Origin of the sequence: Microbacterium sp. LMI12-1-1.1 (assembly GCF_040676455.1) — a bacterium.
Taxonomy (GTDB): domain Bacteria; phylum Actinomycetota; class Actinomycetes; order Actinomycetales; family Microbacteriaceae; genus Microbacterium.
This window is the reverse complement of sequence record NZ_JBEGIA010000012.1, coordinates 225383-283053: the sequence shown is the minus strand read 5'-3', so window position 1 is coordinate 283053 and position 57671 is coordinate 225383. Positions and strand designations below refer to the sequence as shown.

Genomic DNA, 57671 nt, shown 5'->3' with positions numbered 1-57671 from the left:
GATCCCGGTGACGGCGTCGATCCTGCTGATCATCAAACAGGTCTTCTTCAAGAAGCAGGACGCGAAGGTCTGACGCGTCAGTAGTCGACGCGCCGGCCGAAGCGGCGTTCGCCGCGCGGGCGAGGAGAGCACGTGGCGGCGCGGCGCAGCCGCACGATCTCGTGCGGCTGGAGGCCGACGGTCTCGCCGAAGTCCTCGACGGAGGTGAAGCCGCCCTGCGCCTCGCGCTCCTTCACCGCGCGCCGGGCCCGTGATCGCGTCATGCCCGGCAGGTCTTCCAGCTCGGCGGCGGTCGCCGTGTTGACGTCGACCGGCTCGGCCGGCGGGGCGGCCTCCTCACGCGCGGCGATCATGTCGTCGCTCGAGGCGCCCACCGCCGACGCGAGTTCGACCGTGTCGTCGGATGCCGCCTGCGACGCGGCGTCGGCCTCGGCGGCGGCCTCCGCCTCCGCGGCCTTCGCCGCGGCAGCCTTCGCCGCGGCAGCCTTCGCCGCGGCAGCACGTGCGGCAGCCGCCCGGGAGCGCCGTGACGACCGCGCCGAGGGCCTTTTCGCGGTGCTCGCGCTTCGGCTCGTGCGCGATGCCGTCCCCGACGAGCGGCTCGCCGCCCCGCCGAACGACGCGGCGCCCGCCTGCTCCGCGCGGTCGAGACGCCGCTGCCACATGGTGCGCAGCCATCCCGGGTTCACCATGAGCGCGACGAGCATGCCCGAGAGGTACACGATCGCGCGGACGAGCGGCTGCCACTGACCCCAGATCTCGAGGCTGACGAGGATCGCTGCGGCGCCCCACACCACCCCGAGGATGATGAGGCGCCGGCTGCGCGAGGCCACCCCGATGATCGAGAATCCGAGCCACGTCACGATCGGCCCGGGGACGACCGTCAGCAGCATCCACGAGCTCATGCCGAGCATCCAGCCGATGCTGGGCGCATCGTCGGCGGCCTTCGCGCGGGTGGTGCTGCTCATGCGTAGTCCTTCACATCGAGCACCATCGTGACGGTGTCTTCGTCGTCGCGCGTCTCGGAGACGAGCTCGAAGCCGGCGGATGCCGCGCGCTCGCGGATGCGCGCCGCGACCGTCTGCTGCACGCGCAGCGCGTAGGCGGCGTCCAGCTTCTCGACGAGCAGCGCGGCATCCGTCTCGGCGAGCTCCAGACCATCGGCGCGGTGGAAGTGCGCCGCCCACACCCCCTCGGCCGACCGCGTCATCGCGAGTTCGACGCCGTCGATCATGGCGGTGAGGCCGTCGCCGTCCTGCACGACGTCGGTCGCGCCGATGTCGCGGAGTGCATCTGCGAGCAGGTCGGGATCCTTCATGCGCGTGCGCACCGACACCGGCCGCGGGCCGTCCTCGCCGGCGGCATCCGTCTCGGCGCGGTCGCCGCCGCGGACTCCGCCAGTCTGGGCGAGCGCGCCGATGCCTCCCGCGGCAGTGATCGCTGTGACGGCGGCGAGCGCCGCGGGGATCAGGATCAGCGACACGCTCATCGCGCGGCCTCCGCTCTCGTTCGTTCGTGTGCGCCCGCCGCGATCTGAGCGGGACTGTCGGCCCGCGGACCCAGGTCGTCCAGCAGGGCGGCGAGCGCGGCATCCGTCGCCCATCCGTTCACCGCGACCGTGCCGTCACGGGAGATCCGCACCTCGAGCCGGTCCGCGCCGCCCTCGGCGGCGATGCGGTGAACCTCGTCGGCGTACCGGTCGGTGAGCGCGCGGATGCCCTGGTTGCGCGAGCCCACCCACGGGCGTTCGCGGTCGGGCAGATCGCGCAGGTACGGTCCGTCGCAGAGCAGGTCGGTCGCCTCCAGCAGGGCCGCGACGTCGTCGCGGCCCGCCCCCGCCCATGCGGTGAGGCGGTCGAGCGGGTACCCGGTGAACGTCATGACGCCCAGGCCCCCTTCACGGAAGACCCGGGCGACGGATGCCGCGGCCCCGGCCTGGTCGAACGGCTCGCCGCCGAGCAGGGTCACGCCCTCCGCACCAGCGGCCGCCGCGCCCACGACCCAGTCCTCGGCGATCGCGCGCGCATCGGTGACCACACCGCCGCGGTCGGCCCACAGCTGCGGGTTGAAGCACGCGGGGCAGTGCACGGCGCATCCCTGCAGCCACACGGCCGCGCGCACTCCCGGGCCCTCGGCCGCGGTGGCGGGCAGGAACCGTGACCACCGCAACGTCTCGGCTGCCCGCCGGACAGGCGCGACGGCGCCGAGGAGCGAGGCCTCGCCCCCTCGACCCGGTGATTCCGCGCGGACCTGGATCATGGGGCGCCGTCCGTCTGCTCGGCTTCGAGCCGGGTGACGCCGTGCACCGCCGCGCTCGTGTAGTCCTCGGTGAAGCGCGACGAGACGGTCTCGGCATCCAGCAGCGCCTCGAGCGCCTCGATGTGGTCGAGGCACTCCGGTCCGTGCATGCCGATGGTCTCCGCATCGACGGTGCCATCGGCGCGGAGCCTCACCACGAGCTGCTTCGCCATGCTCTCGTCATCCTTCCGTCGTCGTCGATCAGTAATCGACCGTGCGGCCGCCGCGGCGCGACGACAGCGCACCCTCGGTGACGGCGCCGGTCAGCTCGGCGGAGTCCAGGTCCTCGGTGCCGGTGGCGCGCACCGCGCGCTCGGTCGCCCATGTGCGGATGCGCTGCACCTCCTCGGCCTGCGTCACGGCGAGAGGGATCATCGTATCGACCACCTGCCGCACCCCCGCGGCGGTCACCTCTCCGCGCGCGCTGAACCCTTCGTACAGCGCCGAGACCACCGACTGCTCGATCTCGGCGCCGGAGTGGTTCTCACTCGCGGCGACGAGCGCGGCGACGGCGTCGGCGTCCGCTGCCACGGCTTCCAGACCGTTGGCGTCGGTCGCGCGGGCACGCAGCTGCAGGCGCCAGATGACCTCGCGCTCGTGGGAGGTGGGCAGGTCCACGAAGAAGATCTCGTCGAAGCGGCCCTTGCGCAGGAACTCCGGCGGGAGGGCGTCGATGTTGTTGGCCGTCGCGACGACGAAGACCGGATGCCGCTTCTCCTGCATCCACGTGAGGAAGGTGCCGAACACGCGCGCCGTCGTACCCGAGTCGCCCTGGCCGGTCGTGTTCGAGAAGCCCTTCTCGATCTCGTCGACCCACAGCACGCACGGGGCGACGGCTTCGGCGGTCGCGATCGCGGTGCGCAGGTTCTGCTCGCTCGACCCGACGAGCCCCGAGAAGATGCGACCGATGTCGAGCCGCAGCAGGGGGAGCCCCCATGAGGCCGCCGTCGCCTTGGCGGTGAGCGACTTGCCGCAGCCGGGCACGCCGGTGATGAGCACGCCCTTCGGGGCCGGAAGGCCGTACGCGCGGGCGTCGCCGAGCCACGAGCCGTCGCGTCGCGACAGCCAGCGCTTGAGGTTGTTGAGCCCGCCGACGTCGTCCAGGTCGATGTCGGCCTGCACGAACTCCAGCACCCCGGACTTGCGCACGACCTGGCGCTTCTCGTCGAGCACGATCGGCACGTCGAGCGCCGACAGGCTCCCGTCGTTCACCATCGCGCGGGCGAAGGCGTTCTCGGCCTCGGCCATCGACAGGCCGAGCGCCGCGTGCACGAGCTGCTCGCGCGCGGCGTCATCGGCATCCACCCGGATCCGGCCCTCGCCCGACGCGTTGTTGTCGATCATCGTCTCGAGGAGCTCCCGGATCTCGGCCGCGGTCGGCAGCGGGAAGTCGAGGAGGTGCGTGACCTCGTCGAGCTCGGGCGGGATGACGCGGACAGGGGCCGTGATCACGAGCGTCCGTGACACGTCGCCGTGACGGAACTCGAGCGCCGTCTCGCGCACCGTGCGCACGAGCGCGGGGTCGCCCGCCCGGTGCTCGCCGCCGAAGTAGGCGTGCAGGTCGCAGAAGACGAACACGCTGGGCGCATCGACCCCCGCGATGTGCTGCAGCGCACGCGCCGGATTCACGGTGTTCGCGACCGACGAGCCGTCGGGGCCGACGAGCCCGAGCGCCGCCGTCCAGGTCCACAGGGCGCGCGGGTGACGCTGCGTCTCGGCGGCATCCGAGATCGCGCCGATCGCCCGCACCTCCTCGCCGGTCTCGATGTACAGCAGCGGAAGGCGCGCCTTGAACGCCTCGGTGAGAGTGTCGGCGAACGTCACGTCTGCTCCTTGTCGGTGGGATGCCGCGTCATGGCGTCGGCGTGGATGTCGGGGTGGTCGAGGGCGCGGGGTCGCCCGCCGGCGTGTCGAGCGTGATCGTCCAGGACCCGTCGCCGGTGTCGGCGTCGACCTGGAACACGACGCGATCCGTGGGCTCCCAGGACGCGCGGACGTCGACCTCGTCGAACTCGTTCACGAGCAGGTCCCATCCGCCGACGGTGACGACGGCGACCATGAACAGGCCGCTCCCGGTGTGCTGGAAGCGCCCGCTCAAGGCGGCTCCCTCGTACATCAGCACCGCGTTGCCCTGACCGGAGGCGGACTCGCCCATCGGCAGCATCTCCGGCGTCGTCACCTCGGCGGTCCAGTCCGTGAGCGACGGTGCGAACCAGAGGAGTCCGTCCTCGTCACCCGGCAGCACCAGGATGTCGGAGTCGGGGTAGAGCGAGCCGAGGTAGCCCGGGTACTGCCACTCCTCGGAGTCGGGATCGAACTCGACGCCCTGCTGCTGGTAGACCCGGACCCAGTCGGCTTCGCCCTCGCCTTCGGGGTTGTCGACCATGAAGAGGGCGGAGTCCGCGTCGATCCGCAGAAAGCCGCCCGCCGCCGTGCCGTGGAGCACGCCGTCGACGATCTCGTACTCCTCAGGCTCGTCGGCGAGCCACGGCGCGTACGCCTCCTCACCGGGGGTGCCGACGTACACCTCGCCCGTCTGCTCGTCGACGGCGACCTGCGGCAGCACGAGGAAGGCGATCACCGCGACGGCGACGGTGCCGACGATCCAGGTCACGAGCGAGAACCGCCGGATGCGCTCCACGCCCGCCATCAGGGGCTCACCGCCGTCGCACTCGGGGCCGGTGCCGGTGTGGGCGTGCCGGTGGCGGCGGGCGCCGGATCGTCGGGGAAGGCGATGGTCCACCCGGCGTCGTCCCACGCGTCGATCACGAACAGCACCGGGTCGCCGTCGGCCCAGGCGATGGAGCGGTCGGTGGGCTCGTTCGCGCTGAAGGCCTCGGTCACGCCCGCCGATGTGACGGTCTCGATGCTCACGCGACCCTCGCCACGCGTGCTGATGCGCGCCGTGGTGGCGGTCGAGCCGAGGACGAACACGGCCGAGCCGATTCCGCTCACCGTGCCCGAGCGCTCCTGGACCGGGGGTGTGGTGATCCTCATGCGCCAGCGCTCGTCGCGGAACCCGTCGATCCAGAGTTCGACGTCGGCCTGCGGCACGATGACCCACTTGCCCTCGGTGGCGATGTACGACTCGAACTCGGCGGGGCCGCCGTACTCACTCTCGGCGAGGATCTCGCCGGCGGGGCCGGTGACCGAGATTCTGCCGACGTACGTGTCGTCGAGCTCGGTGATCAGCAGCGGCTGTGCCGGGTCGAGCCCGTCGAGCGCCACCATCGCGCCGTCGACGCCGCTGTACACCCCGTCGCCCTCGTCGTCGGCGAGCACGGGGTCGGGGTTCAGCCACGGCTCGTACCCGTAGTCGTCGGGCACCGAGACCTCGTCTCCGGCTCCGGGGAGCAGCGCGACGCCGATGAGGAGGATCGCCACGACCCCGAAGATCCACACGAATCCGTTGAACCCGAGCAGACGGCTGCGAGCCGCACTGCTCAGCGTCGTGTTCGAACTCATTCCCGCCTTCCGACCCCGACCAGGCTATACAAACCGCAGGGGGTCGACCGACCGTCAGCGCATCGGCAGGAGGCAGGTCGGCGAGGGCGCGTCGGCGCGGTGCCGCACGCGCCCCGGCACACCGGTGCGCAGGTCGAGCGTGAGCGAGGCGACCTCGTCCGACAGCTGACCGGCGACGAGCAGGATGTCGCGCACCACGACGTGGTGCCGCGGCCAGTCGACGCCGGCGTCGACGAGGGCGACCGGAGCCACCTCGTCGCCGGCGCCGCGAACGCGGAGCGTCGCGAGGGTGTTGCTGCCGCGCACACCGGCGTACACGAACTCGCCGTCGCGCGAGAGAGCCACCTCGGCGGCGCTGTCGCCGGGAAGCGTGCCCGCCCCGAGCGGCGTGCCGCCGACGAGCCGCCAGGTGCCGTCCACCGAGGGTGCGAGCACGAACAGCTCGCACGAGAGCTCGGTCACGACGTAGAGGTGGCCGCTCGGATGCCAGACCATGTGCCGCGGGCCGCTGCCCTTCGGCAGCGTCACCTGCTCCACCGGCCGCAGGCCGCTGCCGCCGTCGCGCCAGAACCGGACGACGTCGTAGCCGAGGTCGGTGGTCGCGATGAGCCCACCGGGGAGGAAGACGGCCTGGTGCGCGCGCGAGGGACGCGCTGCGTCCCCCTCCGCGCCGGTCTCGGCCTGCTCCGCGACGTCGTGATCGGGCACGAGGTGCGCGTACTCGTCGCCGGCGGCTTCCCGCAGGGCGCGGGCGGCGGCGACGAGGTCGATGTCGCCGGCCGAGGCCGGGGCGGAGGCGGCGTCTGGGCCGTACGGGTCGACGGCCGCGGGAGCCGTGACCGGCGAGGAGGGCCGGCCGGCGGCGTCCAGGTCCATCCGGATCACCCGGCCATCGCCCCAGCAGCTCGCGATCAGGAGGCGGCCGTCGGGGGACACTGCGACGTGGCAGACCGCCTCGCCGGCGGGGACGGCGCCGCCGAGCGGGACGAACGTCGCCTCACCCGTGCGGCGGAACGCCTGTACCTGCCGGCGGTTCTCGAGCGCCGCGTAGACGACATCGCCCGGCGTCATCGTCAGCGAGCCGGGGTGCGGTGCTACCCACGACGGCGAGTCGGCGGCGGCGACATCGCCGGCGAACGCGAGCGCGCCACCCGCGGAGTTCTCGTCGGGGGCGCCGGCGAGCAGCATCCCGAGCCCGCTCGCACGGCCGTCCATGTCGGCGGTGTACCCGCCCAGGAGGAATCTCATGTCGGACGGCGGCCGCTCAGTCGACGAGGTCGTGGCGCACGATCACGGCTTCGCGGGACGCGCCGACGCCGATCACCGAGATGCGCGTGCCGCTCATCGCCTCGAGGGCGAGGACGTACTCCTGCGCCTCGAGGGGGAGGTCCTCGAAGGTGCGCGCGCCCGAGATGTCCTGCTTCCAGCCGGGGAAGTACTCGAGGATCGGCACGGCGTGGTGGAAGTCGGACTGGTTCACCGGCACCTCGTCGAAGCGTTGCCCGTCGACGTCGTACGCGACGCACACCGGGATCTGGTCGAGTCCGGTGAGGATGTCGAGCTTCGTCAGCACGAGGTCGGTGATGCCGTTGATGCGAGTCGCGTAGCGCGTGATGGGCGCGTCGTACCAGCCGACGCGGCGCGGGCGGCCGGTCGTGGTGCCGAACTCGAAGCCGCGCGAGCGGAGGAAGTCGCCGTTCTCGTCGAACAGCTCGGTCGGGAACGGGCCCGAGCCGACGCGGGTGGTGTAGGCCTTCACGATGCCGACGATGCGGTCGAGGCGATTCGGGCCGACGCCCGAGCCGGTCGCCGCGCCGCCCGCCGTCGCCGACGACGAGGTCACGAACGGGTAGGTGCCGTGGTCGACGTCGAGCATCGTGGCCTGGCCGCCCTCGAACACCACGACGTCGCCTGCGTCGAGGGCTTCGTTGAGCAGCAGCCCGGTGTCGGCGACCATCGGGCGCAGGCGCTCGGTGTACGACAGCAGGTCGTCGACGATCTCGTCGGCCGTGATCGCGCGGCGGTTGAAGATCTTCACCAGCAGGTGGTTCTTCTGGTCGAGAGCGCCCTCGACCTTCTGGCGCAGGATGTTCTCGTCGAAGAGGTCCTGCACGCGGATGCCGACGCGGTTGATCTTGTCGGCGTAGGCGGGGCCGATGCCGCGCCCGGTCGTGCCGATCTGCCGCTTGCCGAGGAAGCGCTCGGTGACCTTGTCGAGGGTGCGGTGGTACTGCGTGATGATGTGCGCGTTGGCGCTGATCCGCAGGCGCGACGTGTCGAGTCCTCGCGCGTGCAGCGCCTCGAGCTCGGCGAACAGCACCTCGAGGTCGACCACGACGCCGTTGCCGATCACGGCGTTCACGCCGGGAGAGAGGATGCCGGACGGCAGGAGGTGCAGCGCATACTTCTCGTCGCCGATCACGACCGTGTGTCCGGCGTTGTTGCCGCCGTTGAACTTGACCACCCAGTCGGTGCGCTCACCCAGGAGATCGGTGGCCTTGCCCTTGCCCTCGTCTCCCCACTGGACTCCGACGATCACGATGCCTGGCATGGGCTACTCCCCCGTTATCGGACGGTTACACCCCATCCTATCGGGGTGTCCCCGACATGCCTTTCGAGGCGGTCCCCGATGCTCCCGGTCGCGGACGTCCTCGGACGACGCCCGGCGCGGGCGGGCGGTATGGTTCCTGCACCGGCTCCGACGACGGCGCGGGGAGGAGTATGGGGTGGACGAAGGCAGCGCGGAGGCCCTCGCCGTAGGCGTCGTGCGAGTGGATCGGTCGGGCACGATCGCCGCGGCCAACCGGTGGTTCGCGGAGTGGGCCGGGGCTGCAGCGGATGACATGGTCGGCAGGTCGATCGGCGAGTTCCTCATCCACTCCCACGAGGATCTGCTCCCTGCCGATGCCGCACAGGGACCGTGGATGATGCTGCACGCCCGAGAGCGCGACCGGGCGGTCCTGATGACCCGTCAGCGTCGCGGCACCGGTGACGTGCTCATGCTGGCCGAGGCGACCGAGCGGTTCCGCGCGATGATCGATCTGCGCCGGCGGTATGCGCTGGCCGATCGCACCAGGACGCGACTGGAGATCGTGATGGACTCGTCCGTCGCCTTCTCCACCGCCTCGACGGAGCGCTCGCTCGCCGAGATCCTCGCCGACACGACGGCCCGCGCCTATCGCGCCGAGGAGTCGACCGTGCTCCTGCGCAGCCCTGACCGGGCGAGCCGGATCGTCGCCGGACCCGACGTGCTGGGCGGCCGCATCGACGTCGATGCGCTCATCGGGATGGTGGCCGCACCACGGCGGGTCGTGAAGGTGGTCGGCGACGCGGAAGGCGAGCGCCTCGTCCCCGGGCTCGGTGCGGCGATGCGGGACGCTGACGTCCGCGCGTTCATCGCCGCGCCGCTGCACCACGAGGAGGCAGACTTCGGCGCATTCATCAGCTGGTTCCACCACGAGCGCACGTTCGACGACGAAGCCGCTCCGCTGGCCGAGGCCCTCGCCGGTCAGGCCGGCCAAGCGCTCGCCACCCTTCGCCTCCAGGCGCGGCTGGCGCACGCCGCCACGCACGACGAGGTGACGGGGCTGCCGAACCGGCGAGTGCTGGAGAGCCAGATGGACGAGGTCCTGGGCGGCCGCGGCTGCGCGGTGCTGTTCATCGACCTGGACGGCTTCAAGCGTGTGAACGACCTGTTCGGCCATCAGGCCGGAGACAGGATGCTGCGCGACGTGGGCCGGCGACTGCTCACGGCGGTGCGCGCCTCCGATCTCGTCGCCCGGTACGGCGGCGACGAGTTCGTGGTGGTGTGCGAGGTCGGCGAGCCTTCCGACGCGGTCGAGATCGCGGAGCGGATCCTCGACCTCTTCCGCGCCGAGCCGACGGGATCCGCCGCGCCCTTGAGCGCGAGCATCGGGATCGCGGTCGCCTCCTCCGGCAGCGGACTCATGGCCGACCAGCTGCTCCGCCACGCCGACCTCGCGATGTACCGCGCGAAGAGCGCCGGCGGCAACCGGATCGAGCTCGAGCAGGCCTGAGTCCGCGGGGGCGGAGCCGATTCGTTACGCCGTCTGGCGCCGTGAGTCCTCCCGTGTCATCGGGCGCTGGACCGCTGCGCGCACCGAGGGGATCGTGAACCACGGATCGCTTCGGCGACGGTGCGGCCGTTCCAGACCGCCCGGTCAGGTGGTCCGCACGCCGCGACGCGCGGAGAAAGGACGAACACGTGACCGACCAGGTGCACCTCGCCATCGCCCTCGAGAGAGCGGGCTGGCACCCCGCCGCGTGGCGTGAGGCCTCCGCTCGCCCCCGCGACCTGACCTCGCCCGCCTACTGGCGCGACCTGCTGCGCACGGCGGACGACGCCGGGATCGCGCTCGCCACGATCGAGGACGCCCTCTCGCTCACCGACCGCTTCGAGTCGGTCGACGACCTGCGGCGCGATCGGGTCCGCGGCCGGCTCGACGCGGTGCTCATCGCCTCGTACGCCGCACCGCTGACGCGGCGCATCGGCCTCGTCCCCACCGTGACGACCGCCCACCCCGAGCCGTTCCACGTGGCGACGGGCATCCAGACCCTCGACTTCGCCAGCCGCGGGCGCGCCGGCGTTCGCCTGGTCGCGGGAGCGTCCGCCGCGGAGCGCGCCAACTTCGGCCGGCGCGCCTCAGGCGTCGATGCGATCCCGGTGTCGGGCCGGGTCGAGGACTCCCCCGAGATCGTCGCGGCGTTCCGCGAGGCCGGCGAGTTCGCCGATGTCCTGTCGCGCCTGTGGGACTCGTGGCAGGACGACGCCATCATCCGGGATGCCGCGACCGGCCGGTTCGTCGACGCCGACCGCGTGCACGACATCGAGTTCGAGGGCGAGTTCTTCTCGGTCACCGGGGCTTCCATCGTGCCGCGCTCGCCCCAGGGCCGGCCGCTGCTCACGGTGCTCGCGCACCAGACGGTGCCCTACCGCCTGGCCGCCGAGCACGCCGATCTCGTCTACGTCACGCCCCACGACGACGCCGGGCTGGCCGGCATCCGCTCGGAGCTCGACGCGGCAGCCGACGAGCTGCGCACCGGCGGCGAGCCGCTGCGCGTCTACGCCGACCTGCTCGTGCTGGTCGAAGACACCGGGGCCGCCGCGCGCAGTGCCGCCGCGCGCCTCGACGAGTGGGACGGGTCGCCGCTCGTGTCCGACGCCCGCATCGTCGTCGGCACCCCCGGCGACGTGGCCGACGCGGTGCGGGAGCTCGCCGGCGCCGGCGTCGACGGCGTCCGCCTGCGCCCGGCCCGCCAGCCCGCCGACGTCGCCGCGATCGCCGAGAGGGTCGTCCCGCTGCTGCGCGCGACGCGCACCCTCCGCGAGGACGACGGCGGGGGCACGCTGCGTGCCCGACTCGACCTCGCGCGACCCGAGAGCCGCTACGTCCGAGACCCTGAGCCACGCCATGCCCGAGAAGTGGAGTTCGCGCTGTGAGCCGCCCCGTACGCCAGGTCCACCTCGCCGCGCACTTCCCCGGCGTCAACAGCACCACCGTCTGGACCGACCCGACGGCGGGCAGCCAGATCGACTTCGCCTCGTTCGAGCACTTCGCCCGCACCGCCGAGCGTGGTCTCTTCGACTACGTCTTCCTCGCCGAGGGGCTCCGGCTGCGCGAGCACAAGGGACGCATCCACGAGCTCGACGTGCTCGGCCGCCCGAACACGCTCTCGATCCTCGCCGCCGTCGCCGCGATCACCGAGCACGTGGGGCTGGTCGGCACGCTGAACACGACGTTCAACGAGCCCTACGAGCTGGCCCGTCAGCTCGCGACCCTCGACCACCTGTCGGGCGGCCGCGCCGGCTGGAACGCCGTGACGAGCTCCGACGCCTTCCACGGCGCGAACTTCCGTCGCGGCGGCTACCTCGACCATGCCGACCGCTACGAGCGGGCCCGCGAGTTCGCGGCGCTCGCGAAGGAGCTGTGGGACTCGTGGCCGCAGGACGGCGTACGAGCGGATGCCGCGACCGGCGTCTTCCTCGATGACGGCGTGCCCGCCCGCCTCCGTCACAGCGGCCCGCAGTTCGACGTCGACGCGCTGTTCGACGTGCCCCGTTCGCCGCAGGGACGCCCGGTCATCGTGCAGGCCGGAGACTCGGCGGACGGCCGTACCTTCGCCGCCGAGCATGCCGAGGTGATCTTCTCGCTGCACACCGGGTTCGACGACGCCCGCGCGTTCTACGACGACGTCAAGGGACGCCTCGGCCGGCACGGCCGCGAGGAGGACTCGCTCAAGATCTTGCCCGCCGCCACCTTCGCCATCGGCGACACCGACGACGACGCCCGCGACCGGGCGCGGCAGGTCGCCCTGCAGCAGGTGCGCCCCGAGGTCGCCCTCACGTACGTCGAACAGGTCTGGGGGCGCGACCTGTCGGGGTACGACCCGGAGGGACCGCTCCCCGACGTCGAGCCCGACACGGGATCTGAGACGGCGCGCGGCTGGGCGAACCGGCATGCCGCGGTGCGGGCGCGCATCGCGAAGCTCCGCGAGCTGTCGGAGACCGAGGGGCTCAGCATCCGCGAGACGGTCATCCGCCTCACTGCCACCCCCACGTTCGTCGGCACGCCCGCGCGGATCGCAGCCGAGATCGACCGGTACGTGCAGGAGCGGGCGACGGACGGGTTCACGGTCGTCGGGCATCTGACGCCGCACGGCCTGGACGAGTTCGCCGAGCGCGTCGTGCCGCTGCTGCAGGAGCGCGGCTCGTACCGCAGGTCGTACGAAGAGGGGGCGACGCTCCGTGATCTCCTCGGGCTGCCCGCCCCCCGGGCGACGCCGGCGCTCGCGACGCGATGACCGACCGCGCGCGCCTGCTGCTCGTCGGTGCCGGCCCGCGGGCGATCATGCTCCTCGAGCGCCTGCTGGCGCGCACCGACGAGCACACGCTGCTCGACATCGACCTCGTCGATCCCCACCCGCCCGGCGCGGGCCGCATCTGGCGGCGCGCGCAGTCGCCGCTGCTCAAGCTCAACTCGATGACGCGCGACGTCACGGTGTTCACCGACGACAGCTGCACCATCGACGGCCCCGTGCGTCCCGGCCCGTCGCTGAGCGAGTGGATAGAGCAGTGGCGTGCCGGCGGGCTGCCAGACGTCGACCTGGACGAGCTGTCGGCGGCCGAGGCGCGGGCGCTGGGTCCGGACGGGTTTCCGACCCGGCGCCTGCACAGCCACTACCTCGATTGGTTCTTCCGCACCACGGCGGCGAGCGCGCCGGCCGGCGTGACCATCCGGCAGCACGCCGACACCGTGGCGACGGTCCGCCCGTCCTCCGGCGGACGCCATCTCGTCGTGCTGGCGAGCGGCACCGAGATCGTGTCGGATGCCGTCGCCTACTGCCTCGGCCACACCGAGCGTGACCTCGACCCGGCGTCGGCGGCGCTGGCGACGGCATCCGCCCGCTATGGGCTCGTGTACGTGCCGCCGGCGTTCACCGCCGACGCCGACCTCTCTGTCATTCCGGAGGGCGCCGACGTCATCGTGCGCGGCATGGGCCTGGCCGCCGTCGACCTCGTGGTCCTCCTGACCCAGGGGCGCGGCGGGCGGTTCGACCGGGCGGGCGACGGCAGCCTGCGCTACCTGGCATCGGGGCGTGAGCCGCGGCTGCACCTCGGCTCGCGCCGGGGCGTTCCCTACCGGTCCAAGGTGACCTCGGCACTGCAGGGCGACCCGCCGCAGCGCGAGGTGCTGACGCCCGAAGCCGTCGCGGCGCTCGTCGCGTCGGGCCACCCGATCGACTTCGACGAGGACGTCTGGCCGCTCGTCGCCGCGGAGCTGCTCCACGGGCACTATCGCGAGCTGTTCACGGGACACCCCGATCGCGTCGCGAGCACCTGGGCGGCGTTCCGCCCCGCACTGCGCCGCCACGCGTGGGACTCGCCCGCACTCCGCGACGCGATCGCCGCGGTCGTCCCCGACCCGCTGGACCGGTTCGACGTCGCGGCGTTCGACCGGCCGCTCGCCGACGCGCGGTTCCGCGACGCGGAGGACGTGCAGCGGCGGGTCAGAACGCACATCGCCGACGACCTGCAGCTGCGGACCACCCAGGAGCGCAGTCCGGCGCAGGGCGTCTTCATCGCCGCGCTGCTGTCGTTCATGGCACTGTCGGAGATCCCGAAGGAGCGCTGGAACGCCCGGTCGCGGGCGCACAGCCTTCCCGTGCGGTGGCACACGTTCTTCAGCTACCTGGCGAGCGGGCCACCGCCGCACCGGCTCGAGGAGCTGCTCGCACTCTCGGACGCCGGAGTGGTGCGCTTCCTGGGACCCGGCATCGTCGTGGCTGCCGGGCCGGGCGGGTTCACGGCATCCAGCACTCGCATGGCCGGTGAGACTGTCACCGGGGCGCTCGTCGACGCGTGGCTGCCCGCGGCCGACGCCGCACTGAGCACGAACGACGCGCTGCGCGAGCTGGCGACGGTGCACGGCAGCGAGCTGCGGGTGACGGATGCCGAGTACGACGGGTCGCTCGGCCGCGTGCGCGTCAGCGACGACGGGCGCGTGCTGCGCCGCGACGACTCGGCGCACGACACGCTGTTCGCCATCGGGCCCTTCACGTCCCAGACCGAAACCGGAGCGTTCACCCGCCCGGCCGCCGACTCCCTGTCGCTGCGGCAGACCGACCAGGTCGCGGGGGCGATCGCCGCGCGCCTCGGGGTGTCGGTGCCCGTCGCCCCCTGACCCGCCCGGGGGCGCGGCGTATGACGCCGCGTGACGGCGTGTGAACACCCGCGACCCCGATTTCCGCCGTGTGACGGAGCCGATCGCGGTGCGCCGGGCTGCTCGGAGACGCTGAAGCCACGAGCCCGGCAGCCTGCCGCGACCCGCCCGCCACAGCTTTCTGGAGACCCCATGTCGCTCAACCGACCCCGTACCGCCGCCCTCGCGGCGATCGGCGTCGTCGCGCTCGCGCTCACCGCGTGCGCGACCGGCGCCGGCGACGCCGCCCCGACCGCATCCGCCGAAGCGGAGCCCGTCACCGGCGGCGACCTGACCTTCGCGATCTCCGTCGACAGCCAGTGCATCGACCCCCAGCAGGTCGGCAACAACGACGCGATCGCGATCGCGCGGCAGACCGTCGCCTCGCTCACGATCCAGGACCCCGAGACCGGCGACGTCCTGCCGTGGCTCGCCGAGGACTACGAGGTGAACGACGACGCCACGAGCTTCACGTTCACGCTGCAGGAGGGGCCCACGTACGCCGACGGCGAGCCGATCGACGCGGCATCCGTCAAGACCAATTTCGAGGCGATCGTCGCCCTCGGTGCGAAGGCGACGCTCGGCTCGTCGTATCTCGCCGACCTCGAGAGCATCGACGTCGTCGACGAGCACACCGTGACGGTCAACTTCTCGGAGCCCAGCGCGCAGTTCCTGCAGGCGACCTCCACGTTCTCGCTCGGTCTGCTGTCGCCCGCGACGGCCGCCGTCAGCCAGGCGGATCGCTGCCTCGGCGACTTCGTCGGCTCGGGTCCGTTCTCGGTCGAGAGCTACACGCCCAACGAGGGCGCCGTGCTCGAGCGCCGCGAGGGATACGAGTGGGGTCCGTCGACCGCCGGCCACACCGGTGAGGCGTACCTCGACACCATCACGTACAAGGTGATCCCCGAGTCGGGCAACCGCACCGGCAGCCTGCAGTCGGGTCAGATCGACGCCACCACCGGCATCGCGACCGCCGACGCCGTGCTCTTCGAATCCGGCGACTTCTGGTCGCTCAACCGCGCGAACCCCGGGTCGGTGTACAACCTCTACGCCAACCAGTCGACAGAGAAGCTCGCCGACGAGAGCGTGCGCCTCGCGATCCAGAAGGGCATCGACCGCGCGCAGATCACGTCGACGCTGCTCGGCCCGGACGATCTACCCGCCGTGTCGCCGCTCGCGTCGTCGACGCCGTACTTCACCGACCTCAGCGACGTGCTCGAGTACGACCCCGAGGGCGCCGCCGACCTGCTCGACGAGGCGGGCTGGACCGAGGCGGAAGACGGCATCCGCGAGAAGGACGGCGAGAAGCTCAGCTTCCACGTGACCTACTGGCAGTCGCCGAAGGAGGTGCTCGAGCTCGTACAGCAGCAGCTGCGCCAGATCGGCGTCGACCTGCAGCTCACCTTCGCGAGCATCGCCGACGTGACGGCCGCGAACGCCGACGGCACGTACGACTTCTCGTACGGCAACCTGACCCGGGCCGACCCTGACGTGCTGCGCACGGTGTTCTCGGTCAGCGGCACCAACAACGCCACCAAGCGCACCGAGCCCGCCGAGGTCGACGAGCTGCTCGACGAGCAGGCCGCGATCATCGACCCGGCCGAGCGCCAGAAGGTCGTCGACGAGGCCGCGGGCCTGCTCGTCACGGGCGGCTACTCGATCCCGATCTACCAGCTTTCCACGACCATCACCGCCGCGTCGAAGGTGCAGGGGCTGACGTTCGAGGCGTCCAGCCGCCTGGACTTCTACGACGCCTGGATCGCCGAGTAGAGCCTGCGAAGAGCATCGAGAGGATGAGGAGCGAGACCATGTGGGGGAGCTACATCGCCCGGAGGATCGGGCAGGGCCTGGTGGTCCTGTGGGCCGCCTACACGATCTCGTTCCTCATCCTCTATCTCCTTCCGGGTGACGCCGCGACGCTGTTCGCGGGCGGCGGCGACCAGGAGGCGATCGACCCCGCGCTCGTGGCGCAGCTGCGCAGCGAGCTCGGGCTCGACCGCCCGTTGTGGGAGCAGTACCTCGCCGCGCTCGGCAAGGCGCTGACCGGCGACTTCGGAACGTCGACGCAGACCGGGCGCCCGGCATCCGATCTGCTCCTCGAGTCCCTGCCGCCGACGCTCGCGCTCACCGCGTTCGCGTTCGCGCTGTCGGTCGTCTTCGGCATCACTCTGGCGCTGGCGGCCTCGCTCGCCCGGGCCCAGTGGGTGCGCAACATCCTCTCGTCCCTGCCGCCCCTCGGCGTCTCGGTCCCCGTGTTCTGGATCGGGCTCCTGCTGCTGCAGGCGTTCTCGTTCCGGCTGCGGCTGTTCCCCTCGATGGGCGACGAGGGGTTCGAGAGCCTCGTACTGCCGGCCGTCACGATCGCGATCCCCTCCGGGGCGTTCATCGCGCAGCTGCTGTCCAGGAGCCTGCGGTCCACACTCGCGCAGCCGTACGTCGAGATCGTGCGCGCCAAGGGTGCGAGCGAGCGTCGCGTGCAGCTGGGCCACGCCTTCCGCAACGCGGCCATCCCCGCGCTCACGATGGTCGGCGTGCTCATCGGCGGACTGCTCTCGGGGGCCGTCGTCACCGAGACCGTGTTCTCCCGCCTGGGCATCGGCCGCCTCGTCGTGACCGCCGTCAACAACCGCGACGTGCCGGTCGTGCAGGCGGTCGTCGTCTTCGCCGCCCTCGTCTTCGTCGTCGCGAACCTCGTCGTCGACCTCGTCTACCCCCTCATCGACCGTCGCATCACGCTCGCCCGCACGGCGTTCGTCGCGGCCTGACAGGAGCAGCCATGACCGTTGAGAACGTGCTCTCCGCCCCCGCGCGCACCATCGAGCCGCGCGACCCGTTCATCGAGGGGTTCGTCGATCCCGACGCCGATCCCGCGGGAGGCAGCGCGGCCGCTTCGCTGGAGCACGAGCGAAGGGATGCCGCGACCCGGCGCTCCGCGCTGAAGCCCATCGTCGCCGTGCTCACGCAGCCGACGCTCGTGGCGTCGATCCTCGTGCTGGCGCTCGTGACGCTGTGGGCGCTGGTGCCCTCGTGGTTCACCGCGTGGGATCCGATCGTCGGAGTGCCGCAGGACCGCCTGCTCCCGCCGAGCGCGGAGCACATCTTCGGCACCGACAACCTCGGCCGCGACCTCTACGCCCGCGTCGTGTACGGCGCGGCGACCTCGCTCGCCGCGACGACGGTCGCCGTCGTGGTGGGACTCGCGGTGGGGTCGCTGTTCGGCCTGCTGGCCGGGTTCCTCCGCGGTGTCGTCGATGACGCGATCATGCGGTTCATGGACGTGCTGCTGGCGATCCCCAGCCTGCTGCTCTCACTCGCCCTGATCACGGCGCTCGGCTTCGGCACGCTCAACGTCGCCGTCGCCGTCGGCCTCGCCAGCGTGGCATCCTTCTCCCGCGTCATGCGTGCCGAGGTGCTGCAGATCGCCACCGCCGTCTACGTCGAGGCCGCTCGCGTCTCGGGCGTGCGCTGGTACACCGTGCTGCGCCGGCACGTGCTGCCGAACGCGTCGGGACCGGTCATCGCCCTCGCGGCGCTCGAGTTCGGAGTCATGGTGCTCGCGATCTCGTCGCTGTCGTTCCTCGGCTTCGGAGCCCCGCCGCCCACGCCGGAATGGGGTTCGCTGGTCGCCGGAGGGCGGGATTACCTCGCGGTCGCGTGGTGGCTGACCACGCTTCCGGGGCTCGTGATCGTCGCGGTCGTGCTGTCGGCCAACCGCATCTCGCGCGCCCTCGAGCGCAACGGAGGCCTCCGATGACCGCGCTGCTGGAGGTGTCCGGCCTGTCGGTGTCGTACGCGATCGGCGGCGTGCCGCGCCCCGCCGTCCGCGGGGTGAGCTTCACCGTCGACCGCGGCGAGGTCGTCGCCATCGTCGGGGAGTCCGGGTCGGGCAAGAGCACGACCGCCCACGCGGTGATCCACCTGCTCGCCGGGAACGCCTCGGTGGATGCCGGCACCATCCGCTTCGGCGGCGCCGACCTCACCGCGCTGTCGCCGCGGGCGTGGCGCGAGGTGCGCGGCCGCCGTATCGGCCTCATCCCGCAGGATCCGACGACGAGCCTCAACCCCGTCAAGCGCGTGGGTCGCCAGGTCGGCGAGCCGCTCGTGGTCCACGGCCTCGCCACCCGGCGCGCCGCCGACGCGCAGGCGATCGAGCTGCTGCGCCTCGCCGGCATCGGCGAGCCGGAGGCCCGCGCACGTCAGTTCCCGCACCAGTTCTCGGGCGGCATGAAGCAGCGCGCGCTCATCGCGACGGCGCTGGCGGCCGAGCCGCAGCTCGTGATCGCCGACGAGCCGACGAGCGCCCTCGACGTGACGGTGCAGAAGCAGATCCTCGACCACATCGACACGCTCGCATCGACGCTCGGCACCGCGGTGCTGCTCATCACGCACGACCTCGGCGTCGCGGCCGACCGCGCCGATCGCATCATCGTGATGCAGCACGGCGAGATCGTGGAGACAGGCCCCGCGCGCGGGGTGCTGGAGGATCCGCGGCATCCGTACACGCGCGCGCTCATCGCGGCGGCGCCGGGACTGCGCACGACCGCGGGTTCGCGAGGCACCGAGTCGGGCGCCGCGCGCACCGCCGAGCGTGCGCCGCGGCCCGCGACGGATGCCGGGGCACCCGCGCTCCTCGAGGTGACCGGCCTCCGCAAGGAGTTCCCGCTCCCCGGACGCGAGAAGCTGATCGCCGTCGACGACGTGTCGTTCCGCATCGACCGCGGCGAGACGCTGGCGATCGTCGGCGAGTCGGGGTCGGGCAAGAGCACGACGGCGCGACTCGCGCTGCGGCTCGAGAAGCCGACGGCAGGCGGCATCCGATTCGACGGCAACGACATCGTCGCCGCGACCCGGGAGGAGCTGCGCACGCTGAGGCGCCGGTTCCAGCTCGTCTACCAGAGCCCCTTCGCATCGCTCGATCCGCGGTTCACCATCGCCGAGGTGATCGACGAGCCGCTGCACGCGTACGGCGTCGGCAAGGCCGAGCGTGCGCGCCGCGTGCGCGAGCTCATCGACCAGGTCGCGCTGCCGGCGGGAACTGCCTCGCGGCGCCCCGCCGAGCTCTCGGGCGGCCAGCGCCAGCGCGTCGCGATCGCACGCGCCCTCGCGCTGCACCCCGACCTGGTGGTGCTCGACGAGGCCGTGTCGGCTCTCGACGTGTCGGTGCAGGCGCAGATCCTCGATCTGCTCGCGGCCGTGCAGCGCGACGTCGGGGTGTCGTACCTGTTCATCAGCCACGACCTCGCCGTCGTGCGCGAGATCTCCGACCGTGTGGCCGTGATGCAGCACGGGCGCATCGTCGAACAGGGTGCGACCTCGCGCGTGCTCGGCGCTCCGAGCGAGGAGTACACGCGACGCCTCATCGACGCGATCCCGGGATCGGCGCTGTCCGCGCCGGTGCCGGTCTCCTGACCACCACGAGAACCGAGGACGACATGACCACCACCCTCAATACCGACATCGACCGCGCCCAGTTCGGGCGCGACTGGGAGGCCTGGCACCGCGGCCACGAGACTCACCGGGCGGACGCGCTCGGGTTCTTCGCCATCACCGGCCTGCACTGGCTGGGCTCCGAGCCGACCACACTGCCGGGAGCACCGGGAACATGGAGCCTCGAAGCCGACGGCGTCGTCGTCGAGCTCGCCGAGGGTGAGAGCCTCACGCTCGACGGCGTGACGATCACCGGGCGCCACACCTTCGGTGAGCTCCCGGAGCGCAGCAGCATCACACCCGGCTTCACCGACGGCGCCATCGCCGGTGCGGTAGAGATCGCGCAGCGCGGTGGGCACACGATCCTGCGGCCGCGTCGCGCCGACCACCCGTTCCTCGCGGAGTACCCCGGCACCCCGACGTATCTGCCCAATCCACGCTGGCGCGTGGCCGCGCGCTTCCGCCCGTTCGACGCACCCCTCCCCACAGAGGTGGGCGCCGCCGTCGACGGCCTCACCCACGTCTACGACGCCCCCGGCGTGCTCGAGTTCTCGTGGCGCGGCGAGGACTTCACGCTCACCGCGTTCGACGGCAAGGCGCCCGGCGCCCTCCTCGTGCTGTTCACCGACGCGACGAGCGGGCTCACCACGTACGCCGCGAACCGCTCGGTGGGTGTCGACACCCCGGACGCCGACGGCTGGACCGCGATCGACTTCAACCGCGCCGTCAACCTCCCGTGCGCGTACACCGACTTCGCGACGTGCCCGCTGCCGCCGGAGGGCAACCGCCTGCCGATCGGCATCGAGGCCGGCGAGAAGACGCCGCTCACGCGCGTGCGCTCCACCGATGCGCTCGTCGCGCCGGGGGTGGCCGCATGAGGTTCCAGCTCCTGGACATCGTCCCGTATCGCGCCGACCCGATCACCGGTCGCCAGGTCTCGCCGTCCGAGCGGTTCGCCGAGACGCTGCAGCAGGCGATCCGTGCCGAAGAACTCGGAATGGATGCCGTGGCCATCGGCGAGCGCCACGCGGGGCACTTCCTCTCATCGTCGCCGACGGTGCTGCTGGGTGCGATCGCGGCCCGGACCTCCCGCATCCGTCTCAATTCGGGCGTCACGGTGCTCTCGGTGCTGGACCCCGTCCGCGTCGCGGAGGACTACGCCACGATCGATCAGCTGTCGGCCGGCCGGCTCGAGATCACGATCGGCAAAGGCAACGAGGTCCCCCAGTTCCCGCTCTTCGGGCTCGACATCGATGATCAGTGGGAGCTGCTCGCCGAGAAGTACGAGCTGCTGCGGACCCTCTGGCGCGAGGAGGACGTCACCTGGCCGGGTAGCGAGTTCACCCGTGCGCTGACCGGCGTGACGACCCTGCCCCGACCCTTCGCCGGGGCGCCGCGGGTCTGGCACGGGTCTGCCACGACGCTCTTCTCGGCCGGACTCGCCGCCCGCTTCGGCGACCCGCTGTTCAGTGCGAACGCCATCCAGCCTCTCGAGAACTACGGCGTGCTCGTCGACCACTACCGCTCCGAGTTCGCGCGGCACGGCCACGACCCGGCGAGCGCGTTCGTCGCCGCCGGCTCCGGGGCTCTCTTCATCGCGGACACCACCCAGGAGGCGATCCGCCAGTACGGTCCCGTGTATAACGCGATCGTGGCCGCCACCAACGTGCCCGGGAACAACACCCCGTTCCGCGACATCGAGCACGCCGTCGCCGAGGGTCCGGCCCTCGTCGGCACGCCGCAGCAGGTGATCGACAAGATCGCCCGGTTCCACGGGCGGCTCGGGCACGACCTGCAGTCCATCAGCCTGCCGACGACCGTGCCGTTCGGTCGGCAGCTCGAGATCCTCGAGCGCTTCGCCGACGAGGTCGCCCCTGTGCTGCGACGGGAGTTCCCGACGGCGCTGTGGACGGATGCCGACCCCCACGGGCTGCGCACCCACGAGCTCGCCGTCGCCTGACGCCCGCGAGGCGTGGGCGATGTCGGCTACCGCTCGGACCTGCCGAGCTGCGTGCGCATTTCGAGATCGTTCTCGGAACCGGTGAACTCGGCGATGCGCCCGTTGGTCACACGGTACATCGCGAACTCGGCGACATTGACGTGCCGCCGCGTCGGCGCGATACCGCGGAACATGCCCAGATGAGTCCCGCTGCCCCGCAGATGGGCGGCGACGCGGTCGTCCTCCACGACGAGCTGGATGCGGCGCCACCGCCAGTCGGGGAAGCCCTGGAACAGGTCGGCCATATCGGTGACCCACGCCTCGGCCCCACCGGGCAGATGGGCGCGCCGGACCGACGGATCGACGAACGAGCGGATGGCGTCGATGTCGTGCCTGTTGCAGGCGTCGAGGTACTCGGCGTACCACTCCCGCATCTCCCACGGCTCCACTCCCTCATTATCCGGGGAGCGGGACGTCACCGTATCGAGTCGCGCCCCGACGGCAGCGCCTGGTGCCACGCCCTGCGGACCCAGTCGAAGATCGGCGCGATCGCTCGCCAGCGTCGTCCGAACAGCGCCTTGCCGAACGAGTAGTCCTGCTCCGTCATGTCCGATCCCTGCCGATGGCCGCGTGCGGCAGCACAGGGTCGGAACGTCGACGAGCCGAGGGAGCGGGCTCGCGCGGAGGCCTGTGTGCCGAGGTGAACGCCGGGGGTCTGGGGCGCCAGGCCAAGGGTAGGCGCAAAACGGCCGGTTGTCGCCTGTTTCTACAAAATTGGCGAGGCGCGATCCGGGGCGGGGCGGTCGGCGTCGGGCCATGGACCCGACGCCGACGGCCGTCGCGTCATCTCAGCGTCGCAGGACCTCGAGCGTGGTCTCGAGGACGTCGTCGCCGGTGATGGCTCCGACGGGGCCTGGCCCGTACCGGTCGTACTTCGCATGGAGGGCGCTGTCGAGGCTCGGACGCACCTCGGGGTCGGCAAGGCGGAAGGTGACGTCGACCTCGACGCCGCCGGAGCTGATCCGACCCTGGCCGGAGCGCAGCGCCCGGCGGAACCATCCGTTCTCCGGCCCACGGGCGGAGCGGATGTAGAGCGTGTCGCCGACGGTGGCGTGCCAGATCGTGGTGAAGGGCCGCAGTGTCCCGTCCGGCCGCTGCGACGTCACGCGCAGCTCGGTGGCGCCGCCGATCCGGCGGAGCTCGTCCGCGGTCCAGGCGGTCACGACGCGCTCTCGCGGCTGCTGCGCGGGTACTCGCCGGGCGCGAGCTTGTCGCCCCAGACGGTCTCCGGCTCCCCTGTGGCCGGCGCCTCCCACATCGCCAGGTGGCACATGAAGTCGTCCCCGGTCGCGCCGTGCCAGTGCCACTCCCCCGCCGGGGTGTACACGGTGTCGCCGGGATGCAGTTCGATGACGTCCTCACCGCGACTCTGCACGTATCCACGGCCCTCGGTGACGTGGAGGGTCTGCCCCACGGCGTGCGTGTGCCACGCCGTGTGCGCACCGGGGGTGAACCTGACGAGATTCAGCCGCGCACGGGAGGGCTCCTCACCGGCGTAGTACGCGTTGAAGTACACGTCGCCGGTGAACCATTCGTCGGGCCCCTTCACGGTGGGCGTCTTCGGCTGCTTCCGCGTGCTCATCAGTCCTGCCTTCCTGCGGTCTGCGCTGCCTCCGCGGCCGCCACACCATTCCACCCCCACCGTCCCGCCTGGGGAAGGTCCTGGTGTGACGTGTACTGCCGGTGCCCCCCACGGGATGCCGGGCGTTCACGGGCCCCGCGAGATGTCAGCGGAGCACGGGAGCCAGGTCGTAGCCGAACGCGTACAGCTCGATCCACCGGCCGGGCTGCACCTCCCACAGCCCCTCGCGCTCCGACATCCGCTGGAAGCCGAGCTTCGCGTAGAGCGCGTGGGCGCCGGTCATCTCGGGCCCGCTGTTCATGACGACGCGGTGCGAGCCCCGCTCGCGCGCGAGCTCGATGACGTGCCGGGTGAGACCCTCGCCGATGCCTCGTCCCCGTGCGACCGGTGCGACGGCCAGCTGGCGGAAGTCCGTCTCGCCGGGCTGAGCCATGTCCGCGAGCGGCTTGCCCTCTCGCGCGACCCACACGGTGCCGAGGATGTCGCCGTTGGCGTCGACCGCGACCCAGACGTCACCGTCCTGAACTCGGCCGGCGACGTCGCGCAGCGACGCCACGTACTCGTCCGACAGCTCGCCGTAGCTCGACAGGTAGGCCTCCGCGGTGACATCGCCGGCGCGCTCGTACTCCTCGGGGCGGACGAGCCGGATGGTCCAGTCGGCGGAGTGGGATGCCGCCTCGGCGGTCTGGTCAGGCGAGGGGACGGTGCCCTGGTCGGGGGAAGAGCTGTGCACCCATCGACCGTAACCCGGTGCGAGACGGCGGGCTCCGGCATCCGTCTCCGCAGCGGAAGAAGACGGCGGATCGGTGAGCGGGACGCGGGACATCGGTGCTCCCTCAGACGGACACGAGCGGATGGCAACGGAGACGCGTGGCGCCGGCCGGACCCGCGGAGGACCCGGCCGGCGCAGATGCGTCAGGACTTGGGGAGTCCAGGCGGGTTGATCAGGCTCTCGTCGACACGCTCCGATTCGAGGTCCCAGATCTTGAGAACCTCGTCGTACTGCCCGTTCTCGATGAGATGGTTGAGCGCGATACCCACCGGCTCGATGAGCCCGTTGCCCTTGGCCGTCGCGGCGGCGATGTTCGCGGTCAGGGGCCAGCCGCCGGGCACGAGGCCGACGAGTTTGGTGTCACCGGTCTCGCGGGCAGACCACGCCGACGTCGCGTTCGGCCCGAACGTCGCGTCGATGCGGCCGGACTGCAGCGCCAGCACGGTCGCGGCGTTGTCGTCGAAGTACTGCAGCTCGGCGGGCTCCTCGCCGGCGGTCTCGAGCTCCTCGTTCCAGGCGAGCAGCACCTGCTCCTGGTTGGTGCCCGAGCCGACCGCGATGGTGAGGCCCGAGATGTCGGCGGCCTCCTCGATGTTCTCGATGTCGCTGTCGCTCTTCACGTAGAAGCCGAGCAGGTCCTCGCGGTAGCTCGCGAAGTCGTAGAGCTCCTTGCGCTCTTCCGTGACGGTGACGTTCGACGTGATGAGGTCGTACTTTCCCGACTGGATGCCGAGGGGCCAGTCCGCCCATGCGACGACGACCGGGTTGTACTCGAGGCCCAGGGCGTCGGCGATGAGCGCGCCGATATTCGGCTCGGTGCCGGCGGCCTCGGTCTCACCCTCGGGGATGTAGCCCAGCGGCGGGACGTAGGCGGAGTGCGCCACGGTGAGCTTTCCGGGCTCGACCGGCTCGAAGCCGCTCGCCTCGAGCGCCTCGACCGCCTCGGCGACGGGCTCGTCGAGGCGGACCCACTGGATGTCGTCGGTCGCGACGTTCGCCGACTCCTCGGTCGCGTCGGGGGCGGCCGCCTCGGCCGGGGCGTTCTGGTTGACGCCCCAGACGACGCCGCCGACGATCGCGGCCACCGCGACGACGCCGACGCCGATCGCGATGCCCTGCTTCTTGCTCAGTGCCATTGCTGTGTTTCCTTCTCTCGGGTGAAGACTCGGTATCGAGATCTCTGGGTCAGGCCAGGACCTTCGCAAGGAAGTCCTGGACGCGGGGGTGCTTCGGTGTGACGAGGACTTCGGCGGGCGGGCCCTGCTCGACGACCTGGCCGCCGTCGAGGAACACGACGCGGTCGGCCACCTCACGGGCGAAGCCGACCTCGTGCGTGACGATGATGAGAGTCGTGCCCAGCTGCGCGAGGTCGCGGATGACGTCGAGCACCTCGCCGACCAGCTCCGGGTCGAGCGCGCTCGTCGGCTCGTCGAACAGGATCACCTTGGGTTTGAGCGCCAGCGCGCGGGCGATCGCGACGCGCTGCTGCTGTCCGCCCGACAGCTGACGCGGGTAGTGCTCGGCCTTGTCGGCGAGGCCGACGCGGTCGAGCAGCCCCAGCGCGAGCTCGCGGGCATCGTCCTTCGAGAACCGCCCCAGGGCGATCGGCGCCTCGGTGACGTTCTCGAGCGCGGTCAGATGCGGGAAGAGATTGAAGTTCTGGAAGACGATGCCGATCTGCGTCCGCCGCTCCAGCACCTCCCGCTCGCGCAGCTCGTAGAGCCTGCCGCCGCGCAGCTCGTAGCCGATCAGCTGGCCGTCGACCGTGACCGAGCCGCGGTCGACGCTCTCGAGGTGATTGATGGTGCGCAGCAGCGTCGACTTGCCCGAGCCGCTCGGCCCGAGGATCGCGACGACCTCGCCCGGCTCGACGGTCAGATCGATGCCGCGCAGCACCTCGACGCCGCCATAGCTCTTGTGGACGTTGTGGATCTCGACGAGCCCGCGCGTAGCGGTCGTGGGGCCGATTTCAGCGGTGATGGTGTCAGTGCGCATGTCAACGCCCTCCGAACTTCGCGTCGTTGCTCGAACCCTGGAACGTCGCCTTCGCGACGACCGGGGCATCGACCCCCACAAGCGGGGCCGGACGGGTCTCGGAGTCGCCCAGACGCGCCCACTGCACGGCGATCCAGTGGCGGGCCCGCTGCACGGGCGTCGGCGGCAGCACGCGCACCGTGCCGCGGGCGTAGTGCCGCTCGATGTAGTACTGCGCGATGCTCAGCACGGTGGTGATGATCGTGTACCAGACGACCGCGACGAGCAGCAGCGGGATCACGCGACTGTTGCGGTTGTAGATGACCTGCACCGCGTAGAAGACCTCGGGCAGGGCGATCACGAACACGACGGACGCGCCCTTGACCAGCCCGATCACCTCGTTGGTGGCGTTGGGGACGATCGAGCGCATCGCCTGCGGGAGCACGATGCGCGTCAGGCGACGGCGGGGCGGGATGCCGAGCGCCGCGGCCGCCTCGAGCTGGCCCTGGTCGACCGACAGCAGGCCGCCGCGGATGATCTCGGCCGAATACGCCGCCTGGTTCAGGCTGAGCCCGAGGATCGCGGCCGCGAAGGCGCTGATCAGCTGCACCGTCGGGAACTCGACGATCCAGAAGTCCGTCGTGAACGGGGTGCCGAGGCCGAGCGTCGGGTACAGGTAGCCGAGGTTGTACCAGACGATGATCTGCACGACGAGGGGCACCGAGCGGAAGAACCAGATGAAGAGCCACGCGGCAGAGTTCAGGAGAGGCGACTTCGCGAGGCGGGCGAGCGCCAGGAGCGTCCCGAGGACGAAGCCGATGGATGCCGAGATCACCGTCAGCAGCAGGGTGAGGCCCACGCCCTGGAGCACCGGCTCCGACAGGAAGTAGTGGGCGAAGACGTCCCACTCATAGTTCTCGTTCGTCACCAGCGACCACGCGAACTGTGCGACGACGAACAGCACGACGATGCCGATCGACCACCGGAACCAGTGCCGGGTGTGGACGACGGTGAGGTCGCCGAGATCGACGCGCGACGACGCCGGCGGCGTCGGCGGCGCGGCTTCGGCGGCGCCTGCCTGGCGCGGGAGTGTGTCGGTCATGAGGGGCTCCTCGGTCGGTGGCGCGGTGTCTGCGGGGTGCGCCGGTACGCCGAAGCTAGGGCGACACCTCCCGCGCGGCCCAGCCGTCGCGGGCGCGCGGCGACACGGATGGTGACGCTCCGCAACGCGGCGTCACACTCCGGCATGCACCGACGCAGACCGCGGTCTGCCGCGCCCGGACACCCGACGTGTCGCTATGCCGCGCGCCGGACGACTCGACGAGGTCACCGTCGTCGCCGGGTTCACGCGGTGGGCGCGCCGACGGCATTTCGAAAATCGCTAGGGAATCTAGCGATTCTTGTTTCTTCGCGCAGCGTTCGTGACTACGTTGAATCGCATGAAGTCGACGATTGCGGGCACGACCATGCCGATTCTCGAGCTGACCCTCGAGTCCGGGGAGAAGATCGTCGCGGAGGGCGGGGACGTGGCATGGATGTCACCCGGCTTCGCCCTGGACACCTCGACGGTGCACGGCACGGGCGGGCAGGGAGGTTTCATGAGCGGCCTCAAGCGGGTGCTCGGCGGCGCGCAGCTGTTCCTGACCGAATACACGGCGCCGGGGCAGGGCGGACTGCTCGCGTTCGCCGCGCAGCTGCCGGGCACGATCCGCCAGCTCGACATCGACGCCGCCGACTCGTACATGGTCCAGCAGGGGTCGTACTCGGCGAGCACCGCCGGAGTCGAGGTGTCGGTCGGACTGCAGAAGAAGCTCGGCGCCGGCATCTTCGGCGGCGCGGGCGTGGTCTTCCAGAAGCTGGCCGGGAACGGAACGGCGTGGGTGCAGCTGGCCGGGGAGATCACCGAATACGAGCTGGCGGCCGGTCAGTCCCTCCTCATCCATCCCGGGCACCTCGCGATGTTCGAGGCCGACATGAATCTGGAGTTCAGCTCGGTGAAGGGCATCAAGAACAAATTCTTCGGCGACTCGCTCTTTCTCGCAGAGATCCACGGTCCGGGCCGCATCTGGCTGCAGTCGATGTCGCCGGCGAAGCTCGCCGCCGCGATCGAGCCCTACCTGCCCGATCGTTCGTCGGGCTCCAGCAGCAGCTCCTGACCGCGGGCGAGAGGGCTCGGGCGTCTCGCGTGAGATGAGAGGCGAGGCCCGGCGCTCGCCCGCCGGGCCTCCTCTGGAAACGGCTAGGAGTTGATCTGCTCGACGACGTCGTCGGCTGACTTGTCGATCGCCTCGCGCAGCTTCTCGTAGTCGTCGGAATCGATCGCCTTGCTGATCCGCTTGTCAGCCCTGGTCAGCGCCTTCTCGACGTTGTCGGCCCACTTGTCGTCGACGACCGCGACGACCGCGGAGGTCCCGGGCGCGAGGTACTCGTCGACGTCGACGCCGAACTGCTTCTCCTCACGGTTCTTCTTGATCTTTCCGAGGATCGCGCCGATGCCGGCCCCGATCGCGGTGGCCGCCAAGAGCGGCGGCGCGAACAGCCCGACGACCACTCCGGCGCCGGCGCCCCAGGCCGCACCGTGGCCCACGGACTTGTCGCCGTGCTCCTTGACCTGGACCTTGCCGTCCTTGTCACGGACGAGCACCACGGCGCCGATGATCTCGTACCCGCCGGTGTCCTGGCCGCTTCGGAGGGCTTCGTAGTCGTCCGAAGCGGACTCCGTGTCGTCGTACGAGCCGACGACCAGTGCGAGGTTCTGCGTACCCATCGATCTCTCCTTCGGTTGATCTCCGAAAGCGACCGGCCGGTCGCTTTCGGACTCTGGGTCATCAGGGTGCTGTGATCCTATTGCGCAGCGACACGGGCCCGCGAGGCTCTGAACGGTGAATTCTCGCCAGTCCCGCGTCACCACACGAGCTGGTCGCGACGGCGGGTGAGGTACGCGCGCTCGGCCGGGTTGCCGGCGAGTTCGATGGCTCGGTCGTACGCCCTCCGAGATGCGTCACTTCGCCCGACCCTCCGCAGCAGGTCGGCGCGCGCCGCGTGGTAGGCGTGGTACCCGTCGAGGGCCTCGCTGAGTCTGTCGATCTCGGCGAGCGCGACATCGGGGCCGTCCAGTTCGGCGACCGCGATCGCGCGGTTGAGTCGCACGATCGGGGAGCCATCGAGCCGGATCAGGCGGTCGTAGAGCGCGACGATCTGGGACCAGTCGGTATCGCGTGCGGAAGGGGCATCCGTGTGCACCGCGTTGATCGCCGCCAGCAGCTGATAACGCCCTGGTGGGACGGCACCGGCGGCGACCGCGCCGATCCGCTCGCGGACCAGGGAGTGCCCCTCGACGACCAGGGCTCGGTTCCACGCGCCGCGGTCTTGCTCGTCCAAGGTGACCAGCTCTCCGGTGTGGGACACGCGCGCGATGCGTCGTGCGTCAGCGAGGAGCATGAGGGCGAGGAGGCCGGTCACCTCACCCTCATCGGGAAGGAGCGTGCGCAGGAGGCGGCCCAGGCGGATCGCCTCGTCGGTCAGGTCGGCGCGCAGCGGGTCATCCCCGGCGGTGGCGAGATAGCCCTCGTTGAAGATGAGGTAGATCACCGCGAGCACCCCGGCGAGCCGTTCGCGGATGTCGTCCGCCGACGGCATCCGGTAGGGGATGTGTGCCGCCTTGATCTTCGCCTTCGCGCGGGTGATCCGTCGCGCCATCGTGGTCTCCGGCACCAGGAAGGCGTGGGCGATCTCTGCGACAGTGAGCCCGCCGAGCAGGCGCAGGGTCAGCGCGACCCGCGCCTCCATGGCGAGGGCAGGATGACAGCAGATGAAGACCAGCCGCAGCCGGTCGTCCTCGACCGGCCCGGTCGGCTCGTGTGGAGTGTCGTCGGACAGCATCTGAGCCGCCTGGTGTTTGCCTTCGCGATGGGACTCGCGACGCAGCCGGTCGATCGCCTTGCGCGTCGCGGTGGTGGTGAGCCATGCGCCGGGGTTGGGCGGTACTCCGTCGCGCGGCCACCGCTCCACCGCGGCGACGAATGCCTCGGCGGCTGCATCCTCGGCGAGATCGAGATCGCCGAAGCGACGGGCGAGACCGGCCACCACCCGCGCCCACTCCTCGCGATGGGCGCGGGCGATGGCCTTCTCGACGCGGGATCCGGTCACGACTCCCGCAGAGCCCGAGCGGATGCCGGGAGCCGCGCCGGACGCGATTCGGCAGCACCGAGCTGTATGTCCTCAGCCGGCGCCAACGCGGACTGGATGCAGCGGGTCATCGTCATTCAGCCACGCGCGATTGCCGTTCGATGATCTCCGAGACGTCTGACGGGAATCGGTGCACCTCCTGCGGCCAGTCCAGTGCGACGGCGAGTCGCCCTGCCCAGTAGCGTGCGGCCTCATCGTCCGGCACTTCCACGACGGTGAATCCGCCGAGATGCTCCTTGCTCTCGACGAACGGCCCGTCGGTGAAGACCGGCTTCCCGTCCTTGCTCACGACGCTGCAGACCGCGGTCGAGGCATCGATTCCACCATCCGCGTACAGGAAGACGCCCGCCTCCTTCATGTCGTCGAGGAGGGCTTTCGAGGCCTCGCTCTTGGCGCGCAGTTCGTCGGGGGTGTGCTCGGGCACCCACTCGTCGTTGAATGCGATCAGGTACTTCGTCACTGCCGTCTCCTCTCATCGGGACGAGAGCCATGTCGTGGCTCCTCGGTCGCGGCGACCCGGACGGGGTCGCACACCTGATCCACGAACGGCGACGCTCGGATACGACACTATCCCCGAGACATTCTCAGGATCGGCACTCCTTGGGTTGCGGCCAGGGGCTTGGTTGAGCGGCAGGTTCGTCCCGGTCAGGCTGGGGTATGGCGGGGGGCGGCGGCTCCGAGAAGCTCAGCGATCGAGACCGCCCACGCGTCGATCGCATCCCATTCGCGGAAGTCGCCCTCGGGCAGGACGTCGCGAATCGCGGGCATCCACGCGACGATCCGGTCGGCTCCGCGGATCTTGTCGTGGTGGTATGCCCCGCGGAACACCTGCGTGCCCTTCGGGTGGAGAAGGTCCGTGAAGTCGGCGAACTGCTTGGGCTCGGCTCCTTTCAGAACGTCCTTTCCGTCCGCATCGACGGTCTCCGTGCCGAGCGGCCCGCTGCTGAAGAGCCAGGTCGGGCGGGACGAGAGCACGCCGGCATTGCGGGTGACGAACGTGCGGGCAGCCTTCCGCCAATTGAACTCATAGGTCGCCGACCCCACCACGAAGGCGTCGTAGCCCGAGACGTCGGGCACTTCGCTGCAGCGGATGACGTCAGCGTCGAGACCGCATTCGCGCAGCGCTTCGCCAATACGCTCCGCGATGCCTTCTGTTGCGCCGTACTTGCTCTCATATGCGACGAGTACCTTCATGGTGAATCTCCTTGACTCGCGTTCTGTGGCTGAAGAGCCGAGGCGGAGCCCGCCTGTCGGGCCCCGTGAGTGCTGTCTGCGGAGAAGGCCCCCCGCGGGCGCGGCACCGACTCAGCCTGTGCGGCAGAGGCACCGACTGCAGGCCCGAAGGTCCTGCCGTGCGCGATACGACGCGCGCGTTCTCGCTCCGTCATGCTCGTGGGGAAGCACTCTCAGTGTCGTAGGTATGTTCTAACCTTGGAGCATGTTCACCGATCCCGACATCCCCTACCAGGTGTTTCCGGATGAACTCGATCTGGTCGTCGAGGCAGCCACCATGATGACGGTGCTCGCCGCGCAGCGGCTCGAGCGGATCGATGCGATGCGGCGCGAGGCGCTTCGCGATGCGACGCGCAACGGCCGGGTTCTGACCGAGGTCGTAGAGCGGGGCGTGCGGCTGGAGCTGGCGGCCGCTCTTCGGATCACCGAGCACGCCGCGGGCGAGCTGCTGAGCTTCGCCGAGGCGATGGTGCACTCCTACCCGGCGGTGCTGGTCTCGATGGAGCGGGCACAGATCACCGAGGTGCACGCGCAGATCCTTGTCGCCGCGGTCAACGAACTCGAGCAGGAGTTCCGTGCCCAGGTGCTCGAGTCGGGCATCGTGCTGGCGGAGTCGGAGGCGGTCGGCACCTTCCGCCGCAAGCTGCGCACACTGATCGACAAGGTCCGCTCGGCCACCCTCACCGAACGCTACGAGAGGGCTGTGACAAGGCGACGGATCGCGGTCGAGCCGGACGATGACGGGATGGGATGGGCGCACGTCTACGCACCCATGGTCGCCATCCACGCCGCCGTCTCGCGGGTGACCGCGATGGCGAAAGCCATCAAGGCCCGCGATGGAGAGACGCGCACCCTCGACCAAGTACGCGCCGACGTCGTCCTCGACCTGCTCATCGACGGCGCCACCGAGATCCACCCCGACCACGCCCGCGGTGCGCGGGCGACGGTATTCGTCACCACACCGGTTCTCGCGCTCCTCCACGACTCCGACGCATCCCGCGCCGCGGCGGGGATCGACCCGCCGGTCGTGGAAGGCCTCGGACCGATCCCGCTGCCCGTGGCGCGGGAACTCGCGGGCGGTGCATCCGGGTGGACGCGAGTGCTGACCCACCCCGAGACGGGCATGGTGCTCTCCGTCGGCCGCGACCAGTACCGGCCGCCACCCGCACTTCAGAAGCTGGTGAAGTGGCGTGCCGATCGATGCATGGGACCAGGCTGCGGGATGCCGGCCTCCCGGTGCGACGTCGACCACAACGTCGACTGGGCCCTCGGCGGCCACACCGAACTCACCAATCTCGCACCGCTGTGCGAGGGCCACCACACCGTCCGACATCACACCGACTGGAGCATCGAACAAGTCCCCGGCTCGGGCGGCGCTGTCCGATGGACTTCGCCCTCCGGCCGCCACTACCTCGTCAAGCCGGAGCGCGCGGTCCCCGTGTTCCGCTCCACCGAGAGTTCCGACGCGCCGTTCTGATCGCACGACCGCCACGCCCCGACCGAGCCAACGGGTGGCGCGACGTGTTCGCTAGCCTGCTGCTGATGAGTTTCGATGTGGAGACGTGCGGCGTGAACGCCGTGACCTGGGCGCTCGCGCGCGAAGGATCGACGGCGTACGCGACGCGTTGCCTGGCGTTCGTCGAGGACGCGATCGAGCGCTCGAACGACCTCGAGTTGTTCGGCGGCGACGACGCGGCCGAATCGGCTCGCCTCTACGCGGCATCGGTGAACACCGGCGAGCCGCCCGTCCACGCCCTGGCGTTCTACGAGAGCGTCGGCGAGCTCTTCGGCGAGCGACGCGACTGGGGCCACGTCGGCCTGAGCCTCGGCCACGGCCGGGTCGTGCACGCGTGGGACCGGGTGCGCGTCGACGACTACCGCGATCTCGAAGCGCTGAGACCCGCGCCCGGCGGCGAGCCGCTGCGCTGGGTCGGCTGGGTGCCGCTCGCCCGTGCACTCGAGGGTGCGCAGCCGCGCGTGTGGGACGAGGATGCCGCCACCGCAGCCATGCGGATGCAGGCGGAGCGGTTCGGCGGCTGAAGAACCTCGGCGCGAGGCATCCGTCGTTCTAGGCCGTTCGCAGGATGCGCTCCGTCACACGCGCCGAGAAGTGCAGCGCGTCGACGGGGACGCGCTCGTCGGCCGCGTGGAACTGGGCGAACACGTCGAAGTCGCGGGGCACTCGCAGCGGCACGAAGCCATAGCCGTGGATGCCGAGCCTCGCGAAGTGCTTGTTGTCGGTGCTCGCCGGCAGCAGGTACGGCACGACGACGCCGTCCGGATCGTGGTGCGAGATCGCGTCCTGCAGGATGCCGATGATGGGGGCGTCGACGGGCGCCTCGGTCGCCGACCACCAGCGCCCCTCGCGGATCTCGATGCCGTCGCCCACGACCTCTCGCAGCCCGGAACGCAGAGCGTCGTCCTCCCCCGGCAGGATGCGGATGTCGAGGCGCGCCGAGGCCTCGGCCGGGATGATGTTCGTCTTGTCACCCGCGGCGAGCACCGTCGGCGTCGCGGTGTTGCGCGTCGTCGCGCCGACCAGCGACGACACGAACCCGAGGCTCTCCAGGTCGGCGGCGAGCGACTCGTCGGTGAACGCCAGCCCGCGCGCCTCGCCGAACACATCGAGGAACCGCTGCAGCGCGGGAGTGCGCACCACGGGGAACCGATGAGCGCCGACCGCAGCGACCGCCTGGGCGAGGCGCACCACGGCATTGTCGGCGGTCGGCCGAGAGCCGTGCGCGGCATGGCCTCGGGCGCTGAGCGTCGCCCAGGCGACGCCCTTCTCGCTCGTCGCGACGAGGTACGCCCGCCTCGCATCGCCCGGGTCGGCGGCCAGCGGCACCGAGAATCCGCCCACCTCGCTCAGCGCCTCCGTGATTCCGGCGAAGAGCTCCGGTCGGTTCTCGACGAGCCACCCCGCACCCCAGACGCCGCCGCTCTCCTCGTCGGCGAGGAACGCGAACACGAGGTCGCGTCGCGGCACGATGCCCTCGCGCGCGAAATGGCGGGCGACGGCCAGGATCGTCCCCGCGTAGTTCTTCATGTCGACGGCGCCGCGGCCGTAGAGGAAGCCGTCCTCGATGTCGGCTCCGAACGGCGGATGGGTCCAGTGCTCCTCGTCGACCGGGACGACGTCGAGGTGCGCGTGCACCAGCAGGGCGCCGGCATCCCGATCGCGTCCGGGGATGCGCGCGATGAGCGACCCGCGACCCGGGCGCGATTCCACGAGCTCGGACGCGATGCCGGCCTCGGCCAGGCGCTCCTGGACGTACTGCGCGGCACGGGTCTCGCCATCGCCGATGGTCGCGAGCACTCCGGTGTTCACCGTGTCGATCCGGATCAGCTCCTGCACGAACAGCAGCGCCTCGTCCTCCAGCAGCGTCGACACGAGATCATCCTCCAGCTCGGGCGGCGGACGTTCCACCGCGCCCGAGGGTAGCCCGACGAGCGGCGCCGGTGGCGACACCCGCGCCACCCGAGTCACACCGCGACACGACACGACCCGGCAGACCCCGATCGGTATGGTGTGCGCATGACGCGTTCTCGGGCATGGGCGACGGTGTGGACGGTGCTGAGGCTGGCGATGGCGGCGGTCATCGTGGCGGCGATCACGGCGCAGCTGTCGAAGTCGATCGGCACGGCGGCCGAGCTCGGCCGCGACGTCACCACGACGATCGCGAACTTCTTCAGCTTCTTCACGATCCTCTCGAACGCCCTCGCGGCGATCGTGCTCGTGTGGGCGGCGGTGTGGTTCTTCGCCCGCGGACGCAGAGCGATCGCCGAGCCCCTGGCACTGGCCGTCGCGCTCGCCTGCGCGAGCACCTTCATGATCATCACCGGAATCGTCTACAACGCACTGCTGCGGGGCATCGAACTGCCCCAGGGCAGCGCGCCCATCCCGTGGTCGAACGAGGTGCTGCATCTGATCGGCCCGCTGTTCCTGCTGGCCGACGTCTTCGTGGGCCCGCTGCGCCGGTCGCTGCCGTGGCGCAGCCTGTGGGCGGTGGTCGCCTTCCCGATCCTCTGGGCCGTGTACACGATGATCCGCGGACCCCTCGTCACCAACCCCGTCTCGGGCGACCCGTTCTGGTACCCGTATCCGTTCCTGAACCCGAACAACCCGGGCGGCTGGCTCTCGGTGATCGTCTACGTCATCGGCATCGCGCTCGCGATCGTCGCGGTCGGGGCCTTCGTCGTGTGGTGGGGCCGCCGGATCGGTATCACCGACACGGATGCCGATGCCACGGCGCCGGCGACGGCATCCGTCCCCTCGCGAGCCCTGTCGGAGTGACGCACAACAGCCGTCGGGGACTGTTTGTGCGTTCTGTTACCCGAACGGCGGACACGTTGTAGCTTCCCCGTAAAACGCCCGTATCGGCGTGCGCTTCAGCCTGACCGGCGCCACCGCGAGCGTGGCCGCACGAGAAGGCGGGGTCGGAGTATCCGGCCCCACCATCTCGCTACGGTCAGCTCAGCCGACGCCGCCGCATCGCCGCGATCACCAGCACCAGACCGCTCGCGAGAACGGCCAACCCGGCCGACAGCGCGATCACGACGCCGCGCCCCTCCAGCCCGGTCGGCGGGAGAGGTGCGATGAACGTGTTCGTGAAGACGATCGTCACCTGGCCCGACGCGAGGGTCACCGTACCCGTGGTTCCGGGCTGCTCCTCACCATCGACGGTGATCGTCGTCTGGTCGGCGTCACCGGCGTCCGTCTCGACGACGGTGCACTCGCTGCCCGCAGGCAGGTCCACGATCTCGGCCGTGAGGCCGTCAGGACCGCCGATCTCGTACGACGAGTCGTGCACGACCAGTCCGGGTGCGGGATGCGAGGGATCGATGAGGACGCAGGTGACGTCCACCGGGAAGGTGCGCGTCACGGTGGAGGCCGCCGTGCCGTCGACGACCTTCGAGATGCGCAGATCGGTCACGCCGAAGGCGTTGGCGATCGCCACGGACGTCTGATCCTCGGCATCCGTGTTCGGAAGCGGTGCCAGCGACGCCGTGGTCGCCGCTGCCGGATCACCGGCCTCGCCGCCCTCGGTCACGACGACCGTCGTCGACTCGGCGCCCGCGGTGTCGGTCTCGGTGACGGTGCACTCGGCACCCTCGGGCAGCTCCGTCCACGTCACCGTCTCGCCGTCCGCGATCGTCTGCGTCATCGGCTCGGCGGCAGCGACCTGCTGCTCGTTCCAGAGGCAGTCCAGCGTCACCTCGAACGGGCCGTACGAGATCGGCTCGCCGTCGATGCCCGTCGCCTCGGACTCCACCGTCTTGGTGACGGAGACCTGCGCCAGGTTGAAGGTGTTGCGGACCTGCAGGCTCGGCTGAGGCTGATCGTCGACGCTCAGGATGGTCGGATCGGTCTCGACGGTGAAGGTGTAGCCCTCGCCGTCGCCGGCGATGACATTGCCATCCGCGTCCAGGATCTCGGTCTCGTTCGCTCCCCCGTCGTCCACCTCGATGAGGCGGCACTCGGCCCCGGTAGGCAGATTCTCCCAGAGCGCCGTCGGCGAATCCGCGCTGACGACACGGATGCCGCCGTCGGGGATGTCGACGATCTCGCCGTCGCGGACGCAGACCAGACGCAGCTCGTACGCGGCGGTGCCGAACTTCTCGGCGCCGTCGCCGGCGAACGTCTTCGTCACCTCGAGGGAGCCGGTGAGGTACCAGTTGGTGGCGGTCACCGTCACGAGGCCACCGCCCTCCGGGACGATGCCCGTCCCGATCGAGGTGTCCTCACCGTCGTTGGGCTCGATCACCACGGCGTCCGCGCCGTTGAGGTCGTCCTCGACGACGGTGCACTCGGAGCCTGCGACCACGTCGTAGACGGCCGAACTCCAGCCGTTGCCCGCGTTCAGCTCCAGCTGCGCGTCGATCACCGTCTCTCCGGCGTACACGCAGGTGACGGTGAAGGTGAACGTCTGGTCGAGCCCGAACTGGTCGGCGCCCGCTCCCTCGAACTCCTTCACGAGCACCAGCACTGTCGCATCGAACAGGTTCGTGTACGTGACGGTGTTGACGACGGCGGTGCTGTCCGGCTGCAGTTCGGGGATCACCACCGTGCGCGTCTCCTGGTCGATCTGCGGCGCGAGCTCGCCCTCCGCACCCGGTACGTCCGCGGCGGTGACCGTGCCGTCGGCGCCGCGATCGTCGGTCTCGGTGACCGTGCATTCGGAGCGCGCCGGGATCTCGGTGATCGTCTCGGTGTCACCCGCGTCGAGCGTGAACGTCTCGTCGACCACGGTCTCGCCCTGGAAGGTGCAGACGACCTGGAACTCGAACTGCGTCGGAACGAACGGGCTCTCGGACTCGACCGCCTTGCCGACCTCGAGGGACGCCCACTCGTAGGTGTTCTCGATGTCGAGCGCGAACGTCTCGCCGGCGGCGGTCACCGTGATCGACGACGGCGTCACCGTCGTGCCGGTCTGACCGAAGTCGTCCTCCTCGACCGTGCAGACCGATCCCACCGGGACGTCGGGGATCACGACCGGGTCCTCGCCGGGGACGATCGTCACGACGCCGTCGTCGGCGAGCGGCACGTCAGCGCCCTGCCACGTGCACGACACGGTCGCCGTGTACTCCGCCGGCACGGGGAAGCCTTCCGGCGCATCCACCGTCTTCGCGACCGACACCGAGCCGTTGTCGAATTCGTTCGTCACCGTGACCACGACCGGCGTCTCGCCGTCACCGACGGCCACCGTCGCGGGTGCGATCGTCTGGTCGGTGGCGAAGCCGTCATCCGTCTCGGTCAGGGTGCACTCGGCACCGGTCGGCAGACCCTCGTACAGTGCGGTGCCGGCTCCCGTGATGGTGCGCGTCGCCCCGCCGGGGATCGACACGTCGACGGTCTCGCCGTTGACGATGCGCGTGCACGCGAGGCTCACCTCGTACTCGTACGTCGTCGCCGGGTCCAGAGCGTTGGCGGGAGCGCCTTCGAGCTCCTTCTGCACCTCGAGCGAGCCGACGGTGAACGTGTTGGTGATGTCGGCTGCGACCGGTGCCGCAGGATCGTCGCCGACGACGACCGTGACGCTTCCGGTCGACGAGTTGGCGCCGCCGTCCTCCGTCTCTGTGACGGTGCACTCGGCGCCCGTCGGCAGGTTCTCGACGAGCCACGTCGGATCGTCGGCGCTGAGGGTCGTGGAGTCCTCGAACACGGGGTCGGGCGTGACCCCGTCGAGCGTGCACGACATCTCGACGGTGAAGGTGGCACCACCCCAGACCTCTCCGCCGGCCCCGGCGATCACCTTGGTGACCTCGACGGCGCCGACGGTGTAGGCGTTCTCGACGGCGACCAGGGTGAGCGCCGTGGTCGAGCCCTCGTCGTACGGAAGGACCGTGAAGGAGGCCTCCGCCGACTCCAGCGGGTCACCCTCGGTGCCGTCCTCGGTGATGACGACGGTCGTTCCTGCGGCACCGGCCGCGTCCGTCTCGGTCACCGTGCACTCCGCGCCGGCGGGGATGTCGGAGAACGTCTTCGACTCCCCGTCGGCGAGCGTGAACTCCAGGTCGGACTCGGGGATCGTCTCCTGATCCAGGAACGTGCAGCTCGCCGAGAAGGAGTAGGTGCGTTCGTAGACGACGGGCTCGCCGTCCTGGTTCTCGGCGCCCCCGTTGTCGACGCTCTTCAGCACGGTGAAGCCACCGGCCGCGTACTCGTTCGTGACCTGGATCGAGGCCTGCTCCGGGTCACCGCTGTACGGATCCCAGACGGACGGCTCCTCGCTCCAGTCCCGGTCGGCGATGACGCCGTCCTCCGGATCGACCGTCACGGTGACGCCGGGGATGAGCGGGTCCTCGACCACGGTGCAGGTCGAGAAGAGCGGCAGGTTCACCGGTCCGGTGGTGCTGTTGTAGGCGAGCACCGTGCCGTCGGCATCCACCGACGGACGGCTGGCGTCGCTGCCGTCGGCGTGCAGGAGCGTCGCCTCCTGGCCGCCCGAGAGGCAGGTCACGAGCAGCGGATAGCTGTCGGGCAGGTCGACGTCGGTCGCGAAGTCGGGCGCCTCGACGACCTTCGACAGCAGCAGCTGCCCGGTGGCGGCTGCGATACCGACCTTCTGCGGCTCGACCACGAGCGACGGGCGCTCCGGCTGAGTGACCGTGGCGTTCGACCGGGATGCCGTCGCGAACGAGTTGTACGCGATGGGCAGGCCTTCGGGCACCGCCGATTCCGCCGGAAGCAGGTACGGCGTCTGCGTGTCGTAGAGGAGCCGGAGCGTCTCACCCGGGCGCAGGCCCGGAGCGGGCGAGAGCTCGTCGGGGTTCGAGTACTCGAGCACGAGGAGCACGCTGCGGGCGGCCTGCAGCGTAACGGGAGGCGTGGCGGCGCTCGCGAGCTCCCAGTCGAAGTCGCACGCGGGGTCCGCAGCGGCGTCCTCGGTGAACACCTTGATCGCGTTGTCGTTGCAGCTCTGGCTGAGCTGCACCGGCGACAGGTAGATGCCGTACGACGAGTAGGCGCTATCGGCGAGATCGGCGAAGTTGGCCGTCACACCGCCGGTCAGCGTCACGGAGAACTGCGATCCTCGATCACCGGGCACGATCACGCCCTGATCGTTCTGGTCGGGGAGGGTGTCGACGGCGGCGACGACCCGCGCGCTCGTATTCCCCGTGTTGGTGAAGTCGACGCGCCATTGCTCGGTGCCGCCCGGCCGCGTGACCGGGGCACAGGGGTACGAGTAGAAGCCGAGGTTGGTGACCCCGGGAACGCTGGGATCGCACGCGGCCGCATCGCCGTCCACGTTGAGCACGCCGAGGTCCTCGTCGCCGGCGACGTCCGGATCACCCGCGTCCAGACCGCGCACATACTTCTTCGCGGCGATCGTCGCCGAGGCCAACGGGGTGATCTCCGTGTCGGCGGAGCAGTCGGGCACGCCGGGCGGGGTGTTCTCGACGGGCTTCGGAACGAGGTCGCTGCCGTCCTGGACGGTCGTCCCCTGGCACGTCTCGAAGAGGCGATCCGACGAGACCGTGACCTCGTTGCCGACCGTGGTGTCAGGCGTCACATCGTCACGGAAGAGCAGCGGCGCGTTCACGGTGAGCGTCCACCCGGCATTGAACACGAAGTCGGCGGGCGACTGGATCGTCAGCAGACCGGTCGCCTCGTTGAGGGATGCCGTGAAGCCGGGGTCTCCGCTCGGCGCACCCGTGCCGCTCAGCGCGAACGTGTAGGCGGCGGGATCGGGTTCGACGAGGAGGGAGCCCTCGGCATCCGTCTCCACCTGGTCGACGACCGTCAGGCCGGTCATGTTCCACTGGCCGGTGTTGGCGACGGTGATGACGTACGGGATGGTGCCGCCGGCGCTGATCAGCGACGACGAGCCGCGGGTCTTCGTGACGCTGACGGCATTCGGCCGGTGGAGCACGACCGTGGAATCGGCCGCCTCACCCGCCTGCTCGAACTCCTGTACTCCGAACTGGGCGGTGCTGAACGACTGCACGTCATCGCTGATGACGCCCGGTTCCGTCTCGCCGGGGTTCGGCTGCAGGTCGGGGCGGGTGGTCGACACGAGCACGCTCGGATCGCTGCGCAGCGTGTCGCGGCGCATCGTGGTGAGCGAGAACGTCAGCTGCGGGTTGTACGGGCGCTCCCACTGGAGCACGTCTCCCTCGGCATCCACTTCCTGCGCGCGGAAGCGCACGCCGACGACGGTGCCCTCGTCCGTCACTCCGGCGGGCAGGTCGAAGCTGACGATGTCGCCGGCGGCGGCATCCGTCCATTCGCCGTCGACCCAGCATGGCGAGTCGTCGGTGAGCGGCGCGCCGTTGCAGGTGGCCACGAGCTCTCCACTGACAACGGTGTACTCGACATCGCTGCCGGCGTCGTCATCGACCAGGACGTCCATCGCCACCTGGTTCACGGGCGCCGGCACGGTGATCTGCGCGCCGACGTAGTCCATCGTGTTCCAGAACGTCGCAGTGGTGTCGGTCAGGCTGAAGAAGGTGGTGCGAGCGGTGCCGTTCGGACGCCCGCCGAGCTGCGTGACGTAGCTCTTGGACTGGTCCTCGTAGACCGACTCGGGAGTGATCGACTTGGTCGTCTCGATGGCGTAGCTCGCCGCGACGATCTGGAAATCGTCGCTCGCGTCGGCGGCACCGGTGCCGCACTGATTGTCGGCGCAGTCCTCGAGGACCGGGCTCTCCAGCTGGGTGTGGGCATCGTTCTGGATGCTCTCGCCTGCGGGGGTCACGGTCACGGGCGTGCCCGGGTCCGACCGGAGCACGTCGCGCAGCTGCCACGTCAGCGTGAGGCCGCCGGTCGCTCCGGACGCGATCACGGCGCCGCCTTCGTCGTCGCGGAAGGCGACGGAGATGCCGGTCGCATCCTGCAGATCGGAGAAGTCCAGATCGAGGGCTTCGGCATACGTGTAGGGGACGGGCGCGCCTCCGATCGTCAGGGTGACGGTGGTCTCGGCCTCGGTGATCCCGGACGGCAGCCGGATCGCGTCGATGTCGTAGAGGTTCAGCGTGTCGAACGCGGTCGGATCGGCCTGCGTGGGCGCGGGGTCGGAGATCACCATGCCGGTGACACGGGCTGCCGACGTGTTGGTCGCGACGAGCGTTGCGCTGATGAGCGGATAGTCGGCCGGGTCGACGTCCAGCGCCGGATCCGGCAGGCCGAGCTGCTCCTGGTCGAACTCCTTCGTGAGTGTCGCGTTGATCGGCTCGTCGACGATCAGGATCGTGTCGGCGGCGACGTCGACGCTGTCGACTCCGGTCGCCGTGTTCACGCCGTGGGCACTCGCGGTGTTGTCGACCAAGCCGGCCTGGTCGGTGTTGTAGCCGTACGGGTGGAGGTCTCCGAGCACCCACTGACCGGGGTCGCTGCGCAGCGTGTCCCGCACGCGGAAGTCCAGGTCGAAGGGCCGGCGATCGTACGACGATCCCACCCCTGCGCCCGCCGTCTTCTCGGTGAGCACGACCCGCACAGCGAGCGCCGCGGCACTCTGCTCGGCGGTGAGCTCGTAGCCCCCGAACTGGCCGTCGCAGCCGTTGGCGCACGCCTGGTCCGTGATGTCGGTCCAGCCCTCGCCGTCGAGCCACAGCGAGACCTCGGTGATCACGTCGTTCACGATCAGCGGGTCGGTGGACGCCGTGACGGGATCGATCGCCACGAGGTCGAAGGCGTCGTAGACCGACGCGACGGTGTTCTCCGGGTCCTCGGTCTCCGAGATGTCGGTCAGGGTCATCTCGGTGATGTTGAGGCCGTCGGTCGACCACCACAGCCGCGCCGTGCGGACGTCGCCCGACAGCGCCGGGACATCGTCGTCCGGCGCCCACTCCTTGTCGAGGAAGTCGGGCCCGGGGCCGCCGTCGATCGGCAGCAGGTCGATGTCGTCCGAAGTGCTGTCGGTCTGCTCGCCGCCGGCGTCGGGGTTGTCGACCAGCGACTGGGCGGTGTTGGTGAAGGTCACCTCTTCGTCGTGCGGCTGCGTCACCTCGACGTCGATGTGGGTCACCACCGTGAAGCCCGGCTGCAGCAGCTCGGGGCACCCCTCCGCATCCAGCGGGAGGTACTCGAACTGGATGCCGCCGATGTCGTCCTGCAGGTCGGCGGGGATCGCGTACGACCAGAGGTCCTCGGGACCGGGGATGGCGGTCGCGCCCAGGAAGTCTGTCCAGTCGCCGTTCGTCGACTTCGGCCAGTAGCGCACCGTGAGGGTCGTGCACTCGGGGATGTCGGTGTTGTCGATCTGGGTCGCGGTGAAGTTGTCCCAGAACTCGGAGCCGAGGGCGGGGAACTCCGGGTCCGAGATGACGAGCCGCTCCGAGCCGGCGGTCGACTCGGGCGTCACGTTGCCCGTGAGGGTGACATCGGCATCCGTGCCGGGCACGCCGAAGATCTGCTCGGGGCTGATGGACTTGGTGACACTGGTGTCGATGGTGAGCGGCTCGATGGTGAACGGCGCCTCGGTGTCGGCCACCCCGGTCTGACCGTTGGTGTTCTCGACGGAGGTGTCGACGACGTTCGTGCTCGCCACCGCCTCTTCGGTGGACAGCGCGGTGATGTCCATCGGGATGGTCGCATAGGCGCCCGAGACGATGTCGTCGCCGGCGGCGGAGTAGACGACGGTGAAGCCCTCCACCGTGCACCCGTCGGTCGGGTCGGGAAGCGTGTCGACCGTCGTCGTCGTCGCGGTGCTGTCGGCGCAGTCGCTGTACGTGTAGGTGATCTCGGCCGATGTCGCGGCGACCGGCCACGCGACGCCGGCGCCGAAGCCGTCGAAGCTGAGCCCCTGCTCGGTGAACGTCGAGGTGCCCGCGGACGGCTCCGCGACCGTGAGCGTCTGCACGTCCTGCTCGCCGACCGTCGCCGTGATGCTGGCCGTCGTGCTCTGCCCGCTGACGAGCGTGTTGTCGTCGAACGACTTCGCGATGGCGACGTCGGGCAGCCGCTGCGCGATGGTGATGCCCGCGTCGTCCGTCACCGGGTCGCTTTCGTCGTCGCCCTTGGTGACGATGGAGGACGCGATGTTCGTCACGGTCGCCTCGGAGCCGTCCGGGATGTCGGTGACGGCGTCGGTGGTCGTGGTGTGCACCACGACCTGGCCGGTGGCCCCGGGCGCGAACGAGCCGGTGAAGGTGACCCGGATGCCGCCGGAGGCGGAGATCGGATCGGGTGCGGTGGTCGTCCAGGCGCCGTCCACGTAGTACTCGGTGGTGGTGGCGGTGGTGCCGGTCGGGGCGGTGACGTCGTAGCCCGTCACATCGAGGTAGCCGCCGAAGTCCGTCGGCGGCGTCGCCGGATCCTGCACGACGATGGTGTCGACGTTCTGGTTGGACCCGTTGCCCGGCGTCACCGTCCAGTCGACCGGCTGCCCGGGGACTGCGGGAAGGGTGCTCGTCGGGCTGACGGCCTTGTCGATGCTGGGCAGCAACGTGGTGTCGACATCGAGGACGATGTCGGCGGAGGCCGGCGTGCTCGGCGCGTTGTCGCCGGTGGCGGTCGCGGTGTTCGTGACGGTCGCGCCGTCCCAGGTGCCGTCGGCGGCCGGGTCCACGATGGCGTTCACCGTGATGGTCATGCTGTACCCGGCCGGCCACAGGACGGGATCGGCCGTGAGGTCGAGACCGGGCGCGACGGTGAACGTGTTCGTCGCGGGGTCGACCTGGAGGTCGTAGGTGCCCGCGGGCTGCCCGGCGGGCGGGTTGATCTGAACCGAGACCGGGTCGGTGAAGGCGGGGTTGAACATGAGGGGGTCGGGGAGCGGGTCGCTCACGAGCGTGTTGTAGCAGCCTGGATCGTTCGTCGACGAGCAGTTGACGGTGATCTGGTAGGTCACCGAGTCGCCCGGCCCGAACGGACCGGATTCGACCGCGATCTTCTGGATCGAGAAAGCGGCGACGGCGAACGCGGGCGACGCGACGCCTACGAAGACGGATGCCGCAGCCAGTGTCAGTGCTGTGATGCCCGCCAGGAAACCTCTACGCCGATTCATATAACCCTCAAACCCCTGAGCGCGCACACGTGATCTCGGCCAGCCTAGGGGCTGATCAGCGACCGTTTCCAGCCCTTCTTGGTGTGACGAGAGTGAATTTTGTCGTGTGCGGGACGATCGCAGGGGCGGGTGGATGCCGCGGGCCACGGCATCCCGCCACGCCCTCGGTAAGCTGGACGGCATGTCGAAGGTCCTTCAATCCCTGCCCGTCGGCGAGCGCGTCGGCATCGCCTTCTCAGGGGGCCTTGACACCTCCGTCGCCGTCGCGTGGATGCGTGACAAGGGCGCGATCCCGTGCACCTACACCGGCGACCTCGGCCAGCCCGACGAAGACGACATCGACGCGATCCCGAGCCGCGCGCTCGAATACGGCGCCGAGGTCTCGCGGCTGGTGGACTGCAAGCCGGCGCTCGTCGAGGAGGGCTTCGGCGCCCTCGCGTGCGGCGCGTTCCACATCCGCTCCGGCGGCCGCACCTACTTCAACACGACGCCCATCGGCCGCGCCGTGACCGGCACGCTGCTCGTCCGCGCCATGAAGGAGGACGGCGTCGACATCTGGGGCGACGGCTCGACCTACAAGGGCAACGACATCGAGCGGTTCTACCGCTACGGGCTGCTCGCAAACCCCGCCCTGCGCATCTACAAGCCGTGGCTCGACGCCGACTTCGTCACCGAGCTCGGCGGGCGCCAGGAGATGAGCGAGTGGCTCGTCGAGCACGGCTTCCCCTACCGCGACTCGGCCGAGAAGGCCTACTCTACGGACGCCAACATCTGGGGCGCGACGCACGAGGCGAAGACGCTCGAGCACCTGAACGTATCGCTCGAGACTGTCGAGCCGATCATGGGCGTGCGGTTCTGGGACCCGTCGGTCGAGATCGAGACCGAGGACGTCACCGTCACCTTCGAGGCAGGCCGACCGGTCGCCCTCAACGGCGTCGAGATCGCCGACCCGGTCCAGCTCGTCTTCGAGGCCAACCGCATCGGCGGCCGCCACGGCCTGGGCATGAGCGACCAGATCGAGAACCGCATCATCGAGGCGAAGTCGCGCGGCATCTACGAGGCGCCGGGCATGGCGCTGCTCTTCATCGCGTACGAGCGCCTGGTCAACGGCATCCTGAACGAAGACACGCTGGCCACGTACCACGAGCAGGGCCGCCGCCTCGGGCGCCTGATGTACGAGGGCCGCTGGCTCGAGCCGCAGTCGCTCATGCTGCGCGAGTCGATCCAGAAATGGGTGGGCTCGACGATCACGGGCTCCGTGACCCTGCGCCTGCGTCGCGGCGAGGACTACACGATCCTCGACACGAGCGCCCCGCGCCTGTCGTACCACCCCGACAAGCTGTCGATGGAGCGCGTCGGCGACGCCGCGTTCGGCCCCACCGACCGCATCGGCCAGCTCACCATGCGCAACCTCGACATCGCCGACTCGCGCGTGCGGCTCGAGCACTACGCCGCAGCGGGCATCATCGGCGGAGCGACCGGCGAGCTCGTGGGCCACCTCGCGCAGGGCGAGGCCGGCGAGATCACCGAGCACGCCGAGGAGTACAGCGCCGAGCGCGAAGAACTGGCCGAGGCGACGGATGCCGCGAACGAGGCATCCGCGTTCGACCTGGGAACCGACTGAGCGTCTCTTCGGACCGCGGTCGTTGAGCGAGCGACGACGGAGTGAGACGACCGTCCCGCGGTCGTTGAGCGAGCGACGAAGGAGCGAGACGACCGTCCCGCGGTCGTTGAGCGAGCGACGAAGGAGCGAGACGAAACGCGCCTGACCTTGCGAAAGGTCTGGCGCGTTTCGTCTTCGGGCGCCAGAGCGCCCTCCGCTCAACGGCCGCGGGGATATAACTTGCACAATGTTGTGCAAGATAACTATCGTGGAGGCATGACTTCTTCGATCGATGCTGTGCGCCGTCCGCGGCGGGACGCTCTCGAGAACCGCGCCGGCATCCTCGCCGCGGCGCACGTCGCCCTCGCGCACGACCCCCGCGCGTCGGTCGACGCGATCGCCCGGCAGGCGGGCCTCTCACGACGGGCCCTCTACGGGCACTTCGACGACCGCGACGCGTTGGTGCGCGAACTCGTCGCCCAGGGGGCGGAGAGGTTCAACGCCATCGCGGTCGCGATCGACGATGCCGACCCGCGCGTCGCGCTCGCCCGCCTCGCGGGGGCGCTGTGGAACGAGGCAGCCCACGTGCAGGTGCTCGCCGCGATCGCCCTCGACGAGGCTCACCTCGAGGAGACGGCGACCGCGCTCGCTCCCCTCCGCCGGACCGTCGTGCGCATCGTGCGCGAGGGTCAGGACGCCGACGTGCTGCGCACCGACGTCGCCGCCCCCACGCTCGCCCGGCTCGTCGAAGAGACCGCGCGCACCGTCATCACCCGCATGGACGCCTCGTCGCCGAGCGCGGGCGCTCTCGCCGTGCGGGCCGTGCTCAGCATCGCCGGACTCTCGTGGCGCGAGGCCGCGGCGCTGCTCGAGGATCATCCCGACCTGCTCGCCCCGCCGGCGGCCGCCACCGCCGCCGCGGCGGTGACGGAGTGAAGGTCGAGCTGGATGCCGTTGGCAAGGGCCGCCGCGAGCACGCACTTCCCGTGACCTCGGCCGTCTTCGAGTCGGGCCGCGTCACGCTGGTCGCCGCCGAGACCGAGCAGCGGCCCACCGTGCTGGGCCTCATCGCATCGGGCCGGATGCGGCCCGACACCGGTCGTGTCGCCATCGACGGGCGCTCGGCGGCCGCCCGCCTGCGCCGGCGCGTCGCCCTCGTCGACGCCCCCGAGGTGTCTGAGCCGGAACCGAACGTCACGCTCGCCGGCGTCGCCGCCGAGGAGCTCATGTTCGCGGGCCGCCGGTCGGACCCGATCGCGGTGCGGCGCTGGCTCGACGAGCACGCGCTCGGAGAGGCGGCATCCGTCCCCGTCTCGAACGTGGATCCCGCCGACCGCGTGCGCGCGCTCTGGGAGCTGGCCGTACTGCGCAATGGCATCGAGGGCCTCGTGCTCGTCTCGCCCGACCGCCATGGCGGTCCGCCCGCCGCGTGGTGGGCGATCGCCGAGGACTTCGCCGCCCGCGGCCTCGCGGTGCTCGTGATCGCCGGCCAGGCCTCGCAGTCGGTGCTCGTCGAGCGAGCGGCGGTCGTTGAGCGAGCTGGCGAGTCGAAACGCAGCGACGAGACGCCCGGGATCGCGGGCAGGCCACGGCTGCGCCGCTTCACCGCGCCGTCGAAGGGTGGCCGGGCATGAAGGTCCCCCAGATGATCCTCGCGGAGCTCCGGCGCCTCGCCTCGACGCGCATGTCGCTCATCGCGCTGATCGCACTGATGGTCGTGCCGATCCTCTACGGCGGCCTCTACTTGTGGGCGAACCGCGACCCCTACGGCCAGCTCGACGAGGTGCCGGTCGCACTCGTGGTCGCCGACACCGGTGCCGAGCTCAACGGCACGGAGCGCGACCTCGGCGACGAGGTCGCCCAGGAGCTCATCGAGGACGGCACGTTCGACTGGCACCTCGCCACCGCCGACGAGGCGGACGCGGGCCTCGACGACGGCGCCTACGACTTCGCGATCGAGCTGCCCGCGGACTTCACCGCCGCGATCGCCTCCATCACGACGGGCGAGCCGCGGACGGCCGACATCGTGCTGCACACGAGCGACGCCAACAACTACCTCGCCTCGACGATCGGCACGCAGGCGGTCGAGCGCATCCAGACCACGATCACCGAGAAGGTCGTGGCCGAGGCGGGTCTCACCATGCTCGACGCGCTCGACACCATCCGAATCCAGCTGACGGATGCCGCCACCGGCGCCTCTCAGCTGGTGGACGGTCTCGCGCAGGCCGGCGACGGTGCGGGGCGGCTCTCCGCCGGTGCCGTCCAGCTCGCCGACGGAACTGCGCAGCTGCGCGACGGTGCCACCCAGCTCTCGACGGGTGCGGCTCAGGTCGCGGACGGTGCGAGCCAGGTTGCCGGCGGCACCGCGCAGCTCGACGCGATCGCGGACCGGATCGGCGCGGCATCCTCTGATGCGGTCTCGACACTGCCACAGGTGCGCGACGGCATCGCCGCGACGCTCGCCGAGGCGGGTCTCGACCAGACGCGGATCGAAGAGGTCCTCGCACAGCTGGATCCCGTCGGCGAACGGCTGGACGCGGTCGACGATCGCGTGCAGGGCGCCGTCGCCGAGATCGGCCGGCTGAACGACGGAGCCCAGCAGGTGTCGGCGGGCGCCGCGAGCGTCGCCGCAGGCTCGGCGACCCTGGCCACGGGCGCGGCGACCGCCGCCGACGGTGCCGCGCAGCTGCGCGACGGGGCAACTGCCCTCGACGGCGGCCTGACCCAGCTCGAGGACGGCGCGACGCAGCTGCGCGACGGACTCGCCGACGGCGCCGCCCAGCTGCCCTCGTTCGACGCCGCGACCCGCCAGGCCCAGGCCGGCACGCTGGCCGCGCCCGTCGAGATCGAGCGGTCGTCGCTCACCCAGGCCCAGAACTACGGCGCCGGCCTCGCGCCGTTCTTCGCCGCCCTCGCCGGCTGGATCGGCATCTACGCGCTGTTCCTGATCGTCAAGCCCGTCTCCAAGCGCGCGGTGACGGCCCTGCACTCGCCGATCCGCATCACTCTCGCGGGCTGGGCGACCCCCGCCCTTCTCGGCGGCCTGCAGATGGTCGGGCTCTTCGGGGTGCTCGCCCTCGCGCTCGGCTTCTCGTTCGCGCATCCGCTAGCGACGCTCGGCATCCTCGTGCTCGCCAGCGCCACGTACGCGGCGATCGTGCTCGCGCTGAACGTCTGGCTGGGATCGGTCGGGCAATTCCTCGGGCTGGTGCTGATGGTGCTGCAGCTGGTGACCGCGGGCGGCACGTTCCCCTGGCAGACCCTGCCGGCACCGCTGGCTGCGCTGCACCACGTGCTGCCGATGGGCTACGTCGTCGACGCGATGCGCCAGGTGATGTACGGCGGCAGCGCCGACCGGGTGTGGCTCGACCTCGCCGTGCTGCTCGCATGGCTCGTGGGCGCCGGCGTGATCGCCGCCATAGGGGTCACCCGCATGACGCATTTCCGCACGCTCCGCGACCTGCAGCCGAGCGTCATCGGCTGACGGATACCGGGCGGGCAGCACCCGTCGGATGGTTCGCAACAGCCGACCCCTCGGCAAAAGCGAGTGCGATTCGGCGTAGGGCGCGGGTCGGGGTTAGCATGCGGAGCGGTGCCTGTGCTACCCGAATGCACAGGGACCGGATGCCGCGGTGCCTGGCACCGCGTTCCCCCCAACCCTCGCTCGGAAAGCCCTTCAATGCCGAAGCCCCAGCCCTCGCCCTACGCCGTCGACGACACCGCTCCCCGTCGATCCGTGGGGCGGACGGTCGGCATCACGCTCTTCAGCATCCTCGCGGGCATCGTGGTGCTCGCCCTCATCGCGGTCGGCTTCGTCGCGTACACGGCGCAGCGCTCGTTCCCGCAGCTGAGCGGCGAGGCGACGGTGCCTGGCCTCGAGGCGGAGGTGACGGTGCAGCGCGACGTGCTCGGCATCCCGACGATCACCGCCGACTCGTCGCACGACCTGTTCTTCGCGCAGGGATACGTGCAGGCGCAGGACCGGTTCTGGGAGATGGACTTCCGCCGGCACGTCACGAGCGGGCGCCTCTCGGAGCTGTTCGGCGCATCGCAGCTGGGCACCGACAAGTTCCTGCGCACGCTCGGCTGGCACGCCACCGCCGAGCAGGAGGTCGAGGCGCTCACCGCTACCGAGCGCGCGTATTACGACGCCTACGCCGACGGGGTCAACGCGTACCTCGCCGAGAACCAGGGGGCCGACGCGTCGTTCGAGTACGCGATCCTCGGCCTGCAGAACCCCGACTACCAGATCGAGCCGTGGACGCCGGCCGACTCGGTGGCGTGGCTGAAGGCGATGGCCTGGGACCTCCGCAGCAACATCGAGAACGAGACAGAGCGCGCCGTCCTGGCGGCCGACCTCACCGAGGCGCAGATCGACGGCCTCTATCCCGCCTATCCCTACGACCGGAACCCCGTGATCGTGCCGAAGATCTCGACGGTGCCGGCTGTAGGCACGGCACCCGACCTCGCCGCCGAGGGCGAGGCCGAGGGTGACGCCGGCGATGCCGAGGGTGACGCCGCGGGCGACGCCGCGGGCGACGCTGCGGGCGACGCGGCCCCTGCCGCCGCCATCGAGTGGACCGAGGCCGACACCGTGCTCGACGCGGTGAGCGACCTCGTCGGCGACGCGGGCGAGGGCATCGGCTCGAACTCGTGGGTCGTGTCGGGCAGCGTCACCGACACGGGGATGCCGCTGCTCGCGAACGACCCCCACCTCGGGGCATCGCTGCCGAGCGTCTGGCACCAGATCCAGCTGAAGTGCTCCACCGTCACCGAGGAGTGCCCGTTCGACGTCGCAGGCTTCGGCTTCTCGGGACTGCCGGGCGTGGTCATCGGCCACAACGACCGCGTCGCCTGGGGCTTCACGAACCTCACCACCGATGTCACCGACCTGTACCTCGAGAAGATCGACGGCGACTCGTACTGGTACGACGGCGCGCTGGTGCCCCTCGAGACGCACACCGAGACGTTCAAGGTCGCCGGCGGCGAGGACGTCGAGCTCGAGGTGCGCTCGACCGTGAACGGCCCGATCGTGTCCGGTCTCACGGACGACTTCACGGCGATCGCCGAGAACCCGTACACCGGCACGGCAGGCACGGTCGCCGCGCCGGCTGAGGCGCCGGACGGCGAGTATGCGGTCAGCCTGCGGTGGACCGCGCTGCAGCCCGGGACCACGGCATCCGCCATCTTCGCCCTCAACACGGCGAAGGACTTCGACGATTTCCGCGGCGCGGCCGCCCGCTTCGACGTGCCGGCGCAGAACCTGATCTACGCCGACGTCGACGGCAACATCGGCTACCAGACGCCCGGCAAGCTTCCGATCCGCGGCGCCGGCGACGGCTCGATGCCGCAGCCCGGATGGGACTCGGCGTACACGTGGCAGGGTTACATCCCGTTCGAAGAGCTGCCGGTCTCGTACAACCCCACCGAGGGCTACATCGTCACCGCGAACAACGCGATCGTCGCCGCCGACTACACGTACAGCCTGACGACGGACTGGGACTACGGCTGGCGCGCCGCGCGCATCGACGAGCTGATCCAGCGCGCGATCGCCAAGGGTCCGGTGACCGCCGACGACCTCAATGCCATCCAGGCCGACAACTACTCCTTCGTCGGCATGCGGTTGACCGCGGCCTACGCCGAGATCACCACGGGCGATGACGACACGGATGCCGCGCTCGACCTGCTGCAGGAATGGGACGCCCAGAACGGCGCCGACTCCGCGGCCGCCGCCTACGCGAACGTGCTGTGGGACACCCTGGTCGAGAACGTGTTCGTCGACGGCCGCGAGAACGCCGCACCGCTCAGTGGCCAGGGCCGGCTGTTCCTGGTCGTCGACGCGCTGCTCGACGACGACAGTTCGCCGTGGTGGACCAACGAGGAGCTGGGTGTGGCGGGCATGACCGACACACTGAAGCGCGCGGCGATCGACGCGTACGAGCGTCTGGTCGACGAGCAGGGCGACAACCCCTCGCGCTGGAACTGGGGCTCGCTGCACGCGCTGCCCCTGATCAACGACAGCTTCGGCGAATCGGGCATCGCACCCATCGAGTGGCTCTTCAACCGCGGTCCGTACCCGGTCGGCGGCGGCTCGTCCGTCGTCAACGCGACCGGGTGGGACCTCGGCTCGAGCTTCGCGACCGTCACCGTGCCCTCGATGCGCATGATCGTCGACCTCTCGGACTTCGACGCGTCGCGCTGGAACCAGCTCACCGGCGAGAGCGGCCACGCCTTCCACACGAACTACACCGACCAGGTCGAGTCGTGGCAGAAGGCCGAGCTGACGCCCTGGGCGTTCTCGTCGAAGGCGGTCGACGCGGCCACCACCGACACCCTGGTGCTGACGCCCTGACCGGCCGGTCGGCGCTCACGAGATGCACGGTGTGATCGCGTAGCCGTCTGCGGCGAGCGCCTCGTCGTCGGTCAGGGGCGGGCGCTTCCCTTCACGAGACGCTCCGCGTGATCGCGTAGCCGTCTGCCGCGAGCGCCTCGTCGTCGGTCAGGGGCGGGCGCTTCCCTTCACGAGACGCTCCGCGTGATCGCGTAGCCGTCTGCGGCGAGCGCCTCGGCCATGTAGGCGGCGTACCACTGCGGCCAGTTCTCGTCATAGACCGACCCGAGCTCGTCGCGCTCGTAGCGGCCGTGCGCCTCCGCGGTGCGCGTCAGCAGCTCGCGCAGGAAGGTCTCGGCATCCGAGACCGGGGCGTCATCTGACATGGTCAGAGTCCTTCGCGGTTCAGCGGCCCGGGGCTCGCGTAACGATCTGCTGAAGCACCCAGCCGTTGCCGTCCGGGTCTGAGAACGACGCATACGTGCCGTAGCTGTCGGCAGCCGGGTGCGGGCCCGCGACGCGGTTGTCGGTTCCGGCCCAATGGAAGATGCCGTCGGCGTCGTGCCACAGCTCGCTGACCTCGGCGCCGCGCTCACGCAGCTGCTCACGCGCCCCGGTGATGTCGGTGGTGATGAGGTGCAGGCCCTGGGTCGACCCCGGCTCCGCCGTCGTGAGCTTCTCACCGAAGATGATGGATGCCGCCGATCCGGGCGGCGTCAGCTGCACCACGCGCAGGCCCCGCTCTGAGCGGAAGTCGGCGTCCAGCCGGAAGCCGAGCTGCTCGTAGAAGGCCTTCGATCGGTCGACATCCGAGACGGGGATGACGACGACTTCGAGCTTCAGGTCCATGAGTTCCTCCTCTGTCAGCGACCGATGCGTCACCGGTCTGAATGGTGACCATCATGCACCGATGAACGTCACCTGTCAAACAGGTGACGCCATTCGACCCTCATCGGCGTGTCACCTGTCAGAATGGTGATGTGATTCACGCCTTCCCGTGCGGCACGCTCGCCCTCGACTTCGTCGGCACCCTGCGTGCGCGTCGCAACGCCCGCCCCACCGAGAAGCTCGCTGCGCCCTCCGACCTCGACGCATGGTTCGTGGAGTCCGGCCTGGTTCCCCAGGCCACGGCATCAGTGCCCGCTGATCTGGATGCGGCAGTCGAAGTGCGGGAGGCGATCTACGCACTCGTCTGGGCGCGGCTGCACGAGCGGCCGCTGCCCGCCGACGCGGTCGCCACCGTGAACGCCGCCGCCGCAGCCCTGCCACTGACGGCCGCGCTCACGCCGGACGGCTGGTCCCGCTCGGGAAATCCGCGCCAGGCGCTCTCCGACATCGCGCGCGAAGCGGTGGAGATCGTGGGCGGCCAGCAGTCCGCGCTGCTCCGCGAGTGCGCGCGACCCGAGTGCACGCAGGTGTATCTGGACACGTCTCGCGGTCATCGCCGTGAGTGGTGCACGATGTCGACCTGCGGCAGCCGCATGAAGGCGAAGGCCTACCGCGAGCGCCGCAAGGCCGACGCCGCCTGAGCCGTCGCCCGACGACCCGACCGGCCCGCGGGCCGGTCGGAGCCGTGGCGGCGTCGGTCGACCAACCCCGACCTGCACGGTGGAAGGATCGGCGCATGACAGTTGAGATCACGGCGGAGTCCGGCAGCTGGTGCTGCTGACGGATGCCGAGGACGCACAGCGGGCGTTCTACGAGTCGCGGGGGGTTCGTCGAGGCACATGACTTCACCCAGAATCAGCTGCGATCGTTCGTCCGCATCGTCTGACGCCAGACCAGCGGCGCGCGCCCGATCGAATCGGACCGCGATAGTAGGGTGCGGATTGCCACCGACGGCGAGGCTGGATGTCGAAGGAGGAACCGTGATCGCGATTCTCAATCAGGTCGTCGGGTACGTCGAGGACCACCTCACCGAAGACATCGACGTGGCCGACCTGGCGCGGCGTCTCGGCACCACCGAGTACCACACGCGCCGGATGTTCTCGTCGCTGGCCGGGATGCCGCTGTCGGAATACATCCGGCGACGCCGGATGTCCGTCGCGGCGGCCGACGTCGTGGGCGGCGATGACCTGCTCGCAATCGCGGTGCGCTACGGCTACGGCTCGACCGAGGCATTCGGTCGCGCATTCCGCGCGGTGCACGGCGTCGTCCCCGGCGACGTGCGCCGGGACGGCGGTCCCCTTCGTACGCAACCGCAGCTCAGGTTCCGCCTGACCGTAGAAGGGAACACCCCCATGGACACCCGCATCGCAGAACTCTCCGACCTCCGGCTCGTCGGCCACGCCGCCCGCGTGCCGCTCATCCACGAAGGCGTCAACCCGCACATCCAGGCTCACATCGCCTCGCTCCCCGCCGACGAGCACCTGCGCCTCAAGGCGCTGAGCAGCGCCGAGCCCGCAGGGCTGCTGCAGGTGAGCGCCGACCTCGACCCCGACTACACCGAGGGCAGCGAACTGACCTACCTGCACGGCGTCGCCGTCGGCGAGGGCACGACGGTGCCCGACGACCTCGACGTGATCGAGGTGCCGGCCGGAGGCTGGGCGGTGTTCCGCACCTCCGGCCCGTACCCCGCGGCCCTGCAGGCCACGTGGGCCGCGACCGCCGCCGACTGGTTCCCGTCCAACCCGTGGCGGCTGCGACCGGGGCCCTCGATCGTGGCCATCCTCGAGCGCGCCGACGACTTCAGCACCGCGACGTCGGAGCTGTGGCTGCCGGTGGAACGCGCCTAGCCCTTCGCCGACGCGGCGGTCGTACCCTGGTTCGGATGGTGCTCGGCAGGAGCACGAGGACTCGAGGAGGCTCGTAGGTGGAGACCCGAGCGGTGCTGAGACGGATGCCGACATGACCTTCGATCCCGACGCCGGCGGGTCGACGCGGACGACGTGCGCCATCGTGGGCGGCGGCCCCGCCGGCCTCGTGCTCGGCCTCCTGCTCGCCCGGGCGGGAGTGAAGGTCACGGTGCTGGAGAAGCACGCCGACTTCCTCCGCGACTTCCGCGGCGACACCGTCCATCCGACCACCCTCGGCCTGCTCGACGACCTCGGCCTCTTCGACCGGTTCGACGCGCTGCCGCACTCGCGGATCAGCCGGGTCGTCCTGCCCGGACCCGCCGGCCAAGATGTGCAGATGGCCGACTTCTCGCGCCTGCGGGTGCGGCATCCGTATATCGCGATGGTGCCGCAATGGGACCTGCTCGACCTCATCGCCGATGCCGCTGCCGCCGAACCGTCGTTCACCCTGCGCACGGAGCACGAGGTGACCGGTGTCATCCGCGACGGCGATCGCGTGGTCGGCGTGGAGTACTCGTCACCGGCAGGTGACGGCCGGCTCCTCGCCGACCTCACGGTCGCGTGCGACGGGCGCTGGTCGGTGGTCAGGCGGTCCGTCGGCCTTCCGGCGCGGCAGTTCCGGGTCGGCTTCGACGTCTGGTGGTACCGCGTGAACAGCGCGGAGCCGCTCGGCGAGTCCCTGCTGCCGCGCATCGGCAAGGGGCGCGTCGCCATCGCGATCCCCCGCAGGGGCTACGTGCAGGTCGCGGCGCTCGGGCACAAGGGCACCGACACCGCGGTCCGCCGGCGAGGAGTCGAGGCCTTCCGCGCCGACACCGCGCAGCTCCTCCCCGAGCTCGCCGCAGACGTCGACGGCATCGCGTCGATGGACGACGTCAAACACCTCGATGTGCGCCTCGATCGCCTGCGCCGCTGGCACGCGTCCGGTGTGCTGTGCATCGGCGACGCGGCCCACGCGATGTCGCCCGTCGGCGGCGTCGGCATCAACCTCGCCGTGCAGGATGCCGTCGCCGCCGCCCGCATCCTCGCCGATCCGCTGCGTCGCGGCACGTTCCGGGGCTCCGCTCGCGAGGGCGATCGCGTGCTCGCGCGCGTGCAGCGCCGGCGGACGCTGCCTACGGTCGTGATCCAGGCGCTGCAGCGCTTCATCCACGCGCGCCTCATCATGCCTGCGCTCAGCGACGCAGGAGTCACGCCGCCGCGCCGGCTCATCCGACTCCTCGGTCGCCTGCCCGCACTGACGGTCATCCCCGCGTTCATCATCGGCGTCGGCCCTCGGCCCGAGAGGGCGCCGACCTGGGCGCGCCGCCGCGCGAGCGTCTCGCACTGACGGCGGCTCGCGCCCGAGGCTGCAGCTGCTGCCTCAGCCGCCGGCGGCCGGCGGCGTGCGCTTGGACTCGGCAAGCTCGTCGACGTGGAGCCCGGTCTCGTCGATCGTGCCGTTGCGATACGCCTGACGCCCCACCATGTGCGCCGACAGCGGCGCCGTCGCGAGCTGGATGAGCACGATCGGCACGAGGAATGCGACCACCGGCCACGACCGCAACGACAGCGCGATCGCCAGGCAGATCAGCATCAGGCCGAGAACCTGCGGCTTGGTCGCCGCGTGGAGGCGGCTCGGCACATCGCGGAATCGCAGCACGCCGATCGCGGCGGTGAGGCACAGCAGTGCGCCGATGAGGATCAGGACGAGGGCCGCGACATCCAGGATCTCGTTCATCGTCCCTGGTCCCTTCTCGCCACGAACCGCGCGATCGAGATCGAACCGAACACGCCGACCGCCGCGATGATCAGCAGCACCGGAAGCGTCCGGGTGTGGTGGTTGATCGCCATCTC

Annotated in this window: 50 protein-coding genes (2 of these 50 running past the window's edge); 23 read left to right on the top strand and 27 right to left on the bottom strand. The window is 70.6% G+C overall.

Features of this window, described 5'->3' with window-relative positions; genetic code table 11:
- Positions 1-73, top strand: the final stretch of a protein-coding gene (locus MRBLMI12_RS09965; RefSeq protein WP_363356206.1) for an AI-2E family transporter. It extends 1130 nt beyond the left edge of the window; the window shows 73 of its 1203 coding nt (coding positions 1131-1203); its start codon lies beyond the left edge, outside the window; it ends in the stop codon at positions 71-73.
- A 4-nt stretch (positions 74-77) separates the two neighbouring features.
- Here MRBLMI12_RS09965 and MRBLMI12_RS09960 read toward each other — a convergent pair whose 3' ends face one another.
- Genes MRBLMI12_RS09960 through MRBLMI12_RS09920 form a run of 9 tightly spaced genes read right to left on the bottom strand, consistent with a single transcriptional unit; the run spans position 78 to position 8314 of the window.
- Positions 78-968 (bottom strand): ComEA family DNA-binding protein, encoded by an 891-nt coding sequence (locus MRBLMI12_RS09960; protein WP_363356204.1) that lies wholly within the window; start codon positions 966-968, stop codon positions 78-80.
- A complete protein-coding gene (locus MRBLMI12_RS09955) occupies positions 965-1489 on the bottom strand; it encodes a hypothetical protein (protein WP_363356202.1) in 525 nt (174 codons plus the stop codon). The genes MRBLMI12_RS09960 and MRBLMI12_RS09955 overlap by 4 nt, the downstream gene beginning before the upstream one ends.
- Positions 1486-2259, bottom strand: coding sequence for a 4Fe-4S single cluster domain-containing protein (locus tag MRBLMI12_RS09950; protein WP_363356200.1), 774 nt, complete (start codon positions 2257-2259; stop codon positions 1486-1488). Before MRBLMI12_RS09950 ends, MRBLMI12_RS09955 begins: the two co-directional genes overlap by 4 nt.
- A complete protein-coding gene (locus MRBLMI12_RS09945; protein WP_363356197.1) occupies positions 2256-2471 on the bottom strand; it encodes a DUF2997 domain-containing protein in 216 nt (71 codons plus the stop codon). Before MRBLMI12_RS09945 ends, MRBLMI12_RS09950 begins: the two co-directional genes overlap by 4 nt.
- A gap of 28 nt (positions 2472-2499) precedes the next feature.
- On the bottom strand, positions 2500-4122 hold the full coding sequence (locus MRBLMI12_RS09940; protein ID WP_363356195.1) for an AAA family ATPase: 1623 nt from the start codon (positions 4120-4122) through the stop codon (positions 2500-2502).
- A 28-nt stretch (positions 4123-4150) separates the two neighbouring features.
- Positions 4151-4948, bottom strand: coding sequence for a hypothetical protein (locus MRBLMI12_RS09935; RefSeq protein WP_363356193.1), 798 nt, complete (start codon positions 4946-4948; stop codon positions 4151-4153).
- A complete protein-coding gene (locus MRBLMI12_RS09930; RefSeq protein ID WP_363356191.1) occupies positions 4948-5763 on the bottom strand; it encodes a hypothetical protein in 816 nt (271 codons plus the stop codon). The genes MRBLMI12_RS09935 and MRBLMI12_RS09930 overlap by 1 nt, the downstream gene beginning before the upstream one ends.
- Positions 5764-5817: 54 nt before the next feature.
- Positions 5818-7011: a lactonase family protein gene (locus MRBLMI12_RS09925; RefSeq protein ID WP_363356189.1), complete on the bottom strand. Its 1194-nt coding sequence runs from the start codon at positions 7009-7011 to the stop codon at positions 5818-5820.
- Between the two features lie 16 nt (positions 7012-7027).
- Complete coding sequence (locus MRBLMI12_RS09920; RefSeq protein ID WP_363356187.1) at positions 7028-8314, bottom strand: adenylosuccinate synthase; 1287 nt, start codon at positions 8312-8314, stop codon at positions 7028-7030.
- A 175-nt stretch (positions 8315-8489) separates the two neighbouring features.
- Here MRBLMI12_RS09920 and MRBLMI12_RS09915 point away from each other — a divergent pair, with 175 nt between their 5' ends.
- The 10 genes from MRBLMI12_RS09915 (at position 8490) to MRBLMI12_RS09870 (ending at position 21870) form a co-directional block, all read left to right on the top strand.
- Positions 8490-9800 (top strand): diguanylate cyclase, encoded by a 1311-nt coding sequence (locus MRBLMI12_RS09915; RefSeq protein ID WP_363356185.1) that lies wholly within the window; start codon positions 8490-8492, stop codon positions 9798-9800.
- A 188-nt stretch (positions 9801-9988) separates the two neighbouring features.
- A complete protein-coding gene (locus MRBLMI12_RS09910) occupies positions 9989-11224 on the top strand; it encodes an LLM class flavin-dependent oxidoreductase (RefSeq protein WP_363356183.1) in 1236 nt (411 codons plus the stop codon).
- Positions 11221-12585: an NtaA/DmoA family FMN-dependent monooxygenase gene (locus MRBLMI12_RS09905; protein WP_363356181.1), complete on the top strand. Its 1365-nt coding sequence runs from the start codon at positions 11221-11223 to the stop codon at positions 12583-12585. Before MRBLMI12_RS09910 ends, MRBLMI12_RS09905 begins: the two co-directional genes overlap by 4 nt.
- Complete coding sequence (locus MRBLMI12_RS09900; protein WP_363356179.1) at positions 12582-14465, top strand: FAD/NAD(P)-binding protein; 1884 nt, start codon at positions 12582-12584, stop codon at positions 14463-14465. Before MRBLMI12_RS09905 ends, MRBLMI12_RS09900 begins: the two co-directional genes overlap by 4 nt.
- A gap of 171 nt (positions 14466-14636) precedes the next feature.
- A complete protein-coding gene (locus MRBLMI12_RS09895; RefSeq protein WP_363356177.1) occupies positions 14637-16253 on the top strand; it encodes an ABC transporter substrate-binding protein in 1617 nt (538 codons plus the stop codon).
- Between the two features lie 23 nt (positions 16254-16276).
- Positions 16277-17248, top strand: coding sequence for an ABC transporter permease (locus MRBLMI12_RS09890; protein WP_363356175.1), 972 nt, complete (start codon positions 16277-16279; stop codon positions 17246-17248).
- 11 nt (positions 17249-17259) lie between these two features.
- On the top strand, positions 17260-18237 hold the full coding sequence (locus MRBLMI12_RS09885; protein ID WP_363356173.1) for an ABC transporter permease: 978 nt from the start codon (positions 17260-17262) through the stop codon (positions 18235-18237).
- Positions 18234-19892 (top strand): ABC transporter ATP-binding protein, encoded by a 1659-nt coding sequence (locus tag MRBLMI12_RS09880; RefSeq protein WP_363356171.1) that lies wholly within the window; start codon positions 18234-18236, stop codon positions 19890-19892. The genes MRBLMI12_RS09885 and MRBLMI12_RS09880 overlap by 4 nt, the downstream gene beginning before the upstream one ends.
- Before the next feature lie 23 nt (positions 19893-19915).
- Entirely contained in the window at positions 19916-20788 is an 873-nt protein-coding gene (locus tag MRBLMI12_RS09875; protein WP_363356169.1) for a DUF1684 domain-containing protein, read from the top strand.
- Positions 20785-21870 carry an LLM class flavin-dependent oxidoreductase gene (locus MRBLMI12_RS09870; protein WP_363356167.1) on the top strand — a complete coding sequence of 362 codons (1086 nt, stop codon included), beginning with the start codon at positions 20785-20787 and terminating at the stop codon, positions 21868-21870. The genes MRBLMI12_RS09875 and MRBLMI12_RS09870 overlap by 4 nt, the downstream gene beginning before the upstream one ends.
- A 26-nt stretch (positions 21871-21896) precedes the next feature.
- On the opposite strand, the gene MRBLMI12_RS09865 is transcribed toward MRBLMI12_RS09870, so the two are convergent.
- From MRBLMI12_RS09865 to MRBLMI12_RS09830, 8 genes are all read right to left on the bottom strand, one after another.
- Positions 21897-22298, bottom strand: coding sequence for an ester cyclase (locus MRBLMI12_RS09865; protein ID WP_363356164.1), 402 nt, complete (start codon positions 22296-22298; stop codon positions 21897-21899).
- Positions 22299-22324: 26 nt separating this feature from the next.
- Entirely contained in the window at positions 22325-22456 is a 132-nt protein-coding gene (locus tag MRBLMI12_RS09860; RefSeq protein ID WP_363356162.1) for a hypothetical protein, read from the bottom strand.
- Between the two features lie 241 nt (positions 22457-22697).
- On the bottom strand, positions 22698-23072 hold the full coding sequence (locus MRBLMI12_RS09855; RefSeq protein ID WP_363356160.1) for a DUF2255 family protein: 375 nt from the start codon (positions 23070-23072) through the stop codon (positions 22698-22700).
- Positions 23069-23491 (bottom strand): (R)-mandelonitrile lyase, encoded by a 423-nt coding sequence (locus tag MRBLMI12_RS09850; RefSeq protein ID WP_363356158.1) that lies wholly within the window; start codon positions 23489-23491, stop codon positions 23069-23071. The genes MRBLMI12_RS09855 and MRBLMI12_RS09850 overlap by 4 nt, the downstream gene beginning before the upstream one ends.
- Before the next feature lie 145 nt (positions 23492-23636).
- The gene (locus MRBLMI12_RS09845; protein ID WP_363356156.1) at positions 23637-24317 is read right to left on the bottom strand and encodes a GNAT family N-acetyltransferase; all 681 of its coding nucleotides are present in this window, start codon (positions 24315-24317) and stop codon (positions 23637-23639) included.
- 89 nt (positions 24318-24406) lie between these two features.
- On the bottom strand, positions 24407-25399 hold the full coding sequence (locus MRBLMI12_RS09840) for an ABC transporter substrate-binding protein (RefSeq protein WP_363356154.1): 993 nt from the start codon (positions 25397-25399) through the stop codon (positions 24407-24409).
- Positions 25400-25448: 49 nt separating this feature from the next.
- Positions 25449-26258, bottom strand: a complete 810-nt coding sequence (locus tag MRBLMI12_RS09835) for an amino acid ABC transporter ATP-binding protein (RefSeq protein WP_363356152.1) — start codon at positions 26256-26258, stop codon at positions 25449-25451.
- 1 nt (position 26259) lies between these two features.
- The gene (locus MRBLMI12_RS09830) at positions 26260-27339 is read right to left on the bottom strand and encodes an amino acid ABC transporter permease (protein WP_363356150.1); all 1080 of its coding nucleotides are present in this window, start codon (positions 27337-27339) and stop codon (positions 26260-26262) included.
- Between the two features lie 337 nt (positions 27340-27676).
- Between MRBLMI12_RS09830 and MRBLMI12_RS09825 the strand changes: the two genes are divergently transcribed.
- Positions 27677-28393: a TIGR00266 family protein gene (locus MRBLMI12_RS09825; protein WP_363356148.1), complete on the top strand. Its 717-nt coding sequence runs from the start codon at positions 27677-27679 to the stop codon at positions 28391-28393.
- An 83-nt stretch (positions 28394-28476) separates the two neighbouring features.
- Here the strand turns inward: MRBLMI12_RS09825 and MRBLMI12_RS09820 are convergent, their stop codons facing one another.
- From MRBLMI12_RS09820 to MRBLMI12_RS09805, 4 genes are all read right to left on the bottom strand, one after another.
- Positions 28477-29004 (bottom strand): DUF1269 domain-containing protein, encoded by a 528-nt coding sequence (locus MRBLMI12_RS09820; protein WP_363356147.1) that lies wholly within the window; start codon positions 29002-29004, stop codon positions 28477-28479.
- Positions 29005-29141: 137 nt separating this feature from the next.
- Positions 29142-30386, bottom strand: a complete 1245-nt coding sequence (locus MRBLMI12_RS09815; RefSeq protein ID WP_363356145.1) for an RNA polymerase sigma factor — start codon at positions 30384-30386, stop codon at positions 29142-29144.
- A gap of 112 nt (positions 30387-30498) precedes the next feature.
- A complete protein-coding gene (locus MRBLMI12_RS09810) occupies positions 30499-30885 on the bottom strand; it encodes a YciI family protein (RefSeq protein WP_363356144.1) in 387 nt (128 codons plus the stop codon).
- 185 nt (positions 30886-31070) lie between these two features.
- A complete protein-coding gene (locus tag MRBLMI12_RS09805; RefSeq protein WP_363356142.1) occupies positions 31071-31619 on the bottom strand; it encodes a flavodoxin domain-containing protein in 549 nt (182 codons plus the stop codon).
- 244 nt (positions 31620-31863) lie between these two features.
- Between MRBLMI12_RS09805 and MRBLMI12_RS09800 the strand changes: the two genes are divergently transcribed.
- Both MRBLMI12_RS09800 and MRBLMI12_RS09795 read left to right on the top strand, forming a co-directional pair.
- Positions 31864-33135 carry an HNH endonuclease gene (locus tag MRBLMI12_RS09800; protein WP_363356140.1) on the top strand — a complete coding sequence of 424 codons (1272 nt, stop codon included), beginning with the start codon at positions 31864-31866 and terminating at the stop codon, positions 33133-33135.
- Positions 33136-33200: 65 nt separating this feature from the next.
- Positions 33201-33698: a hypothetical protein gene (locus MRBLMI12_RS09795; protein WP_363356138.1), complete on the top strand. Its 498-nt coding sequence runs from the start codon at positions 33201-33203 to the stop codon at positions 33696-33698.
- A gap of 28 nt (positions 33699-33726) precedes the next feature.
- On the opposite strand, the gene MRBLMI12_RS09790 is transcribed toward MRBLMI12_RS09795, so the two are convergent.
- Complete coding sequence (locus MRBLMI12_RS09790; RefSeq protein WP_363356136.1) at positions 33727-35049, bottom strand: M20/M25/M40 family metallo-hydrolase; 1323 nt, start codon at positions 35047-35049, stop codon at positions 33727-33729.
- A 144-nt stretch (positions 35050-35193) separates the two neighbouring features.
- Here MRBLMI12_RS09790 and MRBLMI12_RS09785 point away from each other — a divergent pair, with 144 nt between their 5' ends.
- Complete coding sequence (locus MRBLMI12_RS09785; protein ID WP_363356134.1) at positions 35194-35952, top strand: Pr6Pr family membrane protein; 759 nt, start codon at positions 35194-35196, stop codon at positions 35950-35952.
- A gap of 175 nt (positions 35953-36127) precedes the next feature.
- On the opposite strand, the gene MRBLMI12_RS09780 is transcribed toward MRBLMI12_RS09785, so the two are convergent.
- Entirely contained in the window at positions 36128-45106 is an 8979-nt protein-coding gene (locus MRBLMI12_RS09780) for a DUF5979 domain-containing protein (protein ID WP_363356132.1), read from the bottom strand.
- A 181-nt stretch (positions 45107-45287) separates the two neighbouring features.
- On the opposite strand from MRBLMI12_RS09780, the gene argG reads away from it, so the two are divergent.
- The 5 genes from argG to MRBLMI12_RS09755 all read left to right on the top strand — a co-directional run bounded on the left by argG (position 45288) and on the right by MRBLMI12_RS09755 (position 53061).
- Positions 45288-46730, top strand: coding sequence for an argininosuccinate synthase (gene argG, locus MRBLMI12_RS09775; protein ID WP_349425755.1), 1443 nt, complete (start codon positions 45288-45290; stop codon positions 46728-46730).
- Positions 46731-46985: 255 nt separating this feature from the next.
- The gene (locus MRBLMI12_RS09770; RefSeq protein WP_363356130.1) at positions 46986-47645 is read left to right on the top strand and encodes a TetR/AcrR family transcriptional regulator; all 660 of its coding nucleotides are present in this window, start codon (positions 46986-46988) and stop codon (positions 47643-47645) included.
- Positions 47642-48343 (top strand): hypothetical protein, encoded by a 702-nt coding sequence (locus tag MRBLMI12_RS09765; RefSeq protein WP_363356128.1) that lies wholly within the window; start codon positions 47642-47644, stop codon positions 48341-48343. The genes MRBLMI12_RS09770 and MRBLMI12_RS09765 overlap by 4 nt, the downstream gene beginning before the upstream one ends.
- Positions 48340-50193: a YhgE/Pip domain-containing protein gene (locus MRBLMI12_RS09760; protein WP_363356126.1), complete on the top strand. Its 1854-nt coding sequence runs from the start codon at positions 48340-48342 to the stop codon at positions 50191-50193. The genes MRBLMI12_RS09765 and MRBLMI12_RS09760 overlap by 4 nt, the downstream gene beginning before the upstream one ends.
- Before the next feature lie 195 nt (positions 50194-50388).
- Entirely contained in the window at positions 50389-53061 is a 2673-nt protein-coding gene (locus tag MRBLMI12_RS09755; RefSeq protein WP_363356124.1) for a penicillin acylase family protein, read from the top strand.
- Between the two features lie 167 nt (positions 53062-53228).
- On the opposite strand, the gene MRBLMI12_RS09750 is transcribed toward MRBLMI12_RS09755, so the two are convergent.
- Positions 53229-53426 carry a hypothetical protein gene (locus MRBLMI12_RS09750; protein WP_363356122.1) on the bottom strand — a complete coding sequence of 66 codons (198 nt, stop codon included), beginning with the start codon at positions 53424-53426 and terminating at the stop codon, positions 53229-53231.
- Positions 53427-53445: 19 nt separating this feature from the next.
- The gene (locus MRBLMI12_RS09745) at positions 53446-53889 is read right to left on the bottom strand and encodes a VOC family protein (protein ID WP_363356119.1); all 444 of its coding nucleotides are present in this window, start codon (positions 53887-53889) and stop codon (positions 53446-53448) included.
- 131 nt (positions 53890-54020) lie between these two features.
- On the opposite strand from MRBLMI12_RS09745, the gene MRBLMI12_RS09740 reads away from it, so the two are divergent.
- The 3 genes from MRBLMI12_RS09740 (at position 54021) to MRBLMI12_RS09730 (ending at position 57165) form a co-directional block, all read left to right on the top strand.
- Positions 54021-54569: a CGNR zinc finger domain-containing protein gene (locus tag MRBLMI12_RS09740; protein WP_363356117.1), complete on the top strand. Its 549-nt coding sequence runs from the start codon at positions 54021-54023 to the stop codon at positions 54567-54569.
- Between the two features lie 339 nt (positions 54570-54908).
- Positions 54909-55775: an AraC family transcriptional regulator gene (locus MRBLMI12_RS09735; protein ID WP_363356115.1), complete on the top strand. Its 867-nt coding sequence runs from the start codon at positions 54909-54911 to the stop codon at positions 55773-55775.
- A 112-nt stretch (positions 55776-55887) separates the two neighbouring features.
- Entirely contained in the window at positions 55888-57165 is a 1278-nt protein-coding gene (locus MRBLMI12_RS09730) for an FAD-dependent oxidoreductase (protein WP_363356114.1), read from the top strand.
- A gap of 33 nt (positions 57166-57198) precedes the next feature.
- Here MRBLMI12_RS09730 and mnhG read toward each other — a convergent pair whose 3' ends face one another.
- A complete protein-coding gene (gene mnhG / locus MRBLMI12_RS09725; RefSeq protein ID WP_308866290.1) occupies positions 57199-57555 on the bottom strand; it encodes a monovalent cation/H(+) antiporter subunit G in 357 nt (118 codons plus the stop codon).
- On the bottom strand, positions 57552-57671 hold the 3' end of the coding sequence (locus MRBLMI12_RS09720; RefSeq protein ID WP_349425749.1) for a monovalent cation/H+ antiporter complex subunit F. Its footprint extends 147 nt past the window's final position; the window shows 120 of its 267 coding nt (coding positions 148-267); its start codon lies off the right edge, out of view; its stop codon occupies positions 57552-57554. Before MRBLMI12_RS09720 ends, mnhG begins: the two co-directional genes overlap by 4 nt.

Bases quoted from the DNA above. Each gene is read 5' to 3' on its own strand.
- MRBLMI12_RS09840 (WP_363356154.1), bottom strand. From the start codon at position 25,399: ATGGCACTGAGCAAGAAGCAGGGCATCGCGATCGGCGTCGGCGTCGTC.
- MRBLMI12_RS09870 (WP_363356167.1), top strand. From the start codon at position 20,785: ATGAGGTTCCAGCTCCTGGACATCGTCCCGTATCGCGCCGACCCGATC.
- MRBLMI12_RS09880 (WP_363356171.1), top strand. From the start codon at position 18,234: ATGACCGCGCTGCTGGAGGTGTCCGGCCTGTCGGTGTCGTACGCGATC.
- MRBLMI12_RS09875 (WP_363356169.1), top strand. From the start codon at position 19,916: ATGACCACCACCCTCAATACCGACATCGACCGCGCCCAGTTCGGGCGC.
- MRBLMI12_RS09835 (WP_363356152.1), bottom strand. From the start codon at position 26,258: ATGCGCACTGACACCATCACCGCTGAAATCGGCCCCACGACCGCTACG.
- MRBLMI12_RS09900 (WP_363356179.1), top strand. From the start codon at position 12,582: ATGACCGACCGCGCGCGCCTGCTGCTCGTCGGTGCCGGCCCGCGGGCG.
- mnhG (WP_308866290.1), bottom strand. From the start codon at position 57,555: ATGAACGAGATCCTGGATGTCGCGGCCCTCGTCCTGATCCTCATCGGC.
- MRBLMI12_RS09935 (WP_363356193.1), bottom strand. From the start codon at position 4,948: ATGGCGGGCGTGGAGCGCATCCGGCGGTTCTCGCTCGTGACCTGGATC.
- MRBLMI12_RS09845 (WP_363356156.1), bottom strand. From the start codon at position 24,317: ATGTCCCGCGTCCCGCTCACCGATCCGCCGTCTTCTTCCGCTGCGGAG.
- MRBLMI12_RS09755 (WP_363356124.1), top strand. From the start codon at position 50,389: ATGCCGAAGCCCCAGCCCTCGCCCTACGCCGTCGACGACACCGCTCCC.
- MRBLMI12_RS09780 (WP_363356132.1), bottom strand. From the start codon at position 45,106: ATGAATCGGCGTAGAGGTTTCCTGGCGGGCATCACAGCACTGACACTG.
- MRBLMI12_RS09860 (WP_363356162.1), bottom strand. From the start codon at position 22,456: ATGACGGAGCAGGACTACTCGTTCGGCAAGGCGCTGTTCGGACGACGC.
- MRBLMI12_RS09820 (WP_363356147.1), bottom strand. From the start codon at position 29,004: ATGGGTACGCAGAACCTCGCACTGGTCGTCGGCTCGTACGACGACACG.
- MRBLMI12_RS09955 (WP_363356202.1), bottom strand. From the start codon at position 1,489: ATGAGCGTGTCGCTGATCCTGATCCCCGCGGCGCTCGCCGCCGTCACA.
- MRBLMI12_RS09795 (WP_363356138.1), top strand. From the start codon at position 33,201: ATGAGTTTCGATGTGGAGACGTGCGGCGTGAACGCCGTGACCTGGGCG.
- MRBLMI12_RS09895 (WP_363356177.1), top strand. From the start codon at position 14,637: ATGTCGCTCAACCGACCCCGTACCGCCGCCCTCGCGGCGATCGGCGTC.
- MRBLMI12_RS09785 (WP_363356134.1), top strand. From the start codon at position 35,194: ATGACGCGTTCTCGGGCATGGGCGACGGTGTGGACGGTGCTGAGGCTG.
- MRBLMI12_RS09770 (WP_363356130.1), top strand. From the start codon at position 46,986: ATGACTTCTTCGATCGATGCTGTGCGCCGTCCGCGGCGGGACGCTCTC.
- MRBLMI12_RS09800 (WP_363356140.1), top strand. From the start codon at position 31,864: ATGTTCACCGATCCCGACATCCCCTACCAGGTGTTTCCGGATGAACTC.
- MRBLMI12_RS09925 (WP_363356189.1), bottom strand. From the start codon at position 7,011: ATGAGATTCCTCCTGGGCGGGTACACCGCCGACATGGACGGCCGTGCG.
- MRBLMI12_RS09850 (WP_363356158.1), bottom strand. From the start codon at position 23,491: ATGAGCACGCGGAAGCAGCCGAAGACGCCCACCGTGAAGGGGCCCGAC.
- MRBLMI12_RS09760 (WP_363356126.1), top strand. From the start codon at position 48,340: ATGAAGGTCCCCCAGATGATCCTCGCGGAGCTCCGGCGCCTCGCCTCG.
- MRBLMI12_RS09890 (WP_363356175.1), top strand. From the start codon at position 16,277: ATGAGGAGCGAGACCATGTGGGGGAGCTACATCGCCCGGAGGATCGGG.
- MRBLMI12_RS09920 (WP_363356187.1), bottom strand. From the start codon at position 8,314: ATGCCAGGCATCGTGATCGTCGGAGTCCAGTGGGGAGACGAGGGCAAG.
- MRBLMI12_RS09945 (WP_363356197.1), bottom strand. From the start codon at position 2,471: ATGGCGAAGCAGCTCGTGGTGAGGCTCCGCGCCGATGGCACCGTCGAT.
- MRBLMI12_RS09885 (WP_363356173.1), top strand. From the start codon at position 17,260: ATGACCGTTGAGAACGTGCTCTCCGCCCCCGCGCGCACCATCGAGCCG.
- MRBLMI12_RS09750 (WP_363356122.1), bottom strand. From the start codon at position 53,426: ATGTCAGATGACGCCCCGGTCTCGGATGCCGAGACCTTCCTGCGCGAG.
- MRBLMI12_RS09950 (WP_363356200.1), bottom strand. From the start codon at position 2,259: ATGATCCAGGTCCGCGCGGAATCACCGGGTCGAGGGGGCGAGGCCTCG.
- MRBLMI12_RS09730 (WP_363356114.1), top strand. From the start codon at position 55,888: ATGACCTTCGATCCCGACGCCGGCGGGTCGACGCGGACGACGTGCGCC.
- MRBLMI12_RS09805 (WP_363356142.1), bottom strand. From the start codon at position 31,619: ATGAAGGTACTCGTCGCATATGAGAGCAAGTACGGCGCAACAGAAGGC.
- MRBLMI12_RS09745 (WP_363356119.1), bottom strand. From the start codon at position 53,889: ATGGACCTGAAGCTCGAAGTCGTCGTCATCCCCGTCTCGGATGTCGAC.
- argG (WP_349425755.1), top strand. From the start codon at position 45,288: ATGTCGAAGGTCCTTCAATCCCTGCCCGTCGGCGAGCGCGTCGGCATC.
- MRBLMI12_RS09960 (WP_363356204.1), bottom strand. From the start codon at position 968: ATGAGCAGCACCACCCGCGCGAAGGCCGCCGACGATGCGCCCAGCATC.
- MRBLMI12_RS09830 (WP_363356150.1), bottom strand. From the start codon at position 27,339: ATGACCGACACACTCCCGCGCCAGGCAGGCGCCGCCGAAGCCGCGCCG.
- MRBLMI12_RS09825 (WP_363356148.1), top strand. From the start codon at position 27,677: ATGAAGTCGACGATTGCGGGCACGACCATGCCGATTCTCGAGCTGACC.
- MRBLMI12_RS09930 (WP_363356191.1), bottom strand. From the start codon at position 5,763: ATGAGTTCGAACACGACGCTGAGCAGTGCGGCTCGCAGCCGTCTGCTC.